45 protein-coding genes and 8 pseudogenes (2 of these 53 only partly in view) are annotated in these 57,671 nt (G+C 44.8%); 28 read left to right on the top strand and 25 right to left on the bottom strand.

Annotated features, from left to right (window positions below; genetic code table 11):
• Positions 1-1,171, bottom strand: the 5' portion of a protein-coding gene (locus AC0L66_RS20125; RefSeq protein ID WP_473570609.1) for a multidrug effflux MFS transporter. 11 nt of this gene lie to the left of the window's left edge; only the first 1,171 of its 1,182 coding nucleotides appear in the window; the start codon lies at positions 1,169-1,171; its stop codon lies beyond the left edge, outside the window.
• Positions 1,172-1,270: 99 nt separating this feature from the next.
• Here AC0L66_RS20125 and AC0L66_RS20130 point away from each other — a divergent pair, with 99 nt between their 5' ends.
• Positions 1,271-2,047, top strand: a complete 777-nt coding sequence (locus AC0L66_RS20130) for an AraC family transcriptional regulator (RefSeq protein WP_473570611.1) — start codon at positions 1,271-1,273, stop codon at positions 2,045-2,047.
• A 101-nt stretch (positions 2,048-2,148) separates the two neighbouring features.
• On the opposite strand, the gene cspE is transcribed toward AC0L66_RS20130, so the two are convergent.
• Entirely contained in the window at positions 2,149-2,361 is a 213-nt protein-coding gene (gene cspE / locus AC0L66_RS20135; protein WP_102468934.1) for a transcription antiterminator/RNA stability regulator CspE, read from the bottom strand.
• Positions 2,362-2,778: 417 nt separating this feature from the next.
• Here cspE and AC0L66_RS20140 point away from each other — a divergent pair, with 417 nt between their 5' ends.
• The 3 genes and pseudogenes from AC0L66_RS20140 (at position 2,779) to AC0L66_RS20150 (ending at position 5,247) form a co-directional block, all read left to right on the top strand.
• Positions 2,779-3,363, top strand: a complete 585-nt coding sequence (locus AC0L66_RS20140; protein WP_265675743.1) for a TetR/AcrR family transcriptional regulator — start codon at positions 2,779-2,781, stop codon at positions 3,361-3,363.
• A gap of 137 nt (positions 3,364-3,500) precedes the next feature.
• A pseudogene (locus AC0L66_RS20145) lies at positions 3,501-4,533 on the top strand (NADP-dependent oxidoreductase).
• Between the two features lie 93 nt (positions 4,534-4,626).
• Positions 4,627-5,247 (top strand): glutathione S-transferase family protein, encoded by a 621-nt coding sequence (locus AC0L66_RS20150; RefSeq protein WP_265675768.1) that lies wholly within the window; start codon positions 4,627-4,629, stop codon positions 5,245-5,247.
• A gap of 94 nt (positions 5,248-5,341) precedes the next feature.
• Here AC0L66_RS20150 and AC0L66_RS20155 read toward each other — a convergent pair whose 3' ends face one another.
• Positions 5,342-6,529, bottom strand: a complete 1,188-nt coding sequence (locus tag AC0L66_RS20155; RefSeq protein WP_473570613.1) for an alpha/beta hydrolase — start codon at positions 6,527-6,529, stop codon at positions 5,342-5,344.
• Positions 6,530-6,774: 245 nt separating this feature from the next.
• On the opposite strand from AC0L66_RS20155, the gene AC0L66_RS20160 reads away from it, so the two are divergent.
• From AC0L66_RS20160 to AC0L66_RS20170, 3 genes are all read left to right on the top strand, one after another.
• A complete protein-coding gene (locus AC0L66_RS20160) occupies positions 6,775-8,067 on the top strand; it encodes an alpha/beta fold hydrolase (RefSeq protein WP_265675746.1) in 1,293 nt (430 codons plus the stop codon).
• A gap of 340 nt (positions 8,068-8,407) precedes the next feature.
• Positions 8,408-9,460 (top strand): permease, encoded by a 1,053-nt coding sequence (locus AC0L66_RS20165; protein ID WP_265675769.1) that lies wholly within the window; start codon positions 8,408-8,410, stop codon positions 9,458-9,460.
• A 325-nt stretch (positions 9,461-9,785) separates the two neighbouring features.
• Positions 9,786-10,172, top strand: a complete 387-nt coding sequence (locus AC0L66_RS20170; RefSeq protein WP_473570615.1) for a hypothetical protein — start codon at positions 9,786-9,788, stop codon at positions 10,170-10,172.
• 99 nt (positions 10,173-10,271) lie between these two features.
• Here the strand turns inward: AC0L66_RS20170 and AC0L66_RS20175 are convergent, their stop codons facing one another.
• Entirely contained in the window at positions 10,272-11,834 is a 1,563-nt protein-coding gene (locus AC0L66_RS20175; protein WP_265675748.1) for a DHA2 family efflux MFS transporter permease subunit, read from the bottom strand.
• A gap of 3 nt (positions 11,835-11,837) precedes the next feature.
• On the bottom strand, positions 11,838-12,902 hold the full coding sequence (locus AC0L66_RS20180) for an HlyD family secretion protein (protein WP_473570616.1): 1,065 nt from the start codon (positions 12,900-12,902) through the stop codon (positions 11,838-11,840).
• 124 nt (positions 12,903-13,026) lie between these two features.
• Between AC0L66_RS20180 and AC0L66_RS20185 the strand changes: the two genes are divergently transcribed.
• The 7 genes from AC0L66_RS20185 (at position 13,027) to AC0L66_RS20215 (ending at position 20,398) form a co-directional block, all read left to right on the top strand.
• On the top strand, positions 13,027-13,926 hold the full coding sequence (locus AC0L66_RS20185; RefSeq protein WP_473570617.1) for a LysR family transcriptional regulator: 900 nt from the start codon (positions 13,027-13,029) through the stop codon (positions 13,924-13,926).
• A 324-nt stretch (positions 13,927-14,250) separates the two neighbouring features.
• Positions 14,251-14,685 (top strand): hypothetical protein, encoded by a 435-nt coding sequence (locus AC0L66_RS20190; RefSeq protein ID WP_473570619.1) that lies wholly within the window; start codon positions 14,251-14,253, stop codon positions 14,683-14,685.
• A 312-nt stretch (positions 14,686-14,997) separates the two neighbouring features.
• Positions 14,998-16,110, top strand: a complete 1,113-nt coding sequence (locus AC0L66_RS20195; RefSeq protein WP_473570620.1) for an NADH:flavin oxidoreductase — start codon at positions 14,998-15,000, stop codon at positions 16,108-16,110.
• 512 nt (positions 16,111-16,622) lie between these two features.
• On the top strand, positions 16,623-17,177 hold the full coding sequence (gene ectA / locus AC0L66_RS20200; protein ID WP_473570622.1) for a diaminobutyrate acetyltransferase: 555 nt from the start codon (positions 16,623-16,625) through the stop codon (positions 17,175-17,177).
• Positions 17,178-17,187: 10 nt separating this feature from the next.
• Positions 17,188-18,453 carry a diaminobutyrate--2-oxoglutarate transaminase gene (gene ectB / locus AC0L66_RS20205; RefSeq protein ID WP_473570624.1) on the top strand — a complete coding sequence of 422 codons (1,266 nt, stop codon included), beginning with the start codon at positions 17,188-17,190 and terminating at the stop codon, positions 18,451-18,453.
• 14 nt (positions 18,454-18,467) lie between these two features.
• Positions 18,468-18,854, top strand: coding sequence for an ectoine synthase (locus AC0L66_RS20210; protein WP_473570625.1), 387 nt, complete (start codon positions 18,468-18,470; stop codon positions 18,852-18,854).
• Positions 18,855-18,967: 113 nt separating this feature from the next.
• Positions 18,968-20,398: an aspartate kinase gene (locus AC0L66_RS20215; RefSeq protein WP_473570627.1), complete on the top strand. Its 1,431-nt coding sequence runs from the start codon at positions 18,968-18,970 to the stop codon at positions 20,396-20,398.
• 457 nt (positions 20,399-20,855) lie between these two features.
• Here AC0L66_RS20215 and AC0L66_RS20220 read toward each other — a convergent pair whose 3' ends face one another.
• The 3 genes from AC0L66_RS20220 to AC0L66_RS20230 form a co-directional block, all read right to left on the bottom strand.
• Positions 20,856-21,080: a hypothetical protein gene (locus AC0L66_RS20220; RefSeq protein WP_473570929.1), complete on the bottom strand. Its 225-nt coding sequence runs from the start codon at positions 21,078-21,080 to the stop codon at positions 20,856-20,858.
• A 153-nt stretch (positions 21,081-21,233) separates the two neighbouring features.
• A complete protein-coding gene (locus AC0L66_RS20225; RefSeq protein WP_473570629.1) occupies positions 21,234-21,527 on the bottom strand; it encodes a hypothetical protein in 294 nt (97 codons plus the stop codon).
• 101 nt (positions 21,528-21,628) lie between these two features.
• Entirely contained in the window at positions 21,629-22,879 is a 1,251-nt protein-coding gene (locus AC0L66_RS20230) for a carcinine hydrolase/isopenicillin-N N-acyltransferase family protein (protein ID WP_473570630.1), read from the bottom strand.
• A 324-nt stretch (positions 22,880-23,203) separates the two neighbouring features.
• Here AC0L66_RS20230 and AC0L66_RS20235 point away from each other — a divergent pair, with 324 nt between their 5' ends.
• Positions 23,204-24,274, top strand: coding sequence for a linear amide C-N hydrolase (locus AC0L66_RS20235; protein WP_473570632.1), 1,071 nt, complete (start codon positions 23,204-23,206; stop codon positions 24,272-24,274).
• A gap of 10 nt (positions 24,275-24,284) precedes the next feature.
• On the opposite strand, the gene AC0L66_RS20240 is transcribed toward AC0L66_RS20235, so the two are convergent.
• Complete coding sequence (locus AC0L66_RS20240; RefSeq protein ID WP_473570634.1) at positions 24,285-25,181, bottom strand: LysR family transcriptional regulator; 897 nt, start codon at positions 25,179-25,181, stop codon at positions 24,285-24,287.
• 175 nt (positions 25,182-25,356) lie between these two features.
• Positions 25,357-25,948 (bottom strand): annotated as a pseudogene (locus tag AC0L66_RS20245) (IS3 family transposase).
• 188 nt (positions 25,949-26,136) lie between these two features.
• Here AC0L66_RS20245 and AC0L66_RS20250 point away from each other — a divergent pair.
• A complete protein-coding gene (locus tag AC0L66_RS20250) occupies positions 26,137-26,631 on the top strand; it encodes a YcxB family protein (protein WP_265675758.1) in 495 nt (164 codons plus the stop codon).
• Positions 26,632-26,800: 169 nt separating this feature from the next.
• Here the strand turns inward: AC0L66_RS20250 and AC0L66_RS20255 are convergent, their stop codons facing one another.
• Positions 26,801-29,215 carry a tetratricopeptide repeat protein gene (locus AC0L66_RS20255; protein WP_473570636.1) on the bottom strand — a complete coding sequence of 805 codons (2,415 nt, stop codon included), beginning with the start codon at positions 29,213-29,215 and terminating at the stop codon, positions 26,801-26,803.
• Positions 29,199-29,744, bottom strand: a complete 546-nt coding sequence (locus AC0L66_RS20260) for a HAMP domain-containing protein (RefSeq protein WP_473570638.1) — start codon at positions 29,742-29,744, stop codon at positions 29,199-29,201. The genes AC0L66_RS20255 and AC0L66_RS20260 overlap by 17 nt, the downstream gene beginning before the upstream one ends.
• 340 nt (positions 29,745-30,084) lie before the next feature.
• On the opposite strand from AC0L66_RS20260, the gene AC0L66_RS20265 reads away from it, so the two are divergent.
• Positions 30,085-31,524 (top strand): 6-phospho-beta-glucosidase, encoded by a 1,440-nt coding sequence (locus AC0L66_RS20265; RefSeq protein WP_473570639.1) that lies wholly within the window; start codon positions 30,085-30,087, stop codon positions 31,522-31,524.
• Positions 31,525-31,673: 149 nt separating this feature from the next.
• Positions 31,674-32,673 (top strand): annotated as a pseudogene (locus tag AC0L66_RS20270) (LacI family DNA-binding transcriptional regulator).
• Between the two features lie 73 nt (positions 32,674-32,746).
• Here the strand turns inward: AC0L66_RS20270 and AC0L66_RS20275 are convergent.
• Positions 32,747-33,404 (bottom strand): annotated as a pseudogene (locus AC0L66_RS20275) (nitroreductase family protein).
• A gap of 72 nt (positions 33,405-33,476) precedes the next feature.
• Complete coding sequence (locus AC0L66_RS20280) at positions 33,477-33,767, bottom strand: putative quinol monooxygenase (protein WP_265674347.1); 291 nt, start codon at positions 33,765-33,767, stop codon at positions 33,477-33,479.
• A 203-nt stretch (positions 33,768-33,970) separates the two neighbouring features.
• Between AC0L66_RS20280 and AC0L66_RS20285 the strand changes: the two genes are divergently transcribed.
• The 3 genes from AC0L66_RS20285 (at position 33,971) to AC0L66_RS20295 (ending at position 36,526) form a co-directional block, all read left to right on the top strand.
• On the top strand, positions 33,971-34,903 hold the full coding sequence (locus AC0L66_RS20285; RefSeq protein WP_473570641.1) for a LysR family transcriptional regulator: 933 nt from the start codon (positions 33,971-33,973) through the stop codon (positions 34,901-34,903).
• A 24-nt stretch (positions 34,904-34,927) separates the two neighbouring features.
• The gene (locus tag AC0L66_RS20290; protein ID WP_473570643.1) at positions 34,928-35,725 is read left to right on the top strand and encodes a helix-turn-helix transcriptional regulator; all 798 of its coding nucleotides are present in this window, start codon (positions 34,928-34,930) and stop codon (positions 35,723-35,725) included.
• A 69-nt stretch (positions 35,726-35,794) separates the two neighbouring features.
• Positions 35,795-36,526 (top strand): transglutaminase-like domain-containing protein, encoded by a 732-nt coding sequence (locus tag AC0L66_RS20295; protein WP_473570645.1) that lies wholly within the window; start codon positions 35,795-35,797, stop codon positions 36,524-36,526.
• 160 nt (positions 36,527-36,686) lie between these two features.
• On the opposite strand, the pseudogene AC0L66_RS20300 reads toward AC0L66_RS20295, so the two are convergent.
• Together AC0L66_RS20300 and AC0L66_RS20305 are read right to left on the bottom strand one after the other, a co-directional pair.
• Positions 36,687-39,741: pseudogene (locus tag AC0L66_RS20300) on the bottom strand (efflux RND transporter permease subunit).
• A gap of 178 nt (positions 39,742-39,919) precedes the next feature.
• Positions 39,920-40,693: an efflux RND transporter periplasmic adaptor subunit gene (locus tag AC0L66_RS20305; protein WP_265674342.1), complete on the bottom strand. Its 774-nt coding sequence runs from the start codon at positions 40,691-40,693 to the stop codon at positions 39,920-39,922.
• Positions 40,694-40,856: 163 nt separating this feature from the next.
• On the opposite strand from AC0L66_RS20305, the gene AC0L66_RS20310 reads away from it, so the two are divergent.
• Together AC0L66_RS20310 and AC0L66_RS20315 are read left to right on the top strand one after the other, a co-directional pair.
• Complete coding sequence (locus AC0L66_RS20310; protein WP_265674341.1) at positions 40,857-41,540, top strand: response regulator transcription factor; 684 nt, start codon at positions 40,857-40,859, stop codon at positions 41,538-41,540.
• 68 nt (positions 41,541-41,608) lie between these two features.
• The gene (locus tag AC0L66_RS20315) at positions 41,609-42,808 is read left to right on the top strand and encodes a sensor histidine kinase (RefSeq protein WP_473570647.1); all 1,200 of its coding nucleotides are present in this window, start codon (positions 41,609-41,611) and stop codon (positions 42,806-42,808) included.
• Between the two features lie 96 nt (positions 42,809-42,904).
• On the opposite strand, the gene AC0L66_RS20320 is transcribed toward AC0L66_RS20315, so the two are convergent.
• Together AC0L66_RS20320 and uraH are read right to left on the bottom strand one after the other, a co-directional pair.
• A complete protein-coding gene (locus AC0L66_RS20320; protein ID WP_265674339.1) occupies positions 42,905-44,245 on the bottom strand; it encodes an NCS2 family permease in 1,341 nt (446 codons plus the stop codon).
• Between the two features lie 189 nt (positions 44,246-44,434).
• Positions 44,435-44,789 (bottom strand): annotated as a pseudogene (gene uraH / locus AC0L66_RS20325) (hydroxyisourate hydrolase).
• A 313-nt stretch (positions 44,790-45,102) separates the two neighbouring features.
• Between uraH and puuE the strand changes: the two are divergent.
• From puuE to AC0L66_RS20350, 5 genes and pseudogenes are all read left to right on the top strand, one after another.
• Positions 45,103-46,025: pseudogene (gene puuE, locus AC0L66_RS20330) on the top strand (allantoinase PuuE).
• A 62-nt stretch (positions 46,026-46,087) separates the two neighbouring features.
• Positions 46,088-46,603 carry a 2-oxo-4-hydroxy-4-carboxy-5-ureidoimidazoline decarboxylase gene (gene uraD, locus AC0L66_RS20335; RefSeq protein WP_265674336.1) on the top strand — a complete coding sequence of 172 codons (516 nt, stop codon included), beginning with the start codon at positions 46,088-46,090 and terminating at the stop codon, positions 46,601-46,603.
• Positions 46,604-46,713: 110 nt separating this feature from the next.
• Positions 46,714-47,700: an allantoicase gene (gene alc, locus AC0L66_RS20340; RefSeq protein WP_265674335.1), complete on the top strand. Its 987-nt coding sequence runs from the start codon at positions 46,714-46,716 to the stop codon at positions 47,698-47,700.
• Positions 47,701-47,717: 17 nt separating this feature from the next.
• Positions 47,718-48,239: an ureidoglycolate lyase gene (locus AC0L66_RS20345; RefSeq protein WP_265674334.1), complete on the top strand. Its 522-nt coding sequence runs from the start codon at positions 47,718-47,720 to the stop codon at positions 48,237-48,239.
• Between the two features lie 75 nt (positions 48,240-48,314).
• Positions 48,315-49,562 carry a urate hydroxylase PuuD gene (locus AC0L66_RS20350; RefSeq protein WP_265674333.1) on the top strand — a complete coding sequence of 416 codons (1,248 nt, stop codon included), beginning with the start codon at positions 48,315-48,317 and terminating at the stop codon, positions 49,560-49,562.
• Positions 49,563-49,760: 198 nt separating this feature from the next.
• On the opposite strand, the gene AC0L66_RS20355 is transcribed toward AC0L66_RS20350, so the two are convergent.
• The 7 genes and pseudogenes from AC0L66_RS20355 to AC0L66_RS20385 all read right to left on the bottom strand — a co-directional run.
• Positions 49,761-49,943: a hypothetical protein gene (locus tag AC0L66_RS20355; protein ID WP_265674332.1), complete on the bottom strand. Its 183-nt coding sequence runs from the start codon at positions 49,941-49,943 to the stop codon at positions 49,761-49,763.
• 373 nt (positions 49,944-50,316) lie between these two features.
• Complete coding sequence (locus AC0L66_RS20360) at positions 50,317-50,595, bottom strand: YgiW/YdeI family stress tolerance OB fold protein (protein ID WP_473570650.1); 279 nt, start codon at positions 50,593-50,595, stop codon at positions 50,317-50,319.
• A 351-nt stretch (positions 50,596-50,946) separates the two neighbouring features.
• Positions 50,947-52,299: a guanine deaminase gene (gene guaD, locus AC0L66_RS20365; RefSeq protein WP_473570652.1), complete on the bottom strand. Its 1,353-nt coding sequence runs from the start codon at positions 52,297-52,299 to the stop codon at positions 50,947-50,949.
• Between the two features lie 142 nt (positions 52,300-52,441).
• Entirely contained in the window at positions 52,442-53,353 is a 912-nt protein-coding gene (gene xdhC / locus AC0L66_RS20370) for a xanthine dehydrogenase accessory protein XdhC (protein WP_473570654.1), read from the bottom strand.
• Between the two features lie 71 nt (positions 53,354-53,424).
• Positions 53,425-55,827: pseudogene (gene xdhB, locus AC0L66_RS20375) on the bottom strand (xanthine dehydrogenase molybdopterin binding subunit).
• On the bottom strand, positions 55,820-57,208 hold the full coding sequence (gene xdhA, locus AC0L66_RS20380) for a xanthine dehydrogenase small subunit (RefSeq protein ID WP_473570930.1): 1,389 nt from the start codon (positions 57,206-57,208) through the stop codon (positions 55,820-55,822). The pseudogene xdhB and the gene xdhA overlap by 8 nt, the downstream one beginning before the upstream one ends.
• Before the next feature lie 339 nt (positions 57,209-57,547).
• On the bottom strand, positions 57,548-57,671 hold the 3' end of the coding sequence (locus AC0L66_RS20385) for a GntR family transcriptional regulator (protein ID WP_473570656.1). 611 nt of this gene lie beyond the right edge of the window; only the last 124 of its 735 coding nucleotides appear in the window; its start codon lies beyond the right edge, outside the window; it ends in the stop codon at positions 57,548-57,550.

Below are 57,671 nucleotides of genomic sequence, written 5' to 3' on the forward strand. Positions count from 1 at the left end.
GCTCTTTTTGGTACGCAATGACCATGATGACAATCGCGATAACACCACACCCCATTAACACTATCCCTAAGTGCTGAATATACCCTGCTACCGCAAGCCCAACGCCAATCATTAAGTAATAACTGAGGCCAAATAACGCGCCAGCGCTGCCCGCTTGTGCTTTATAGTCGACTAACGCAATGCTCAGTATGTTTGGGATGGCGATTCCAAAGGCCATTACAACCATCATCATGGGAATAATCATCATTGGAATAAGGAAGTAAATAGACGTTAGCGTGTAACTGACGCCAAGCCCTCCAGTCATCAGTAGTATTGCTGATAGCCCTAATAGGCGGGTTTGAACGCTAGTGTTTGATAACGATGGACTGGCAAGCAAGCGTGATGACAGTAAATAACGATTGAGAGTGCTTCCTAACAGTGTCCCAATACCTAAGGCAACGCCACTATAGCCAAACTCGTCAGCCGTTAACCCTAGGTCTGAAAAGGCAAATCCTCCCAATTGGTAGTAGGAAAATAGGGCAATGTTGTAGACCGAGACCAATATCGCTGATTGCCATACTTTGACGTCGGTTAACATTTTCTTTGCTAAAGCCGTTAGCTCAAGAGGGCGCTTTTCGTGTTGAGTCTCGGGCAGTTTCACCGCGTTAAATAGCAATAACAGCATAGCTATGACTAACAAAGTAAAGAACACCGCTTGATGTCCTCCCAGATGCGCTAACTGCCCTCCTAGTAGCATGCCAACGACCGGGCTAATAGCAATACCCATCCCCATAAGGCTGAATACCTTACTTAGCTCTTCACCACTGTAGGCATCTCTAAGCATGGTTTGCGTGACCACGGAGCCTACTGCAATACCAAAGGCGCTAAGTGATCGCGCCAACATTATGGTGGCAAAGTTGTCTGCCAATAAAGCGATCGCGCAGGCTCCTGCATAAATAATTAATCCACAAAGCATTGCAGGTCGTCTGCCGTATTTATCGGCGAACACGCCCCAAGCCACAACGCCAATAGCAAAAGCGATAAAGTAGATGGATAAAGTTTGGGCGACTTGTGCATCGGTCACAAAAAAATGTTGTGCGATGGAGCCTAGAACGGGGCTATAAATCGTCTCCACTATCTGCGGAAACATCAGCATCGTCACCATGAGTCCCAGTGAAGGTTTGGTTTTCATTGTGTTTTCTCGTATTGATTTAACTTGGCGAGAAGTATAAATAGGACTACTCTATTCCCATTAACAATATTAATACCAATAACATCAAAATAAGGACATATGGCATTTATTTCCGAGAGTACAGCCTTTGATGCCGATAGTATCCGGGTGCCTATTGTTGGTATTGCTGCAGACGTCGGCCAGCATGATTCTGGCCTACATCAGCACAATAAAGGACAGTTATTGTATGCCCCGCAGGGCTGCATGAGTTTCGAACTTGAAGGTTCGTTGTGCATTCTGCCGCCCACCAAAGCGGTTTGGATTCCGCCTTATACACGGCATCGAGCATTTATGACCAATGTGGTGGCTTATCGTTCGGTGTATTTTGAACCGAGCGAGTTCACCCTACCAAAGACGATCACCACAATAGAAGTGAATGAAGTGATGAAAGCGCTGATCAATAAAATGGCGCTGTGGCCTTGGGATCTGCCTGCTGTAAAAATGAATGCAACGGCAACGTTATTTTGGGAAGAATTCCATCAAGCCAAGCGGCACGCCTTTTATCTGCCTCTTCCCAAGCACAAGAGGTTGCAAGGCTTTAATCAGCAACTCTCATCCGGCGCGTATTTAGCACCCAGCCTTACCACGTTAGCGACACAAGTCGGCGCAAGTACTAAAACCGTGACGCGCATTTTTAAAGATGAAACGGGCATGCCATACCAAGATTGGCGTCAGCAGTGGCGATTACTTAAAGCGATTGAGTGGTTATGCGAAGGAGGGCAAGTTGGGGATGTTGCTCACAGGTTGGCTTTCTCATCTGACAGCGCATTTATTGCTTTTTTTAAACAGCATACAGGGGAGACGCCGTTAAGTTTTACCAAGCAGCGCGAGCTTTAATGCGAAATAGGCTTTTACAGCAAGCACAAAAAAGGCCGCCAATGGCGACCTTTCATTTATTCGTTTTAGCATTCACCGAAATGAATACTCATTGCGGCTAGTTAGATAGCAACAACGTTGTTCGCTTGTAGGCCTTTTTGACCTTGCTCAACTTCGAAAGACACTTTTTGGCCTTCGTTAAGTGTTTTGAAACCTTCAGATGCGATAGCACGGAAATGTACGAATACATCATCGCCACCGTTATCTTGAGTTAGAAAACCGAAACCTTTAGTTTCGTTGAACCATTTTACTGTACCAGTTGTTGTGTTAGACATGTGATGCCCCTTATTCATTTGATTTAAGAAAAGTTCAATATTAACAATCTATTGTAGCTTGCTAATTGGTTGAATTATATCATGTTACGCTTAAATAAAAGGGAAACGCCTAACTACAAAACCAAGGTTTAGTAGTGGAAGTTTTACTTGTACTCGATGCTGCATTTAATAACTCTCTGAACAACTGAGCGATATAGTATAGATTGTTTGTTTTTTGTACAGCTTTTTTTTGACTTTTATTTAAATTGCAGTGGTGACAAGATGTTATCGTTTCTATCCTAAAGCCCCATCCCCTTATTATGTTGTAAAAGACGATAGACCTTGCCAAATCATGCTCAATTCTTTTGGAAAGAAAACCCGAGAACAGGGTTGAAAATGAAACTAGACGACTGGTCTATTTTTATGTATGGTAACGACATGAATACAAAAAACAACGATACACGTCAGCATATTTTGGATGTCGGTTACCAGTTAGTGGTAACGAAGGGCTTCACCAGTGTTGGCTTGTCTGAACTATTGAAAAGCGCTGATGTGCCTAAGGGCTCATTTTATCATTACTTCAAATCCAAAGAGCAATTTGGCGAAGCGTTGATTGAAGATTACTTTTACCACTATCTTGAGCGGATCAACGCTATCTTAGTTCGTGGAGAAGGCTCTGGTCTAGAGCGAGTATTAACATACTTTAGTCGCTGGTTAAGCGTGGAAAATGGCAGTTGTAATGCACATAAATGCTTGGTCGTTAAGCTCAGTGCTGAAGTTTCAGATCTGTCTACGCCAATGCGAGAGGCCTTGTTATCAGGGGCCAACAGTGTGGTCGCTGCAATTGCTAACTGCTTGCAAAGTGGGATTGAAGATGGCTCGATTAATGTGACCGATAGCAAAAATACGGCGCAAGTTATTTATCAGCTTTGGCTTGGTGCAAGCCTAATGAGCAAACTTACTCAAGATCAACTAGGGTTAGAACAAGCCTTTACAACAACAAAGCAGCTTCTAGCTAAATAAAAAATAGACCCGCCAGATTACTTGTTGTAGATGTGTTTCTAGCAGCAAGTAGAGGGCGGGATTTTTAGAAACAAACACTAGACGACTGGTCTAATTATATTGATGGATCAGTGTTACTACGACAAAAGGAAAACCCAATGACCCAAGCTACCAATCGCCGTATCGTGCTGGCATCTCGTCCTGTTGGTGCGCCAACTCAAGCGGATTTTCGTATTGAAAACGCTGATGTACCCGCTATTGGCGACAATGAAATGTTGCTACGTAGTATTTATTTGTCTCTGGACCCTTATATGCGTGGTCGCATGAGCGACGCGAAATCGTACGCTGATCCTGTTGAGCTTGATGACGTGATGGTTGGGGCAACAGTATGCCAAGTTGAGCAGTCAAATAATTCAGACTTTCCAGTGGGTGAGTGGGTACTTGCTTATACCTGGTTGGCAAGATTACGGAGTATCTAATGGAGAAGGTCTCATTAAGCTAGGACAACATCCAACGCATCCTTCGTTTGCACTAGGCATCATGGGTATGCCGGGTTTTACTGCTTACATGGGCCTGCTTGATATTGGCGCACCGAAGGCGGGGGAAACCTTGGTTGTTGCCGCGGCGACGGGGCCTGTTGGCGCAACGGTTGGACAAATCGGTAAGTTAAAAGGGTGTCGTGTTGTTGGTGTGGCTGGTGGTGAAGAAAAATGCCGTTATGCAAAAGACGTCCTTGGCTTTGATGAGTGTATCGACCATAAAGCTGAGGATTTTGCTGAACAACTGGCGGCGGCGTGTGATAAAGGCATCGATGTTTATTTTGAAAACGTTGGCGGTAAAGTGTTTGATGCGGTATTGCCGCTATTGAATACCGCAGCACGTGTCCCGCTGTGTGGTTTAGTGTCTCAATACAACGCTACCTCACTGCCAGAGGGCCCAGATCGCATGTCAGCATTGATGGGTGCACTGCTCGTGAAACGCATTAAAATGCAGGGCTTTATTATTTTTGATGACTACGCGCATCGTTACAATGAATTCGCTCAAGATATGACGGCGTGGCTGGCAGAAGGGAAGATGCAATATCGTGAGCACCTTGTCGATGGACTAGAGCAAGCGCCAGAAGCTTTTATGGGGCTACTTGAAGGTAAAAACTTTGGTAAGTTAGTTATTCAGGTTAACCAGCCTAAATAACGCCGATATCAGACGCCTCGTATCAGGACTCACTAGTGCGAGGCGTGAATGAATACGACCGTTACACACGGCGAAACAGACAAAGGGACATTTATGATTACGCTACATCATTTAAATAAATCACGTTCTAAACGCATTATTTGGTTACTTGAAGAATTGGGAGTGGATTACCAGGTTACGCCATATCAAAGAGACAGCGTGACATTTTTGGCACCACCTGAGCTCAAAAGTATTCATCCATTGGGTAAGTCTCCGGTACTGGAAGACGATGGGTTGATTGTCACCGAATCAGGCGCGATTACGGAATATTTAATTGATAAGTATGGTCAGGGAGCATTGGCCCCAAAGCGTGGTACGCGTGAATATACCGAGTATTCACAATGGCTGCATTTTGCCGAAAGTTCCGCCATGCTGCCGTTACTCTTAAAGCTGTTTGTGACGAAAGATGGCTGTAAAACGAATTTCTTAGCTGACTATGCAGACACAGAAACGTTGAAGGTGTTGAGCTATTTTGATCAAAGCTTAGCTGGCAAAACGTACTTGGTTGGCGAGCGCTTAACTGGCGCTGATATTATGATGTCTTTTATTATTGAAAACTTGGTCAATAACGGTTCAATTGTGCACTTCACCAACCTAGAGCGTTACGCCAAGTTACTTGCTACTCATGATGCGTTCAATAAGGCCGATCAGGTAGAAGACAGCTATTCATCATAGCGCAGTTTGTTATCACTTAATGAGTAACAGCTTACGTTATTCATGGTTTGTCCCTACACCAGTTTGTGCTGGTGTAGGGTTCGTTTTTTCCGCTTTACATATACTTATCAAAGAAGCTAACGACGGCGTTTTCGGCTTCTTCCCCATCTGGGCAATGGCCTGAATTTCCAAAATACGCCACTTCCCCCTTTGTGGATAGCCCAGCGGTGTATTCCATCTCTTTCGGTGGGTTAACCATGTCATCTTTAGTATTGATTGCGAGCACAGGCACGTCGGTTTCATTGGTTTTGAAGCCTTTTGTCTTCAGTGCTAACGGGATGGTCCATTTACCGTACGAGTCGAGATCGCTGACGTCTTCAACCCCGATGCGATAACCGTAAGACATGGAAGACATGAGCGGTGCATGATGGAAAACTTGAGTATCGGTAAGTACGTCTGTTACCACAGCGCAACGTGCAACCCCCGCTTTTAGTTCTGGAGTATTTAAGATGAATGTCATTAATGACACTCCTCCGCCAGATGAACTGAGTGCGCCGACATTGTTGCCATTGAGTCGCTGATCAGATTTAACATAGGCAAGTGCGGCTTGATGAGCCTGATCTTCTTTTCCTATCTCAACGGTGATGTTGTTATTCAACCCCCCACCGGGAATATCGAATGTCACCACTGCAAAGCCTTGGTTTAATAGCCCTTCAATCGCTGCTCTGTGCTCCGTTAGAATTTTGTCCACCCCTCCGGTATACAAGACTACCGCTGGCTTCGATACACCCTTTGGGCGATGTAATAAACCCGTGATCGAGAGCCCGTTGGCTAAAGGCATCGTAATGCGTTCAACATCGATAGTCTGACTCAATGATTCTGCTTGTAAATACAGATCGACGGAACGCTCAATCGCGACATGTTCGTGCTGTGTCATATGGTTGGGGTACGAGGCAATTAGATACATCATAGAAGCCTGACGATAGGAATCATAATCGTTGGCTGAGGCCGCGTAGTCATTCGCTACTTTGGTAAATTCATAGGTCCAGTGACCGGGTTCATTATTATTAATGAAGTCACGGAGCGTATGACCCGAATTGATTTTACTGAGTGTATTTCGAATATCTTGTTCTGGTACTATTTCTGTCCAGTTTTCCATTCTCAACTCACGAAACCATTGTGATTGGTCAGCTTCTAGGGCTTGCTCACCACGGAATTTTTCGTGAGCATCGATATTGGCGGCTAATGAGCCAAAAGAGACGAGCCCAAGTAATACGTTTAACGAAATTAGTTTTATGTTCATGCGGTACTCTTTATTGGGTAGGGTAGAGAAACTGAGTGCCGCTAGAGTAATATTAGCGATGTCGAAAAAATGTGAACCTCTCGGTGAGGTACAGCACGCTTTAATTATTGTGATAATAATCCCTGTAATCCCTCATGACATTAGCTTTACGCTTTCCCTCAAAATTAATGGTAATATTTTTGGCTAAGCGTTGCCTTTGTGACTAGGCAGCCTCTCATACACGACGTGATAAAAAGGAAAGTGACGTGCAATCGAGCTTTATTGATGGAACCACGCTGTATCGCCAGCATACTTTTACCCTGCCTTTGAATTATCAAGATGAGGGCAGTGAGCGGATTCAAGTATTTGCTCGTGAACTTGTTGATTTGGGTAAAGACGGTCAAGATCTTCCTTGGTTGGTTTATTTTCAAGGCGGACCGGGCTTTCCTTCTCCGCGCGCAAGTGGAGAGTCGGGATGGTTGAAACGTGCGCTACAAGAATACCGAGTGTTACTGCTCGATCAACGTGGCACTGGAAATAGCTCGGTCATAAATCAAGAGTCATTAGCGCACCTCAGCGCAGAGCAGCAAGCTCACTACTTGTCGCATTTTCGCGCCGACAATATTGTCCGAGATGCGGAAGCGATACGTGAGCGATTAGGTATAAAACAATGGGCGACATTAGGGCAAAGTTTTGGCGGATTTTGTACGTTAACGTATTTATCGCTGTTTCCACAAAGCTTACTGCGCTGTTATGTGACTGGAGGGATACCTTCAATTTCACGTCATGCTGACGATGTGTACCAAGCCACTTATCAACGAGTAACAGACAAGAATGCGGCGTTTTTTGCTCAGTTTCCTCAGGCTCAAGCTATGTGTTGCGAGATTGCTCAGTATTTGCTTGAAAATAACGTAACACTGCCAAATGGCCAACCATTTACCGTTGAACAGTTTCAATTGATTGGTATTAATCTTGGTCGAGGTGGTGCGAATATGCCACTGTATTTAACGCTCGAGAGCGCCTTTATACAAGTAAACGGACAGAAGCAGCTGAGCTATAGCTTTTTGAATCAGATGCAACAAGAGCAAGCGTACCTTACGAACCCCATTTATGCGATTCTGCATGAGTCAATCTACTGCCAAGGGTCGGCGTCTAATTGGTCTGCTCATCGAGTCCGTGACCAGTACGCGACATTTAATTATCAACCAGGACAAGCATTTAAGTTTACTGGCGAAATGGTCTATCCATGGATGTTTGATCAGCTAGAAACCTTAAAGCCACTGCGTGAAGCTGCCCACCTACTGGCCAAAAAAGAAGATTGGTGCGAGCTCTATAACGCTGAAATACTGAGCCAGAACACCGTCCCCGTCGCTTGTGCGGTTTACGCCGATGATATGTATGTAGAGCTTGATTACAGCCGAGAAACGTTGGCTGCGCTGCCATTATCGAAAGCTTGGATCACTAATGAGTATGAGCATAATGGTATTGGGGTAGATGGTGAACGTATTTTGGACAGTTTAGTGACGATGGCGAATGCGCTGGATAACCTTCCCCAGTGATCGCCTTATCAATCTAAGTGCTATAGACAAGTTCTATGACAAGATAGATTAATGCAAAACGCCGCTTTACGCGGCGTTTTGCATTCTGTCATTTTGATAATCTAAACCGCCCGCGAAGTGCTTCGCAGTAAAGATAAAGTTAGTTGCCGTTAAAGCTAACAGCCGTTAAAGCTACTTACCGTAACCTACCGCTAAAGTCTCTCATACCGCAATGTCATTGTCATAGCGTGCATTGCCTAGGGTGAAAACAGATATTTCTAATGTTTTCGAAATATATATTGACATGGTTCGCTGTAGATCTATAATTCCGGAATATTCGAAATGAAGAGTTAAAAAAATGATGAGTCCTACATTTATAGATATGGGAAAAGAAGCACTGGGCATGTTTGCTTTTCTCGCGACAGAATTAGTCATCTTGTTTCTAGTCATCAGCTATGTTGTTGGCATTATTCAAGATTTCATGACGCCTGAGAAAGTGCAGTCGATATTAAGCTCTAAGCAAGGTAAAGGTTATGTCATCGCGGCGTTGTTGGGTTCTATCACGCCATTTTGCTCGTGTTCAACGATTCCTTTTCTTAAAGGGCTATTAAGGGCGAGAGCCGGGTTTGGTCCAATGATGGTGTTCTTGTTTGCGAGTCCGCTTCTGAACCCAATTATTATTGGTTTATTTGTTGTGACATTTGGTTGGGAAGTCGCGCTGTTTTACTTCGCTATCGCAATGAGTGTGTCCGTAACCGCAGGATATGTTTTAGAGAAGCTTGGTTTTGAGAAATACGTTAAGCCGGAAGCATACGATTCTTCCAATAAAGCGGCATCATGTTGTGTTTCTGAACCTAAGAAGGAAGAAACCGCGTCATGCTGTACATCTGAACCTGTCGCAGCATCACCATCTTGCTGTGGAAGCGAAGCCCAAACAAGCGTTATAGAAGAGTCTTCTTGTTGTAGTACAGACAAAACCAACGTCACGGCGGTTAAAGATCCAAGTCGTTGGGCGCGTATTTGGACCACGACATGGGCTGACTTTATTCAAGTTCTTCCATACCTATTAATTGGTGTGGCTATCGGTTCGTTTATTTATGGATTTATTCCAACCGATCTTATCGTAGAGTATGCTGGTGATAATGTTTGGTATGCCATCCCGATTGCCGCGATAATTGGTATTCCACTGTATATCCGAGCGGAAGCGGTCATTCCATTAAGTATGGCGCTGGTGAAGAAAGGGATGGCGCTTGGATCGGTAATGGCTTTGATTATTGGTAGTGCGGGCGCAAGTCTTACAGAGGTTATTTTGCTCAAAGCGATTTTTCGTAATCAAATGATCGCTGCCTTCTTAGTCGTGATACTAACAATGGCGATTGGCGCTGGATTCTTATATAGCTTCATCTTTGGTTAAGGTGACATAAACACCGCCCAGAAGGGAATCTTCTGGGCGGTGTTGTTGAATTTTGGTTGCCTTAGCCTTAGCCTTATCCATACGACACCGTTGTTTAAGGAATGACCTTATGTCGTATAAAATCGTTAGATAGCTTATTCAAATGAGTCCATCGCCTAAAGCGAACGGTGCAGGAACAAATCTAAGCACGACGGAATGTGGTTAGAAACCTGAGTACCGAATCAATGACGTGACGTTATTCGGCGGTCTCAATGTTTATTGAGATAGTATTTTTTCAGAAAACGCGCATAATCTCGCTATACAACACTTAAAGAAGAAACTACCTATGACTGATTTTCAATATTACTTTCATCAACTGCCTTGTTTTAACTGTAAAAAAACCATTGTAAGTACTGACCTTGGTTGGTTAACGGCTTCGATGAAAGACGATGTTATAGCGCAAATTGCATCGATTATTGCGCAAGACAGCATTGAGCCAGATCTTTCGGTGAATGTGACGTGCACCAAAGACGAAGCGCGTGAATACTTATTATTGAACTTTTTTGGTTATTCAGCGGAAGAACTCGTCAATCAAGTTGAAGCGGAAGACGAAAAAGAAGTTGCAGATGAAATCGCAGAGCTAATGGAAGAAGGTAACGATGTTGTTATTTTTGAACATGAGATTGCGTTGCAAAGTTGTACCGATTGCGACACGGATGAAGTGTCAGACTAAGTGTTCTCGTTTAGCTAGATGGGTGCTGCCATCAATAATATGATGTTTTAAGCGTTAGCGACGTAGAAGTCGCTAACGCTTTTTTCATTTTTGTCGGCGTTAATCTTTCATATTCAAAATAAGTAGCGCTGCAAAGGCAAGAAATGCTGTCATCATTAGGAACACGTCATTGTAAGCCATGATCGCCGCATCGCGCTGCATTGTTGCTAATAGAGTTGCTTGAGCTTGATGCATGGCTGTGGCTGCATCACTGCCAGACTGCATAAAAAAGGCTTGCTGCTGGTGCAGGGTTTGCCACCCTAGCTGGCTCACGCTTGTTAGAGACTCTTTAATATGCCCTAAATGTTCACGGGTTTTGTTATCTAACAGAGTGGCGATGATGGCAATACTAAATGCTCCCCCCAGGTTGCGCATCACATTGGTTAACGTGGAGGCATCGGGGGTATCCATTTTGCTGATGTTTTTCATCGCGACCAAAGACAGCGGTACCATGATAAATGGGCTACCAATAGCGCGAAGCAGCATTGAAAAAATTAATTGGTGGCCGCCAAAATCAACGGTCATGTGCGTATTGACGTAACAGCTAAAGCCAAACATGGCAAAACCAAACGTCACCAAGTATTTCGGTTTAATTATCTGCGTGAGCTTGGGTACCAACGGAAAGATCAGCAATTGTGGGAAGCCCATCCACATGAGTACCTCACCAATCTCCATCGCGTTATATTGCTGAATTTGTGTTAAGTACATCGGTAATACATAGATTGATCCAAGCAGTGCCATCCCCAAAATCAAATACGCCAAGCAAGACATAGCAAACTGACCGTCTTTCAGTAGCCTTAGGTTGACCAGTGGTTTTTTGTGTTGCAGCTCATTGATGACAAAATAAACCAAGCTGACGGTAGAAATAATACTTAAACCAATAATGAAGCTGGAGCTAAACCATTCTTCGCGATTGCCTTCTTCTAACACCACTTCTAAACAACCTAAGCCTAGCGCCATCGTAGCAATCCCGAACCAGTCGGCTTTTTTAAGCGAGCCTAGGTCGAGTTTTTCATCGTCTAGCCCGTAACGAATCATCGATATCACGAGTAGCGCGGGCGGAATATTGATGTAAAAGATGTAGTGCCACGACAAATTTTCCGTTAGCCAGCCACCAAAGGTTGGCCCAATGGAAGGGGCGAAGGTGGCGGTGACGCCAAACAGTGCCATACCCACGGCTCGTTTGTTTAACGGCAGTAGCTGAATGACGAGCGAGAAGGCCAGTGGAATTAACGCACCGCCACTAAAGCCTTGCATGGCACGAAATACAATCATTGAGGTCATGTTCCATGAAAATGAGCAGAGCAATGACGACAAGGTAAATATAGTGGTGGTCCACGTCAGGTATCGGCGTTTGCCTAGTGCTTTTGACAGCCAGCCACTGAGAGGGATCGCGATCATTTCAGCGACTAAGTAGGATGTTGATATCCAAGAGCTTTCGTCCAGTGTTGCGGAGAGCGCGCCTTGAATGTCTTTGAGTGACGAGTTGGTGATTTGGATATCTAAAATAGCCATGAAAGCGCCAATTAACCCGCCAAATAAGGCGATCCAATGGCGGGTCGAAACGTCGCTCGTTTGGTTGTCGCTTTGGGTGGTAGAGGTGATGGTCGCGGTAGTGCTCATTGGTTAGCCTCTCGTGTCAATCGTAGCGACAACAGACAACCCTGGTAACAAACGGTCTTGTAATTGTTGTTGATTGGTGATGATGATTTTCACCGGAACACGTTGCACGATCTTGGTAAAGTTCCCGGTTGCGTTTTCTGGCGGAAGTAGCGCAAATTTAGCGCCCGTTGCTGGGGAAAAGCTGTCGACTACCCCTTTAAGAGGCTGACCTGGAAACGCATCGAGTTCAACTTCAACACTTTGACCTTTATGAATGCCGTTGAGTTGCGTTTCTTTAAAGTTAGCTTCTATCCAAACGTTGTTGTTCGGCACTAAGCTCATGAGTGGAGCACCAGATTGCACAAGCAAGCCTTCTCGTACGCTGCGTTTACCAATAATGCCATCGTTTGGTGCGTATACTTTGGTGTAATCAAGGTTGAGTTGCGCCTGCTCTACTTGTGCTTGCGCTTCGGTGACAGAGGCTTTTGCCTGAGCGATTTCACTGGCGATGACGGTCATTTGGTCATTGCTGGCCACAACGTTGGATTTCGCTTCTTCTAGGACGGCAAGGGCGACTTTTTGTTGTGCTAGCATGCTGTCTACTTCATCCTGTGAGGCGTAATTTCGCTGATGAAGGCTACGAGAACGAGCCGACTGCTGCAGAGCGCGGTCGTATTCGGCTTGTGCAGAATCAACTCGACTCTCTGCTTGAGAAATTTGACTGCGCTGTAGCGTTTGCTGAGCAATAAGGTTGTGCACGCTAGATTGGACGACGGACAAATGCGCGTTGGCTTGATCGAGTGTCGCCTGATAATCGCGATCATCGATTTGCACCAGCAGATCGCCTTTTTTCACTAATTGGTTGTCGGTGACGTAGGACTTCACTATGTAGCCCGAAACCTTAGGGCTAATGTTGGTAATATCGCCTTGTAGGTAGGCGTTATCCGTTGATTCAAAGTACTGACCGTAACCAAACCAATAGACACTTCCCAGCAAACCCAATGACAGCATCACTGCAGTGGCAATTAGCGGTGCTTTATTGCGTTTTTTCTTAGCGGTAATTGGTGAAGTAGAGGTGTTATCGGTCATAGTGTACTCATCGTGTCAGGCATTAGGTGTAACGAATTGTAAATGATTCCCATTAATTGATAAGATGGGAAAAAGAGAAACACTGTTGCAATATTCTTACTAATTGATGGTGTGGAGAAGTTCTATGGATTTAAATGCGGTGAGTGTTTTTACTCAAGTTGTTGATTGTGGAAGCTTTACTCATGCAGCTGAAGTTTTGAATATGACAAAATCAACAGTAAGTAGAAAATTGGCTGAACTAGAAGAGCATCTAGGCGTGAGATTGATCACGCGATCGACGCGAAGTTTGGTGCTGACTCCGGAAGGCGAGCAATTTTATCAATCGAGTATTCAGATGTTGGAGATCATGAATCAAGCCGAGATCCAGGTATCAGCGAGCCAAGACTTAGTGCGTGGAAAGTTGAATGTAGTGTTACCTGTAGAGCTAGGTCACCAGGTACTTGCGTCGGATATTCACGGTTTTTTAAAGGCTTACCCTCATGTCACCATGCATTTGGAACTGACGAACCGTGAGGTTGATGTCATTGGAGAAGGGGTTGACCTTTATGCTCAAATCGGTGAGTTGGTTGACTCGAGTTTAGTGTCTCGCTACTTAACGACATCGTCGCGTGTGCTGGTGGCGAGTTCTCGATATTTGGCGCAATTTGGTCATGTTGACACCCATCATGATTTGACGTCATCGCATAAAATGATTGAAGTCTTTAACAAAGCGGCGCGCTTACCCAAATGGCATTTACAATTGACCGATGGTGAATCGGTACAAATCGATCTGCCTTACCAATTGAGAGTCAATACGATCAGCGCCTGTTTGACGGCTTGCATTGACGGTTTAGGGATTGCGGTATTACCTGAATTTATTTGCCGCGAGCATATTCAAGCCGGGCGCCTCATTCGTTTACTGCCCGACTATAACATGCCAGAGGTGTCGGTGAGCCTTGTCTATGCTGAGAGAAAACTGATGCCTAAGCGAAAAAAGGTATTTATCGATTACTTGCTAGCGGCTTTCCAGCAACGCGGAGAGTGAAAGAGTGGTTAACAAAGCGAACAGAATCAGTTGTAGATTCATACAGATAATTGATATTTGAGGTTCTTTTAAAAGCGGAATGTGCGCTATAATTCGTCGACAGAAGTGCTAATGTCTATAGGCATCTAGTTTTTGTAGCCATCTAGCGCTAGGTAGCTAATGATTAAAGGATTAAAAAGTGAAACTTTACAAACTCAGCTTACCGCTAACCCTGTTAATAATGAGTGCACCTTCTAGCGCTTATAGTTTTCAGTTTAATGCGGGCGTGGATACTAATAAATCTTTTGCTGCTCGAGTATTGAGGGTTTGGTTTACGACAACTACGTGCTTGGTGCGCAGATTAATTTAAGCACGACTGATAATTACGAAACGGGCCCTTACAATGAAGGGGTGATCAGCAATGGAACATACACTAAAAAGCGCTCCAGCCAACTGGGTACCCTTTATGTAGGCTATCAATTTTCTGACACCATGTTGGAAGGGTTATCACTTAAACTGGGTGTGACGCAGATGGTTTTAGACATGAGTGCTGACGCGTATGGGACGGTAGGTTCTGAGACCGTAGGCGCGGAAATTTATCAACTGACGGAACGCAAATATCTGCCGTTTTTAGGTTTTGGGTATCCCATTAACGAGCGTCTTGTTTTTAATGTTCATGCAAGTTTTGTCGGCATCGAGACGGTCAACATTGACGGCGAGCAAGAGCCTACTGGTCTTGATGCGACTACGGTTAGCTTCTTACTAGGATTCAGATTTTAGCCGCTAAACCCAGTCGGATTGATTGGGTTTCACTTCCTCCCCATTTTGTATACCTATGCTTATCTGCATGCATTACGGCGTATTTTTCTTCATCCGCATTAGGTAATAGTTTACGTGATCTTAATCTAGATTAAGTTTCGTTGAGGCTGTTGCCGCTATGATCGCCCCTAGAAAATAATCGCGAGCCTTTAACCTCGTACATGAAAGGACAAAAAGATCGGCCACCTATGTGAATGGCAGTTCTTTTTGTCCTTTTTGTTCTCTTTAGTACTAAAAGAGAGGAAGGGCGTATGATCGAACGTGAGAGAAAAAATGAGCACCTTATTTACAGAAACCCGCCTTGGCAATATGACGCTGAAAAATCGCTTTATCCGCAGTGCAACATGGGAAAATATGGCAACGGAAAGCGGTCATATGACCGACAAGCTATACGCCATCTATGAAGAGTTAGCACAAGGTGAAGTAGGGCTTATTGTTACCGGTTATGCCAATATTGTTGAAGAAGAAAAACCCAATGCAGGAATGATGGGTATCTACAATGATTCCTTTATTGATGAGTACAAAAAGCTCACGGAAGGTGTTCATTCCCACGGCTCAAAAATTGTGATGCAATTGGCTTATGGGGGCACAAAGACGACCTACAATGTTGGCGAACGCGTCATTTTCGCACCGAGTGATGTACCTGAAATGGGAACGAAAACTCCGGGCATCGCGATGACAAAATCAGATATTGACTATATCGTTCAAGCGTTTGCTAAAGCCGCTTTGAGGGCGAAACAATCTGGTTTTGATGGGATTGAAATTCATGCTGCGCACACATACCTGATTAATCAATTTCTTAGCCCATATTACAACCAGCGAGACGATGAATATGGTGGCAGTTTAGATAATCGTATGCGATTTCTGCTAGAAATTTATCAACAAACAAGACAACGGGTTGGAGACGCTTTCCCGATACTTGTAAAGCTAACGGCTTCGGAGTTTTTTGCTGGTGGTTTAACCTTTAATGACACACGTAAAATCTGTCAAGCACTAGAGCAAGTTGGTGTGGATGGCATTATTATTTCAGGCAATGTTCACGGTAAAGCCGACACCATGATTGGGCAATCTTATGATGGCTACACCATTCAAGAAGAAGGGTATTTTCATGAATATGGTGACGTAATTAGTCAAGAAGTGAGTGTGCCTGTCATAACGGTAGGTGGCTTAAAGGAGTTCAACGCAATTGATGCGATCGCGACCAAGACCAATATTCAATATTTTGCGCTATCTAGGCCGCTTCTTTCTGAACCGCACCTGATTAAACGTTGGCAAACCGACGATCGCTCACCAGTTGAATGTGAGCGTTGTTCGAAGTGTCGCACAAAACGTGGTAATTTTTGTGTAGTGAACAAGGACAGAAAAGCGCAACTGGCCGCGTTATAACCCTCCATTCCCTTATCAAGCTATGATGTGTCCATCTGTTGATGTGCCTATTCGCGTACATGCCTATCTGCGAATGCGATACCGCATGGTCATGTCATAGCGTCGTTATTTTCCTCAATGTTCACTGCCTTTCGCAAACCTTCTCAAATACTGCTTCTCGCCACCCCAAAATTGTGTTGATTGTGGCTGATTTTTTAGCGTGAGTTCCAGCGCGTTTAATGGTTTTTTATTCCACATAAATAGACGAGAAACTGGCATTCATTTCCGGGTGAGTTTTTAAGCTATTTACCGCCTTTTTGTTTATCTTTATGCGAAACGTATAGAAGTGAATGATTAAAAAAGATTAGAGCTCTAATCACATGCGAATGATTTTTTGTGCATATATATATTTCCTTTATGCGTTATCGCTCACATTTCTTGGGTTTTTTGGCGCCTAACTTTGATTTGGCTCTCTAATTATGAACTAATAAAGGCGAATTTTTACTTAGAGTACAAAGGAAATGTATCAGCGCATGATTACATCAGCACCTTGGGTGATGTATCCCGAAACGAGTGAAAAACCAAGTAAAGAATGGACGTTTTTAGAACCGACTGGCGATGATGGAAATGACATTTTTGACCTTATTGCCGTCTGCCCTCCCCTCGATATGAACTCCTCATACTGCAACTTTTTGCAATCTACGCACTTTAGCCGAACTTGTGTTATCGCGCGCTACGGTGATGACATTGCAGGTTTTATTTCTGCTTATCGCAAGCCGGACGATCCCGAGACACTATTTGTTTGGCAAGTAGCGGTTTCTCCGAATTATCGAGGTAAGGGGCTTGCTTTTAACATGCTTAGCCATTTGCTCAATCGAGACATACTTCGATCTGTCGTAGCGGTAGAAACCACGATCACCAAACAAAATAGCGCGTCATGGGCATTGTTTAAAAAACTTGATTCGCAACAGGGCCAACAAGGTGAAGTCAGTACATTTCTAGACGAACAAATTCATTTTAAGGGGGAGCACGATACCGAATTCTTGTATCGAATCCCGCTAAAAAACACTCAAAAAATAGGAAATTAAACGGTCTATCATGGATATTTTTAACAAGCAAGAATCGAAAGTACGATCTTACTCAAACAGTTTTCCAGTTATGTTCACCAAAGCAAAAGGGTGCTGGCTTGAAACTGACAAAGGAGAGCGTTATCTAGACTTTCTTGCTGGTGCAGGATCACTGAATTATGGCCACAACAATCCGGTATTTAAACAAGCCTTGCTGGAATACATTGAGAAAGACGGTATTACTCACGGCCTCGATATGCACTCTGACGCAAAAGCGGAATTTTTAACGGCGCTTCAGCGCTATATTTTAGCGCCTAGAGGGTTGGACTATAAGGTTCAATTTACCGGTCCAACGGGCACAAATGCCGTAGAAGCCGCGCTGAAACTGGCGCGTAAAGTAACCGGGCGCAGCTCGATTGTGGCATTTACCAACGGTTTTCACGGTTGTACTGCTGGTGCGTTAGCCGCAACGGGTAACCAACATCACCGTCAGGGTGCAGGGATGAGCCTAAACAATGTGACGCGTATTCCTTTTGAAGGTTATGCCGATATTGATGGCCTTAAGCTATTTGAAACCATGTTGAATGATAACTCGGCTGGAATGGACAAGCCTGCCGCTGTGCTAATGGAAACGGTACAAGGCGAGGGTGGCTTGAACGTCGCGTCTAACACGTGGCTACAGCGTTTAAGCAAAATCTGCAAACAGAATGACATTTTATTGATTATTGACGACATTCAAGCCGGTTGTGGTCGCACAGGGACGTTCTTTAGTTTTGAACCTGCGGGTATTAAACCGGACATGGTGACGCTATCCAAATCTATTGGTGGTTATGGACTACCAATGGCGGTGGTATTACTGAGCCCTGAGCTGGATATTTGGAAGCCGGGTGAACACAACGGTACTTTCCGCGGTAACAATCATGCATTTGTGACAGCAACAAAAGCGCTTGAGACCTATTGGTCAAATAATCAACTTGAAACTCATATCGCCCGCTGTTCTGAAGCGGTCTCTGACGTTATTCAGCGCAATATTCAACGTCATCCAGAAGTGTTTGTTCAACAAAAAGGGCGTGGAATGATGATAGGTGTTGAGTGCCATAATGGTGAATTATCGAATGACATCGCCAAAGCGTGCTTTGAAAACGGTATGGTCATCGAAACGGCGGGTCCAAATGATGAGGTGGTGAAGTTCTTTTGCCCACTGACGATCACTCAGGCTGAATTAAATCAAGGTCTGTCTATTTTTGAAAATGCGGTGGAATCCGTTGTCGCGAAACGCTTTAAAAAAGCATCTTAATCAAGGAAGTAAAGATGATAGTAAGAACATTAGATGAGTGTCGCGATAGCGAGCGTAGAGTAGCGTCGGAAACGTGGGAAAGTGTCCGCATGTTACTCAAAGATGACAAAATGGGTTTCTCATTTCATATTACAACGATCTATGAGAATACCGAGACGCACATTCATTATCAAAATCATCTCGAGTCGGTTTACTGCATGAGTGGCGAAGGCGAGATTGAAGTGGTAGATGGAAAAACCTACCCAATTAAACCTGGTACGTTGTACATTTTAGATAAAAATGATGAGCACTACTTAAGAGCTTATAAGGGTAAAGAAATGGTGATGGCTTGTGTGTTCAACCCGCCAATAACCGATAAAGAAGTCCACGACGAAAATGGTGTCTATCCTCTAGTCGATTAAGGCGATTAAGGCGATTAAGGCGATTGAGCCTCCTTACACTGTTATGAAGAGTGAGGTGATATGCCTCACTCCCATTCTTTTTTACCGAAGCAATACTTTATTAAGGCCCCCTTATGACTTATACCGTAGAGAAAATCGGCGGTACATCTATGACCGCATTTGATGCTGTGCTCGAAAATATCTTTTTGCACCCTGCGCCAGAACATCGTTATAACCGAGTATTTGTGGTGTCGGCGTATGGCGGAATGACAGACGCATTACTGGAGTGTAAAAAAACCAGTAAGCCCGGTGTCTATCAGCGAGTTGCGAAGCGAGATGAGAATTGGCAAGACGCCCTAAATTATGTTGAGCAGCGTATGTTGCTGACCAATGAAAACATGTTTGCGGATCCCATGAGCCGCATGCGCGCGGATAAATTTATTCGTTCGCGCTTCTCAGAGGCAAAAAACTGCATTTCAAACATTCTAGAAACTTGTCAGTATGGGCAGTTTTCATTACGTCATTATCTGCCGCAAGTTCGTGAATTTTTAGCGTCGATGGGAGAGGCGCACAGTGCGTTTAATACCGCGTTAAAATTAAAAAACTTGGGCATTAACGCCAAGTTTGTCGACTTGTCGGGTTGGAATTCAGAAACGCCACAGAAGTTAGATGATCACATTCGAGAGGTATTTCGCGATATTGATGTCAGCAAAGAACTGCCGATTGTCACAGGTTATGCATCTTGCAGTGAAGGGTTGATGTCTACCTATGATCGCGGTTATAGCGAAATGACATTCAGCCGAATTGCGTCGATAACCAATGCCGATCTTGCCGTCATTCATAAAGAGTACCATTTAAGTTCAGCTGATCCGCGAATGGTTGGATCAGAGAAGGTCTTTCCTATAGGGCATACCAACTACGATGTCGCGGATCAGCTTGCAAGCTTAGGGATGGAAGCGATCCATCCCAATGCAGCGGCTGGCTTGCGAGAGAGCAACATCGAACTGCAGATAAAAAACACCTTTGAGCCTGATCATCCGGGTACATTGATCAGTGGCGGTCACCGCCCAACGGCGAACAAAGTTGAAATTATTGCCGGTAAAGAGGAAGTGTTTGCACTGCATTTGTTCGATCAAGCCATGGTTGGGCAGATTGATAACGTCAGTTATGAACTCATGCAGATTATTGCCGATGCACATGTCAGTTTGATTGGTAAAGAAATGAATGCTAACTCAATGACCTACTACCTTGGTGGAAGCACGGAAAGCCTAAATAAAGTGTTGTATAAGGCAGAAAAACGCTATCCAAGTGCAGAAATAAAGGGGCGCATGGTGGCACTAATATCCGTCATTGGATCGCAGATTGACACCAATAAATCCTTAGCTCAAGGTGTGTTGGCGCTAATGAACAACGGTATTACGCCAGTGGCTCTGCATTCATCTATGCGTAATGTAAATGTACAGTTTGTGGTCGGGAATAAAGAGTACTGCGCCGCAATTTGCGCGTTGCATGATGAGTTTTTTGACACCGTTGATGAATGTTCTAATGCAACAAAAGTGGCGTAATTCGTCACTACTTTGTTGTAGGGGCTTTTGTTGTGGGAGAGTAATAAAGAATGACACTAAATGGCAGTATTCGTACACTGCCATTTATAACTTAAAAATACAGTTTTGATTTTTGGGAACAGTAGCATGCCAGAATCTATTCTGCATTGACGAGAGCTGAGCTGACATGTTTCTGGACAGAAAGCGCTTAGCTTATCGCTCTTCTACCCATCCCAATTAGGCCGTCATCCCCTTTTTCAAGGGGATGACGGTTAGCTTTTATTTGTGGAGGCAGTCACATGCCGGAATTTATTCTACGCTGATAAAAACCGAACTGGCACGTTTTTGGACATTTTCGTTTTAGTGAAAACCCCAATTTAGCAAAAGCATGGAAAAGTCGCTTACGTGAATGTCCATTATCACTGGTTCAGATCACACCAAGATAATCCATTTGAGTAGAAAAAAAACTCTCGTCCAGTCATATATTCAGCGCGCCATGGTTGAGATATTTCTCCCCAAACCCATTTAGCTCCATTTTTCGAACATCCGTACCTGCAAAAAATGAAGGGACGGGATCGACTAAGTGGTCTCGATGAATGCACGGTGTAGAGTGGTCGCTTGTATATCCGACATAACAATTATCAAGGTCTATATGTTCCAAAATATAGCCAATCATCTGATCAAACTTTTCAGCCATCTCCACTTTTACCAGTGGTAAATTATCGTGCCCCGCAAAATCTGGTGATTTTACATGCAAAACAACCCTTGATAGGCCAAATACGCCATATGAGGTGTATGCGCATACTCTAATGGTGTTTTTCCATCAAGTTGTGGGTTAGGCAAATCCCCCATACCGTCAGCGATAAGTAGCTTTGTTTTCGGATGGATTGTTATCTAACATTTCAAGTACATCACGACGTTTCCAAAGTAGTGCACCGGAGAGAAAGAGTACCAAAGACCATAGTGTCCATTTGGTCATCGGAGAGGGTGAATAGATGCGGATCTTAAACTCTACCTCCGCACCAGGTGAGACTTTCTTACGTGTTACTTCAACAACCTTCCAATCGCCATCGCGCTTGATTTCAAACATTTTTTTCTTTTTTGACCACTCCGGAGAGACGACACCATATAACTCTGTATTTTTGGGCACACTGAATTGACCTGAATACTTTGCAATCGTCACTGGCGAGGTATTGTTAAATTGGTAAGTAATCTCTTTGTTTTAAAAGAGCTCTTTCACTTGAATTACGTTTACTCAAAACACACTTTGGTGTATTCAACAGCTGTGGGTAACCATGACGTACCATAGCTACACCCTTCATTTAAGTCATGAATCACTGAGTTGCTGGTTACAAAAGTATTACCATTATAAGGTGCTTTCAACAAAGGCGGTGAGCGAAATATACTCTTTAATGCAGCAATATTTCGGTACGGACTCAGTTTTGCGGCAGATTGTGCGACTTCATTTCGCCATAGTGTATTTCCCACAGCCTTATCAAAAGCTCTCATGTCACCTTGAGCATGGCGTTCAGCAAGGTTTTGTTCTTGCCCCAATGGGTGATTAGAATGCGTAATGTACCCTTTGGCTGAGCCGTCAATCACTACATTTTTTCCGAGTTGATTTTCTACAGTGGCGATATTTCCATGCCTGTCAACAAAGTGAGTCGCATAGGCGGCATTGACTGACAGGTTTTCTAAGGTGTCTATCGCCTGTTCAACATTATTGAATTTAGCAACCATCGCCATTGAAATTCCACTTATAGGAGCCCCGTTTTCGAGTGGGGCTTTAAGTAAGGTGTCGACAGTATTTAGCGTCGTTGCCATCTCTTTGCTCATTGACATCGCAGTGAATAAAGGGGTTCCTGCTTGTACAATTAAATTGTCGCTTTTCCAAATAGCCGCATAACCTGTAAGTTCAATAGGCATGTCTTGATTCTGTCCAATGATACCGTTACTCCAACCTATCGCGGTGCAGCCACGTTGTATAAGTGTCTTTTCTCTCAAAGTGTCCAAAGACTTGCCGACAAGTTGATTAACGTTGGTTGCGAATAGCCCATCTTCTCCCCAAGCTGCCAAATAAACCTCGTCTTCACTGTGCCCAGTGACCTCACCTATTCCACGGTAGAATGCAAGCAATTCTGGGAATAGTTCAGCTACAGAAGATTTTGTCGCTAAAATTTCATCCATCTTCTGTCGGCCAATAGTCTGCTTTATGTCAGCAAGGTAATTGTTTATATGATTAGGCATGACAGTAGGGGAAAATTGCTCAGCATATCCTTTTGCGATATCTTTTCCCCCTTGGTGGTTGAGGCCAGAAAACTCAATGACAGGCGGCGTGTGTTGTACGACCTGGTTTTCATTCGGACTGTAAAAATCACCAGTTAAATCAATTGTAACTCCGTTAGCTGCGGTAGCCTGCTGTGGGGCTTCTTTGGCGTGAACGTTGAGAGTAGTGCCTAATACCACCATAGTTACGATGGTTGATAGTATCGTTTTTTTCATATTTAAACCTTCTGCTTGATATTTTGATTATTCTAATAATAAATTTAAATCGATAATAAAACGATCCACTTACCGAGTTGTTATTTGGCGGTGCGGTATGTTAGCGATGATTTTCAAAGTTGAGCTTAAGCTGAACGCAAATTATCAGCTAGCAGGGGCTTCGATTTTTACCTAGCAGTTAAAGAGTGCGTTTATTTCGAAGTGATTTAGTTACCTATCGAAAGTTCCGATGGGAACAAACTTGCTCGTTATTTCACTGTTGTTACTCTGCGCCATAGGAGACAAGAGCAGGGAGCTATAATCACTTTGACGGGGTTTAATATTATGAAGACTTTGACTAAAACACTCTTAAGCGTTGTTATCGCATCTACAATTATCGGTGCCAGTGCTGCTAACGCTTGTAGCAGAATGACAATAGATACTCCTTATGGTGTTTCTACTGTACGTACTCTGGATTGGGCCGAACAAATGGGGACGAGTGCAGTAGTAAACCCTGTGGGTACAGAGCGTATAACCTATAAATTATCAAGTTATGCCAACCCAGCTAAATGGACAACTCACTTCCAAACTGTTTCACTAGAGGAAAATATAAGCGATGAGTTTGGCGGTGCCTCTTTAGAAGCAATTAATGTTGAAGGTTTCAGTGCTTCACTGCTATATATGGATCCATCTAAAGCTTTTCTAAAGGACCATAAAGACAGCGGAGCAATGGCTATCAGCCTGATCGATGTCCCAGCCTATTTAGCTGAAAATTTTAAGACCGTAAAAGATGCCGTATCTAGTTTCAAAAAAGGTGATTACCAATTCGCATGGAAAGATGGCGTCAAAGGGGTTCCACATGGCGTTCACTTTTCAGTACAGGATAAATCGGGTGATATTGCCCTGTTTCAGTTGAATAAAGATGGCGTCACTGTTATCCACGAAGGTAATGTTGCATCGGATCTGCGGATTATGACTAACGCGCCTTTACAACAAGACCACCGTGCTTACGTGAATAATTTTGATCTAGATAGTGTGATCACCAATCAAGTAATTCCAAACTCGATTTCCTCTGCGGACCGAAATCTTCGTGGTTTATATCTTACGCATCACGTGAAATTTGAAGAAGGAAAAAGCTGGGCGCAGATTGAAGGAAAATTACAAAGCACTTTTGATGCTGGAAACTTGGTGCCGCAGGATATTATTGACCATACGAATAATCTAAGTTACGCGACTTGGAATCAATATATCTACAACTTTGAAAATGGCTCATTCAAATTCCGTGACCTGGATACTTACAAAGAAGTTCGTTTCAACATCAACGATATTAAAGCCTTTGATTCTCGCGTCTGTGCAGATTTAGTACAACAAGCAAACGAAGGGAAAGCGACCGTCACCTTTGGCGAATGCAAATAGTAAGTTTTGGCTAAGGAAGGCCTTTTTTTATATTCATTGAAACTAATTCATCCATAAAAAAACGCCTCACTTGTCCCTGTGAAGATGACTTTTTCCACAGTATCTCGATAGGAAAAAATAAAGGGGTAAGGCTAAATTCCGCTTGGAAAGTCGATAATGTGCCCATTGACTCTCTTTCTTCTTGTAACAACTTTGGTACGATTGCCCAGCCAATCCCTTGCTCTACCAGCCGTAACATATCTTCTTGCTGATCAGTCACCCAAATCTGCTGTGACAGGCGAGTGAGATCAGATAGGACAGAGTTATCTAGCATGCTATGGCAGCAAAGCTGACGCTCGCCCATTAGGGTCTCATTATCAACCAGCTTCATATCAGCAAGTGTTGAATCTGGACTACAAATACATACCCATTCAAGTTGCTGTATAACCATGAACTCTAGGTAGTCAGGGGAGTCCCTTGAAACAAAACCAATGCCGAAATCAACAGTATTATCTAGGACAGCTTGGTTTAACTCTTGACTAGATAGTGTCTTTACTTGCAATTGGCAATGCGGGAAGGTTTGAGAGACTTTTTCCAAGAGCGCATCTATACAAAGGATTGGCACTAATGAATCCATACCTATAACTAAACTAGATTCGATTTCATTATTTATCGATTGGGCGAAATGTTGCATTATTTCAGCGCGTCGCAATAGTAGCTTACCTTGCTGATAAAGGCGTTCTCCTTCTTCGGTCAAACTTGGGTACTTTGACGTACGGTCAAATAGCTTTACATCTAGGGTAAGTTCTAAATTTGCTATAGCTGTGCTTACAGAGCTTTGTGTTTTGTTTAGGTCACGAGCCACAGCTGAGAAAGAGCCAAGCTTGCACGCTAAAACAAATATATTGACCTGTTCTAAATTTATCATTTACATACCTTTACAGATGAGTTAAATAATTTCTGTACTACATGGCTTTTATTCTAGCCATCAACATTGGTTACCGATAGAAGCAGCATTTAGAATAGGACAGTGGGAAACTAATACACGGCTAGTATAGGGCTTATACGCCATGGTGAATAGCCACCACATCACTAGACGCTAGTTAGCCTTGCTTTTCATACTCTACAGGCGACAGTTGATTATTGGAACCATGCCTTCGATTCACGTTGTGAAACATTTCGATATACTCGAAGATATCGGTTCGAGCATCTTCTCTCGTAGAGTAAATTTTTCGCTTAACCCGTTCTCTTTTCAATAGCTGGAAAAAGCTTTCTGCGACAGCATTGTCATGGCAGCTCCCTCGGCGGCTCATACTTCCTTCTAGCCCATGTTGCTTTAAAAAGGAACTCCAATCATGGCTTGTATATTGGCTACCCTGATCTGAATGCACGAGTACATTGTTTATCGGAGAACGCCGCCAGATCACCATCAGAAGAGCGTCTAATGCTAGCTCTTTGGTCATTCAGCTCTTCAGTCATCCGTTGCAATTCTTTTTTGAGTCGACGGATCTCTGCGTTTTCATCGGACTTGGTTTGATGAAGAGAGGAGTCTGGGCCATACCGTTTGATCCAGGCATAGAGACTAGGAGTGGTGGTTCCTAAACGAGCGGCAACTTCAGCCACACTATGACCTTTTTCAGTTACTTGCTTAACGGCTTCAATTTTAAATTCTTCAGGATATCTTTTACTGTTCATAAGCACCTCTTGATTAGTTATTTTGTCTAACTAAAAGGCGTCTATCAAGTCAGTGGCTATTCAGTATCATTGATTTACAAAAGAGCGGCAAAATAGCTAAAGATAAGCACTAAGAAGCGATACAATACCGGAGTTGCGAGCTCGCAGCATTCGATACTCATTCACAGAAAACCTTAAAGTTGCCACATATGCCCAAAGATATTGGTTTCACCACAGAATACACTCTCGACAAACCCTTTTTTGCAGAGTGCTACGATCAAACTAGCCTGCCTACTACATTCCCAAAATCCTATTTAAAAGGCGTACTTTTTCTTCTTTTTGGCGCGGTTTTAGTTATGTTTGAGCTATTGCCCAGCAGTTACATTGGTTGGTTCTTTATCGTGTTGAGTGTTATTGAAGCGCTCAGTGTTTACTTTAAGAGAACTTGGTGGCTATGGCGACAAACTCTCAGTATGAGCGCTGGTAGCAAAGTGGTATTTCAGGGTGACGCTAACGGGGTGACGTATAAAAACGGTAATAACACGCGTAGTATCGCTTGGAGTGAAATTGACCAACTTGAGCAAAGCGATTTAGGGTTTATTTTTCATATGGGTAAGCAGCGGCAATATGTCAGTAAATCTTGCTTAAATGATGAAAATATCGCGTTCATTGTAGAGCAGCACGCCATATCAAAAATGAACTAACCTTAATGCGCGCATGGCTGAGGTTATCCGAGTTCACTCTGTAATATGACGTTTGTAAAAGCCTTTGACTCACAATCAGTCGGCCGAGCATGGTACATTCATACTCGGTTGTCTCTCGACTTAGGTGATTTGTCGGCGTTCGTGTGAAACTTTCTTATTTATGCCTTGCTCACAACTGTTGACCTTTAGGGAGTAGCAACTGCATGGTTTTCACTCTAAATGCCAGTGGTTGCTGACGAGTATTTTGTATAACAATGGCAAGGTTTCCAACCGCTTCTTCACGCCATATCGGCACGCCGTTTTCAAATTTCCCCCAGTTTTGCTTAAAATCAGAAAGGGGCACATGAATTGCAATCTCGGCCTCGTTTCTATAAGTGTACCCAGACGCTGACAATGTTTGATAGAAGCCATGTTGGTCGATAAACCCGATATAGAGCCCATTAAGTTGATCAGTGTTGAGCCCCGTCACCACCAACTCGAGCGATCCACTGTTGGGGCGCCCTAGCAGGCTGGGCTCAAGGGAGCGCCAAGGCAATTTTTGCCAGGTGTGCCAAGTGGCGAGGTTAGCTTGTTCGTTAATTTCCATACGTGGAAGGGAGGAGGCGATCCAAGATGTGGTCACTTGTTTGACGGATTTATTATTAAGTTTTAGTTGAATGGTCACTGTTCCTGTTTCTGCCCAGTTAGGCAGCATTTGCCCATACCAGCTAAGGGTGAAAGCATCCCCCGCACCACGAGTTGTCCAGGTATTACTGTCTTGTGAGATACTCAGCTCCCATCGGCTCCAGTGACTCATTGTCGCGTTGACTTGCCAGTGAGGTAATGGGTTGCCTTGTTGTTTTTCCACACTGAAATCTTCGATCTTTGGCGTCGACGCGTTCGTGGTGTGCTGAGCGGTGAGTGAGCGATAAGTGGTTAAGGCTGTTTTCGCCTGGTAGTTGGCATCAAGTAAGCCAAAGCTTTGTTCGGCATCAGAAAACCATCCTGTCTGATTGGGCTCGTCTGTGAGGGAAAACCAATTGAGTGCAAATAAGCCGAGCTGACGTAACATGGGTAAATAAAAGGTCAGTTTGTCCAGCTCATTGGCTTGTTGCGCTTGCCAGTTAGGTTGAGAGGCTATCGATAAATAGGCGAGCATCCAGGGTTTATTAAAGCGCTGTTGCAATTGCTCGCCTAAGCGAAGCGCTCGAATCCACGGCGACCAATCCGGAGCCGAGTGCGCGCGTTCAGTGTAACTTGATAGCATTAACATACTGGCGACAAAATCGCTTGCTTCAATGCTTTTTTTCGCGCTGTTATAGCTGGGCGTGCTGCCTGGTTGATCCCAGTCCCCAAGACCAAGGCCCACTTTAATTTGTGGCGCATGCGTTCGAATTAACGCAATGACTTCCAACATCAGCGGATCCCAACCATCCCAAGTTTCAATTCCTTGTTTATTAAACTCGGGCTCAAGGATCAAATAGGCTTGAGGTAAATCACGTAATAGTGGAATAAGTTTGTTTTTGACCTCATCGAGATAGCGCTGTCGGTTAGCTTGTACATAGCTAGGGCTGATTTGATCGCCAAAAAACCAATAATTGATCATGGGAACATAACCATGCTGATGTGCGCCACGAAGTAGATCACTACGTAACCAGTGCCAGTCACTGTGTTGTGTGATCCACAAAGTGACACTTTGTACGTCGAGTTGGTTATCCGATAAGGTCTCCCATACAGGCGCGTAGTTTTGTCCGCTGCCCACAGGATGATCCAGCAATAACCGAGCACCGACCCCCCACAGAAAAGGGTCGCTTGGCGTGGCACGAGTCTGTTGCTGTAAATTAAACATAAACGTCATAGCGTCCAAGCGTTGCTGCCAACTTCGGGCAAGCAGGCTATTTCGGCTGCCCCAACTTGAATCGAGTTTCGTTTGCAGTTGATTGGCAAATTGTTTTGCTTGTTCTGGTTTCTGGTTTCTGAGCGCAGAAAACACCGCACCGAATAGAGCTTGAATATACCAATCTGCTTCCATATTTTTGGTTGCAGCAACAACCTTGAGGTAATGATCCAATGCTTGTTGAGGTTGCTGGGCAAATTCTAATAGGCTATGAGCAACAAGCAGTTGGCCTTTTATAGCTAGCGCTTCAAGGGGAGAACGAGTGGATAAGCGAAGGCTGGCTTGCTGCATTTCTGAAAGCGCATTTTTATCACGCAGCTGGATGAGAGTAAGGTAGTCACCGAGTAATGGGTCATTTCGATACGCTCGCAGCAAAGCAAAGGCCGCTCGAGCTTCTAATCGATGAACGCTAAAGGGATCTTGAGCGAGGTAGCGTCGATACAGTGACATTGCGTCGTTCCAGCGATGCTCAAATTCAGCAATACGTGCCGCCAAAAATAACGCTTCGCCTTGATAGGGTGGTGTTTGCGTGGCGAGCTGAGTTTTAGCGTGAGAGAGCTGACCCTGTTGAATAAACTGTATACCGATGCCAATCGGATCGGTGTTTACAGTGGCGCTAAGCGGTGATGCGTAGCTTACGATGAGCATCGAGATGAGAATCGCAAAGGGTAAACTTGGGCGCTTTTGATGACTATTGTGTTGGCTCATTTGGATTCGCTGCAGTGTCGGCCAGGTTGATGGTCTCAAAATAGGCTAAGTTCTCTCTAATCGTCTCCAGGTGTAACGCGGTTTCTGTGGGCAGATCGCAGCCGTCTATCATGTCGAGGTTGTCTTTCATACTCATGACCATAATTTGCAATCTCGCTGAACTGTCGTTGATGTCTTCAGCAATGTCGGTGAGCTCATCGCCATCACGGACGTGAATGACGGTAGCGAGTTTACCCATAGAAATATCGACTAAGGCATGGCGAATTCGAGCAACGGGTCCATATAGGCGATAGCTCAGCCAGCACCCCGCCCATGTTGCCAACACGAGCTGTAAGAGTAGCAGTAGCACAAGCCAGTTACTCATCGCATCGTACATAGATGGTAAAGATTGCGCGACGGCGTTCAACTCTTCAGGCAATAACTGGAAAGAAAGCCGTTGGGCAAGGACATCCAGGGTTTGTGCATAAAAAAATAAAACTGTGTTGCGTTGATGACGGCACTGAACAAAGCAATAAATAATATTCGCCATATCAATCGCTTAGATGACCATGTTCGTATTCCCTTTAGCATGGTGGGCAGCCGTAATGCTCGCAACATAACGTTTCTCCTTAAACGAGTTGTATATTGAGTATATAACCGTATGCCAAGAGTGAAGCACAAATTCGCCATCTGTTGGATCGTATAAAAATGGCGGGCATAGGAGAGAGCGAACGGTTGGTATTGTAATGTGACTCTTGTCACATTTTGCTGTTTTTTACATTGTTGAAACCGGTTTCAGAAATAATGTTGGCGTTAATGCGCAGGCGTTTATTTCGCTCCGACACAGAAGTGACGCTCGGATTAATTCAATCAATTTGGTGAGTCAAAGTATGAAAACAAGTTTTCCTAGTGATTTTTTATGGGGTGGTGCGGTTGCTGCGCATCAGCTAGAGGGCGGCTGGAACGCTAATGGTAAAGGTGTGAGCGTAGTGGATGTCTTGACTGCTGGAGAGCATGGTGTGCAGCGCCGTATTACCGACGGTGTGCTAGAAGGTGAACACTACCCGAATCAAGAAGCCGTGGATTTTTATCATCGCTATAAAGACGACATCAAGTTGTTTGCTGAGATGGGGTTTAAATGCTTTCGAACCAGTATTGCTTGGACTCGTATCTTTCCTAAAGGGGATGAATTAGAGCCGTGCGAAGCAGGATTGGCGTTTTATGATGATATGTTTGATGAGCTAATTAAGCACGGCATTGAACCTATTATCACACTGAGCCACTTTGAAATGCCTTACCACCTAGCGAAAGAATATGGTGGTTGGATGAATCGCAAAATGATCGACTTTTTTGTTCGTTATTCTACGGTGGTCATGGAGCGTTATAAGCATAAAGTGAAGTATTGGATGACGTTTAATGAAATCAATAATCAGGTCAACGTCTCTGCAGATATTTTTGGTTGGATGTGTTCAGGTGTGAAATTTTCGGAATTTGAACGTCCGAAAGAGGCAATGTATCAAGCGGTTCATCATCAGTTTGTGGCAAGTGCGTTAGTGGTGAGCAAGGGACATGATATTAACCCTAATATGAAGATTGGTGCCATGTGTGCCATGGTGCCATTTTATCCACGTTCTTCGAAACCAGCTGATGTGATGCTAGCCCAGCAAGCGATGCGAGACCGATATTTATTCTCCGATGTGATGGTGCGAGGTCACTATCCGGCTTATGCAAAACGTGATTGGGCAATCAAAGGGTTTAATATTGATATGCACCCTGAAGATGAATTGATTCTGAAGCAGGGTAAAGCCGACTATCTTGGCTTTAGTTACTACATGTCGAATACGTTAGATTCTACGTCGCAGCAATCGACAAAAGAGAGTATGGATGGCGGACATGAAAACTCGGTTGAGAATCCATTTATCAAATCCAGTGATTGGGGGTGGTCAATTGACCCTACTGGCTTGCGCTATTGCCTGGCGTCACTTTATGAGCGCTATGAAGTGCCACTGTTTATCGTAGAAAATGGCTTTGGCATGATTGATCACGTACAGGATGATGGCAATATTGAAGATGACAGCCGCATCGATTATTTGCGTGAACATATTGCTGAAATGAAAAAAGCCGTCAGTATTGATGGTGTTGAACTGATGGGTTATACCCCGTGGGGATGCATTGATTTGGTCTCCTTTACCACTGGTGAAATGAAAAAGCGCTATGGTTTTATCTATGTTGATAAGCACAATGATGGGTCGGGCAGCTTTTCTCGAGCAAAGAAAAAGTCATTTAGCTGGTATCAGAGTGTGATAGCTTCTAATGGCGAAGTGCTTTAGGTTAATCTGAACTAATGCCGTAATCATAAACGCCCGCACCAGTGGGCGTTTATGATGTAATAGTGGTACTTGTGATGTAATAGTGGCACTTATGATGCAATCGTGGGCGATTAGAATGTATTAAAGAGGTATGGGTGGTGAAAGTAACGATGCTGGATGTTGCCAATGAGGCGGGCGTCTCTAAAGCGACAGTATCAAGAGTATTGAACAAGAAAAATATCGTACGACCGGATGTCGTGAAGCGAGTGTTTGATGCGATTCAGAAAACTGGTTATCGGCCCAATATCCTAGCGCAAAATCTGGCTATGAGAAAAACCAATTTCATCGGTTTTGTTATGAGTAATGTCTTGTTTGATGGCCCTTATTTTTCCACCTTGATGAATCATGCCGCTTCATTTTGCGAAGAGTCGAACCACCAGTTAGTGATGACGGATGGGAAACACAGTAAAGCAGAGGAAAGGGACGCCATTAATTTTCTTTTGGATATGAAATGTGCTTGCGATCATTGTTTATTCAAAATATCTGAACGAAAAAGAGCTCGCGGAAATCATTAGCCGTACCACTACCCCGATCATGGTGTTGAATCGCCCCGTCTCCGATCACCCTCAACACGCGATTACAACCAATCATTATCAAAGTGCCTGTTTAATGATGGAGCACTTAGTGCAACACGGTCATCGCAGCATTGCTATTATTCGTGGCAACCCAAACTCAGGCACAGATCAACAGCGTTATCGCGCCTATAGGGATGTATTGGAAAAACATGGTTTACACATTGATAAAGAACTGGAGCAATGCGGAAACTGGGCGTTGAAAGGGGGCTATTTAGCCGCAGTACGGCTACTTGAGTGTGATCGACGACCGTCAGCAATACTGGCTTGCAATGATGATATGGCGATGGGTGCCATGCGTGCATTCAGTAATGCAGGCTTGTCATTACCTGAAGAGATCTCAATTGCAGGTTTTGACAACAGCAATATGGGCGAGTATTTATCACCAAGCTTGAGCTCGGTCAGTGTACCGTTGGGCAATATGGTTAAGGTGGCGATACTACGGATATTGGGAGAGAATGAACGAGCCCAATTAATTTCAATATCGGGCTCGCTAGTGATTAGAGAGTCAATTAAGTCACTGACAGCGCCAGAGTAGCCATCGTTTAAGGGATGGTTCGAACCATTGTTCAAATTAACTATTTTGGCGGAAGTAACGGCACTCTAAACGGTTATAAAACCGTTAATACGGCTTCGCGGCTTAAGCGCGATTTAGGCAGGGATGCATTGTAATCTTCATCCGCATGGTGATACCCCATCGCTAAGGCAACATCACACTGGTAGCCACCCAACTCCTCTCTAAACAGCTCTGTGATCATCTCTGAATCGACGCCTTCCATTGGCGTTGAATCAATACCTAAGCGGGCTAAAACATGCATGGTATTACCGAGCGCAAGGTAGGTTTGCGCTTTCGTCCATGTTGACGTATTGCTTGGCCTCATCGGTGTTCAATTCAGCAAACGCAAAACCACCAAAGGCTTGCTCGCGTTGTTCGGGTGCCGTACGGCCATCTTCAATCCCTTTGTCGACCACTTTTGCGTAATCATCACGGGTGTAGTTGGGGTGGTATGCGAACAAAATAATATGTGAGGCTTCTTTGATATGAGGCTGATTAAATTGATGCTTGTTAACAAACGTATCGTGCATGCGCTGCTTGGCTTCATCGCTTTCAATGACGATAAACTTCCACGGCTGTGAGTTGATCGACGAAGCGGACAGTCGTGTTGCCTCGTAAATCACCTCTAGTTCGTCTTGAGGGATACGCTTTGTCGCATCGTAGCGTTTAGCGGTATAACGTTGCTCTAAGTCAGCAATGATGGGATGTGTCATGGTCATCTCCGAAATGAAAATAGTTAGGAATAGAAAGCGTTAGAAATAAAAGCCGTCGAACTTCTGACAGCATTACCCAATACGAGTCATCTCATTGAGTGTAAAGCTGGCGACGGCACCTTCGGTTGCCGTCTTGTATTTCGCAATGTGGGCGCTACGCAAATGCGCTTGTAACAGCTCAGGTGACGTCCAGTTTTCATAAAACGTAAAGTGCGCAGGGTTGTTATTATCTTGGTGCAAGTCGTAATTGATGCAGCCTTCTTCGGCGCGCGTTGCGTCAATAAGTGCTAACAGTTCGGATTTAACCAATTCAATTTTATCTTCATTAGCGATGATATTGGCAACAATAGTTAATGACGTCATAGTCTGTTCTCGTCTTCTTAAGGCGCAGTAATAAGCGACTTATGAGTATGGATAAAGTGTTTGTGTCGAAACATAGTAATAGTAAGATTGATAGTTATAAAGAGGCTATAATTTGAATTATTATCAAAAATTATTTGATAATAAGCATAAAGCAAGTGGTGCGGAGCATCATCTAATCAAACCGAGAGAGCAGGGGTAGGTCAATGCTACTTGAAGATTTACACGTTATCTTAAAGGTGGCGGAGTTTCGCAGTATCACCGCTGCCGCTACTAATCTTGATATGAGAACTGCCACCGCCAGTGCAGCGGTAAAGCGTGTTGAAGCGTCACTTGGTGCGGAGCTATTTGTTCGCACCACACGCCATTTACGACTTTCTGCTGCGGGTGAACGGTATCTACCACAGTGTGAGCAAGCCGTGAAAATGCTTCAACAGGCGAAGCTCAATATGCGAGAAGAGCTTGGTATCATTGACGGCGAAGTGCGAATAGCCATGTCTTCTGATTTAGGGCGTAATATCGTCGCCTCTTGGCTCGACGACTTTTTACTTGAATACCCGAAGGTGTCTCTACGTACCCATATTAGTGACAGTAATATTGATTTCTATCGCGATGCCGTGGATATGGCGTTGCGCTATGGGCCAAAATTAGACTCGAATTTATACGGATTTAAGATTAGTGATGCACCCAGAGTGTTGTGTGCGAGCCCTGAATACTTGGCTGAGCATGGTACGCCTCAGACCCCACAAGATTTGCTGAATCACAATGCACTGTTCTACCAATTGCACGACATTATCCAAGATGAGTGGGCTTTTAATGATGGGAAGCAAGACTATAAGATTAAACTAAAAGGCAATCGGGCCTCTAATGACAGCGATTTTGTACGACGTTGGTGTGTAGAAGGTAAAGGTATCGCGTTCAAGTCATGTATCGATATGTCGAGTGATTTGCTAGCAGGGCGAGTGGTGAATTTGATGCCACAATATAAGCCAACGCCGTCAGAATTATGGTTGGTTTGCCCCAGTCGCCAATCGATAACACCCACTGTACGCCTATTGCGAGATAGGTTTAGAGATAAGAGTCAGGCGATATTAACCAAGCTGATAGAGAAAGGGGTGTTTGGTTCAAACGGAATTTGATGGGTATTGCTAAGGAGTAGAATAATGGCTGAACCAAAGGTGTGGATTAGAGCGGGGATCATGATGATGTACGGGTCATCGATAGATGCTGATTACCATCGCCATCATGCTATTCAGCTGGTTTGGCCCAAGCCCGAAAGCCGTTGTACTCTGTGTTTACGAGCCGAGACATTGTCTTCGAATGGGTTATCTCATGTTGTTAGTAAAGAGATCGCTGCGCCTATGATACTCGCCTCGAATGTAGAGCATCAATTACAGATGGAAGAAGGCTGGATTGTGTTGCTGGAGCCAAGCGGTGAGCTTGGAGCCGCAATGAATCAGCTTTTGGCGCAGCGCCCCATTGAGATGCTGCCGAAACTGCACTTCTCAAGGCCAAGGGCTTCAGATATCAAACTTGATGATGTCGCCATTCACCTCCTATCGCTGTTAGAACATTTAAAGCAACCCAGTCCTTTTTATCTCAATAACAACAGTAATATTATCGATCCTCGTATTAAAAGGTTAGTCGATGAGCTTTATCAGTGCGTCGGTGTCACTTGTTTGAAGCCGAATGCATGGCGTGCTTCGGACGTCGCGGCAACACTCGCCTTATCAGAGAGTCGATTTTTGCATTTGTTTCGTCAAGAAGTAGGAATACCGTGGCGTCCATACTTACTTTGGTGTCGAATGATCTGTGCTGTTGAAGCGGTACTTGCTGGTCAATCGGCCACAGAGGCGGCCTATATGGCGGGGTTTTCGGATAGCGCACATTTAAGTCGGACGTTTCGTCATACCTTTGGTATGACGATTCGACAAGCTAACGCAGTGTTTCGACGTTCGTAGCCAGTTTATTCAATTATTCTAAAAAGTGGTTAGTTACTCTAAGGGTAGATTCAGTGACCGGAGTAACCTATGAACGAGTTATCTCAAGCCTATTTACAACCCACACCGATGTTGGATTTTTTACATGATGACATCCAAAAAGTGATTGAAGAAAAACAATGGAAAACCTTGTCTCGCTATGATGCGATTGGTGCAATTTATCACTTTGTTCGTGACGATATTCGTTTTGGTTACAATAGTGACGACCGTCTTGCTGCGAGCCAAGTACTAAAAGATGGTTATGGGCAGTGCAACACCAAAGGTACGTTATTAATGGCGCTCCTTCGCTCAGTGGGTATTGAAACCAGACTGCATGGCTTTACGATTTATAATGAACTGCAGCGAGGTGCTATTCCTACGGCGATTTTTCGTGTGGCTCCAGAGCGCATCATTCATAGTTGGGTAGAAGTCTACCAAGAAGGGCGTTGGGTGAATTTAGAAGGTTACATTTTAGATAGTGGCTATCTAAGGCAGGTACAGCAGCGTTTTTCCGCGCAACAAGACGCCTTTTCAGGCTATGCAATATCGACAAAAAACTTGGCTCAGCCAGATGTCGATTGGAAGGGTGATGATACCTATATACAGAGTGAAGGTATTGCCGATGATTTTGGAGTGTACCCCCAACCGGATGACTTTTATTCAAAATATGGTAGTAATTTGTCCGGGGTCAAAAAGGTATTATATCGTTACGTATTGCGCCACATTATGAACCTAAATGTCAGCCGTATTCGTTTACGAGGGATTGGACAAAGGGCGTCGTAATATGTGCGTTGTTGGCTTCAAATGGTGTTTGAAACTCGCGCTTTGGCAGCGGTATGTGCAGCGCTGCTGCGGTTAAACGTTCCGAGCAGCGCGATAGGTTAGCGATATTGGTTAGGGTCGCTTTAGCGGATTTTACTTATTGGTAATTGGTAATTGGTTATTACTTGTTGGTTGTTGGTTGTTGGCTATTGGTGACAGGAGAGGTATCGCTTATGACCTTAGGTCGCGCACAAAGTGCATATAGACAAGGTATGACAATTAATACAATCGGTAATGAGAGCAGCAATCCATACCCAAGCGTTAATGACATTGGCCCCATATAGACATCGGTACCGCCAATACCGTAAGCCAATGGCAGTAAGCCTACCACGGTTGTGATTGATGTCAGCATGATAGGCCTGAAGCGGCTTGCTGCGGCTTCAACAATCGCGTGAGTGACAGAGAAACCCTCTCGTTGCAGTTCGTTAATACGGTTGACGAGGACCAGCGCGTTATTGACCACGACCCCAGCCATCCCCAATATACCAACCAAAGCAAATAACGAAATAGGCTGCATGTGGAGAAATAGCGCCATTAACGCAGAGACAATAGCAAACGGAATGACGGCCATGATCAATAGCGGCTGTAACAATGACCCAAACATAATGGCGAGCACAAAATAGATGCCAATCATTGCAGAAGGAAAAGCGACAAAGAAGCCAGACATAGTTTCGTCGGTGTTCTCTGCTTCACCACCAACATCGAGTCTTACGCTGGTTCCTACCTGTTGTGTTAACGCTTGAGTCAGTTGCTGACTGAGTGCTCCAGAGCTTAGGTTGTCATCGATAATTTGCGCGCTAACCAATATTTGGCGATCGCCGTTGTAGTGGAGAATTTCTCGTGGCGCTTGAATTTCTTGAACTTTTGCTAAACGGTTGAGTGGCACTTTTACCCCTGAAGGTGTGGTGATTTTAGTGGTGGCGAGCTTGTCGAGATTGCGATATTTTTCATCCAGTATCACGCGCAGCTTCACTTCTTCGTCGCCAATCCATGTTGATGTCACCGTATCACCATCAAACGCAATGCGCAGCGTATTGGCGAGATCTTGCACGGTTAAATTGTAGCGCGCTAGCCACTCGTATTGTGGTAATACTTGTAATTGTGGGTCGGTCAATACTTCGTTATGAGTGACGTTATCAAGCCCACTGTGCAGGCTCATCCAATCCATGACAAGGTCCAATGCTTGTTCGCGCTCTTGCTGGTTATTGCTGATGATGCGAATTTCTACCGAGTTCACCGGGAGGGGGACTACCTGCATCTACTGTGAACTTTACAAAATTGATACTGGTCGAGTTGGCCAATTCGTGGCTGAGCGAGTCGGCGATATCATTGGCGGTTCTTGTGCGTTGATCAACATTTGTCAGCGTGATCAACCCACGGCTCACAGGGCTGGAGTACGTGATTTGATGCGAGACGACTTCATTGCTTGGTAATGCTGCGATAGCGTTCTCTAAGTCCGTATGGGTTTGGCGGACTTTATTGAGCGGGGTGCCCGGAGCGATCTCTGTGTAAATCTCAATGTATTTGGCCGCATCACTTGGAAAAATGTCGAGCTTTAGTGTGGTTAATAGCGTTGAGCTGCCCACAAGGCACGTAAGTGCGAGCACTAAAATGCGTTTTTTACGAGCTAAACAGTAGCAAAGTATCGCTTTGTAGCGCTGAATGAGTGCTGTGAAGCGCGTATTGTTCGAACCATTCCTCGGGGGGCTATCGAGTGATGTAGCCAAATGTGCAGGCAGAGTAAAGGTACATTCTGCCAGTGAAAATAAAAGCGCGGTAATGACCGTGATAGGAATAACAATGATGGCTTTGCCCATGGTGCCTGGAATAAAAAACATAGGGATGAAAACCAGCGCCGTTGTTGTCAAGCTGGCAATGATGGGGCGAATGACGTTCTGAACCCCCAAGGTCGCCGCTTCAACGCCAGACTTCCCTTGTTCTTTTTGTTGATAAATACTCTCGGCGACGATGACTGAATCATCGACAATAATACCGATTACCAGAAGTAAAGCCGCAAGGGTAATACTGTCTAGATTCATGCCAAGTGCGGGTAAGACGGCCATGACCCCAAGTACACAAAATGGAATGGAGACGGATACCCAAAAGGCGACTTGGCGTTTCAATATCATACTTAGAACAATAAGAACCAGAATGAGCCCAACTCCACCATTGGTGGTGACGATGGAGAATTTTTCTGCCATATCATCCGCTAGGTTTAAAGTAATCGGAAAGCTAAACTGACCTTCTAGGCGTGTATTCTCTTGATCTAAAATTGTTTTTACGCGGTCGATAGTGGCAATAATGTCCGCACTGGCATTTTTGCTGATGGAGAATACCACGGCGTTCTGCCCATCCACCATACCCAGCTCAGTGGCTTTCTCAAACCCATCGGAGACTTGAGCAACATCCCCCAATCGGATCATTTCACCGGTGGGCAAGACATCGATGATGGTGTTGGCGAGCTCTTCAACTGTGTGAATTTGCGTGAGGGTAACAATGCGTTGGTCGTTGTCCCACGACTCCACAATTCCCCCAGAAAGTGACAGGCTACGCGTATTAATCGCGGCAATGACATCATTAAAGGTTAATTGATATCGAAGTACTTTGGTTGGGTCAACCTCAATCCAAAACTCTCTCTCGGTGTAGCCGTCCAGACGCACGTTTCCGACACCGGGGACTGATCTTAACCGCTTTTCAAGTTCACGAGTGTATTGCTGTAATGCGTGATTATCGAGCGTTGTTACTACGCCGAATGTCATAACATCGAAAGAGGAGGTGTCCTTTTGGACGACTAACGGAGGGTTCGAGATATCTTTTGGTAGACCTTGAACACGATCCACGGCTTGTTGAATATCACGAACCGTCTTATTGACCTCATAACTTTCATCGAGCTCGATGTTGATATAAGACTGGCCATCAAAAGACTGAGAGTAGTAGGTTGTGAGCCCTTGAATCGACTTCAGCTCTTTCTCAATTTTGTTGGTGATGTTTAACTCAATATCTTGCGAAGATGCCCCCGGATATTGTGTCGTGATCTCGACTTCCGCAAATGCCACGTCAGGGAGCTCTTGAAGTTTGAGAATGCTGATTGCGCCAGCCCCCACTAAAAGCACCATTATGGTAATAATACGAGCGAGAAAACTGCGCCTAGCAAAGTAGGCAAGAAAAGTGTTCATTCGAGACCCCTTAAGTTGAATTAGCAATCACTAGATTGACGATGGTTGAATGAGTAGTGGTGAATCGCGAGGGCTTAATTAAGCGAACCGAGATAATTAAGTGAACCTAGTTAATTAGCTGGATTCCGTTAATTACACGGATTTAGTTAATTACACAGACTTAGCTAATTACACAGATTCAGTTACCTGACGAAAATGTTGTCGTGGCATGTAAGGACATCCCTGGTCTAAAGAGGTGTTGGCTATTCTCGATTTCAATTTCGACCGGATAAGCAAATGTCTTAGCGTCTAATTCCACACCAATACGATTGATAATTGCGGTAATTTTGTGGTTTGGGTTGGCTTCCGCCCAAAGTTGAATTGGTTGCCCAACATGAATGGACGCGAGGTCAAATTCACTGGCAAGTAGCCGTGCATTGAGTGTATCGATATTCGTTAATGTGAAGAGTTGATCACCTCGGTTCACCCAGGCACCTTCGTTGACATTTCGCTCGACGACATAGCCATCAATAGGTGAGTAGACCGTGGTGTTCTTTAGATCTAACTGCGCTTTATTGAGTTCTATTTTTGCTAATTCCACATTAGCCTCCGCTGCCGCATAGTCTGCCTTTGCAACATCAAGTTCATTTTGAGACAGGCTGTTTTTAGCGCGAAGGGCTTGGTAGCGAGAGTATGTGGATTTATTAATATGTAAATCGGCTTCAACCAGCTTCAGGCTGGCCCTCTGCTTCTGTACTGCTAACTCAAAATCTTGTCGCTTGATCTCGGCTAGGGCTGAGGAAGCGGTGATCGCATCACCAACCTGCCATGAGGTTGTTTTGATCACGCCGCTCACTTCGGAAACAATACGAACGGCATTTTTGCTGGTGGTTTTACCAATTAATTCAACCGCATATGAGTGGCTGATAAATACGGATAGGCTGAGAAAAGTAATGAGTAATGAGGTTTTCATGGCTAACTCCACAAATGGATTTTTCCATAGTGTGTCGTGCTGCGTGTCGATTTTATGTCGAATGCGCGGCGGATGTTACGATGTGGAATTTGGTCATTATTCGACATTAATTCGACATGTTTTATCTATAATAGAAGGATGTTTTAGGGGCAGAGGAAAGCGCATGCTAGCGGGGAAAAGAATACTGGTTGTTGAAGACAATGAAGAGTTGCAAGGCATCTTGGCTGATTTTTTAGAAGTGAAAGGGGCAGAAGTCGATTTTGCTGATAATGGTGAGCTGGGTTTAGAGCTTGCCCTAGAGCATGAATTTGATGCCATTATTTTGGACGTGATGATGCCGAAAAAAGATGGGATGCAAGTGGCACGTGAACTGAGAGAGCAGGGCAGCACAACTCCCGTTTTGATGCTGACAGCACTTAACGGACAAGAAGACTTACTTATGGGGTTTGAAAACGGCATCGATGACTTTATTAGTAAGCCATTCCAATTTCCAGAACTGGAAGTTCGACTATTGGCATTAATCAAGCGTTTTCGAGGTGAGGTCGCGTTATCTCGTCTTCAGTTTGGTGATCTGACGATTGATCAAAAAAACCATCAGGTGATGCGTGATTCTCAACCGTTAACGGTGACTCATGCGACGTATCAAATTTTGTTGGTGTTAACTAAGGCTCAGGGAGAAGTGGTCTCTAGAGAGACGTTGATTCATCAATTGTGGGGAGAAGATATACCGGATAAAGACGTGCTAAGAAGCCACATCTATTTATTAAGAAATGCGCTAGACAAGCCATTTGAGCACCAGATGTTGGTCACCGTACCAAAAGTGGGTTTTAAATTGGTGGCGGTATGATGGGGTTAAAGCGCAGGTTTAAAAAGTGCCAACGAAACACTATTGAAGATGTGAAAGCGCGGCTCATTATGACCTTTTCTATAATGGCACTGTCGTCCTCGTTTCTGGTGTTTTTTTCGTTCTCACTCTATCTGGTCTTCAATGAGGACAATCAAATAGAGCGTCACTTAGTGTCCTTCGAGCAGGTTGCCATCCAGCATCATGCACTAGATAACGCTAAAGTAGTGTCGATTAGTCCCAATGTCACGGCGTACTTTAGCGAGCAAGCGTTAACAGAAAGGTTAAAAGCACAAGCGCCTTACCCTCTAAATGAAGTGACTCGCTACAACCGCTTTAGTGAAGATGGGTTTCTTGTCTTTCATACTGAATTTATCGACAAAACAGGGACTTTACGCCCCCTGTATCTAAGTGTTGGTATGCGAGCTCTGGATTTTGGCGACGACAGTTGGGATAGCTTGATGCTGGTTGCTTTAGCATTAATGCTCATGCTGATTGCATTTTTACGTGTCTCTTTGCAGCGCATGCTTGGAGGATTAATGTCACCGATCGCAGATCTAAGTGAACAGCTAAAATCTGAAAAGGCACAGCGTTTTTCCGTGTCTTCGAGCTCGATTGATGAAGTAAAACAACTGGCGGATCACCTCAATAGCTACACTCAGATGAAAGATCGGCTAGTTAAACAAGAACTTATGTTTGCCAAATACGCCAGCCATGAATTAAAGACACCAATATCAATCATCCTTGGAGCGGCCAATTTGCAAGCGATGAAACAACAGAAAGACTTTCAAGCTAGGCAGCGTCAGCGCATTATTCATGCTGCGGAAGGCATGCAGGCAACCGTGGAAGTATTGCTTAACATTGTTAAACAAGAAAATACCGAGCATAAAAATACGTTAACTGAGTTTTCGTATGACGATATTGATGTGCAAAAATCGATAAGTAAGCGACACCCTGATGTGCAATTTACACTGAAAATCGCAGATAACACGCCGTTGAATTTCCCTCCTGCGGTATTAAATATGCTCTTAAAAAACCTCATTGATAATTCGGCTCGCTTTACTAAACAAGGGCATATTAATGTTGAGGTGACATCACAGGCGATTACTGTCACTGATTCTGGGTGTGGCATTGGTGGGCAGAATGAAACTGAGCATGGACTGGGGTTACTTATCGTGCAGCGATTATGCGCAAGTTATGGTTGGTCATTTACCCTGAGCAATAATGCACACCAAGCGGGCTGTACCGCACACTTAGAAAGGGAGAGTTAAGCCTACATTGTTCGGGAGGAGAATAGTTGGCGTTGTCGTAAAATACAAACGAGAGGGTATTTGCCCTCTCGTTTTCTACACAGAAATGTCTATCGATTAAATGTAGATTAGCTTAGCGACGAACACTGCCGTTAATACGTACATAGAGATGGAAACATCTTTCGTTTTTCCAGTACACACTTTAAGTACGGTATAGGTAATGAACCCCAGTGCAATACCATTGGCGATAGAGAAGGTTAACGGCATCATTAATGCTGTAATGGCAGCGGGTGCACCGTTAGTGAAGTCTTTCCAATCGACATGCTGCATGCTGCTCATCATGACAAACGCTACGTAAATCAGAGCGCCAGCGGTGGCGTAAGAAGGAATCATTCCTGCTAATGGCGACAGAAAGATGGCGGCAAGAAATAGCGCTGCCACAACGATAGCGGATAAACCTGTACGAGCCCCAGCGGCGACGCCAGAGGCACTTTCTACGTAACTGGTGACGGGTGGGCAACCCACACATGCACCAGCCACACTGGCGATACTATCTGCTTTCAGGGCTTTACTGAGCCCTTCAATTTTCCCCGTTTCTTTATTGATTAGGTTAGCACGTTCGGCAACACCCATTAGTGTACCTGCCGTATCAAACATGTTTACAAACAAAAAGGCGAGGATCACACTGATCATTGATATGTTGAGTGCACCACTGATATCCATAGCAAGAAAAGTAGGGGCAATGCTCGGTGGCGCCGCAAAGAAGCCATTATATTGCACAAGACCAAGCATCATTCCGACGATAGTAACACTTAAAATACCAATTAGGACGGCGCCAAAAACTTTGCGTTCACTTAATACGGCAATGATCAAGAACGCCATCGCTGCGAGAATCGCGTCGGGCTTGGTAAAGTCGCCCAGAGATACTAATGTGGCAGGGTTTTCTACGACAATACCTGCTGTTTTAAGCCCAATTAGGCCTAAGAAAAGCCCCACACCAGCAGTCATGGCAAACCGCAAACTGTGTGGAATACTTTCAATAATCCATTGCCTAATTTTGTAGAAACTCATACCAACAAACAGCACACCGGAAATAAACACTGCGCCTAATGCTACTTCCCAGCTATAGCCCATCTCACTGACGACAGTGAATGAGAAGAAGGCGTTAAGGCCCATGCCTGGAGCCAGACCCACAGGCCAGTTAGCGAATAGCCCCATCAGCAAACAGCCAATGGCGGCGCCAATACAGGTGGCAACGAAGACAGCGCCCTGATCCATACCAGAGGCTGCCATGATGCTTGGGTTGACAAAAATGATGTAGGCCATGGTGGCAAAGGTTGTGACCCCGCCAAGCATTTCGTTTTTGACACTTGAACCGTGTTGTTTGATCTTAAACCATCGTTCGAGAAAGCTATTCTCATTGGTTTGATTAAGTGTTTCTGCTTTACTTTCGTTCATTTCAGCAAGTCCTTCTAGTATTGACTGTCCCTAAACTGCACACGACCAAGCTCATCACATCAACAGGGTGTTTGATGCTTATTGATGAGTCTTTACGACGTCGAGGTTTGCTTTCGAGAGTGTGGTGCGATCACAACTAAGTAATCGTAATAATTATTCTCTTATGTAGAACGTTTCATTGTTGGTGGATCAGCTGCCTCTGTAAGTGGAAAAGCTGTATGGAGAAACCAGCAGTGGCACATGATAGTGCGACGCTTCGTCATTAAGTCCAAAGCGGATCACTACGTCATCCAGAAATGGAACATCATCGAGTTCGACGCCCTGCTGTTGGAAGTAGGGCGCAACGTGAAAGACGAGCTGATATCGGCCGTGCGACAAACGCCGCTCCTTCCAGTAGCGGTGCATTGGTTCTGCCATCGGAATTGGTGTCAGTTTGTAGAATTTGAATTGGTGTATCACCGTCCAAGCGGTATAGCACCACCTGGATGTTGGCACCTGGAACACCACTCGCGGTGTCGAGAACGTGCGTAGTTAATTTTCCCATAAGATGTGCTCGCATTTATATTCTTGATAATAATATGTACACAATATCTACAATTAGTAAAGGTTGTTGTTATGAAAATGTTGCGTTACCTAACGATTTTTTTGAGGTTATTTTCTGTTTGGATGAAATTATGGCGAGTTAAATTATCATTAAGTATTTGATTTAAAATGAGTGAAATAAAAAAATTAACTTTAGAAACAAAATCTTTACATTAAAATAAAAAATTGTATACAATAAATGTATTGAGTGGATCGGCCGTTACGCATTTATACGGCGAAATTCACAGGACTTATGGACTAGCAGGAGCGATTGGATGAGTCAGGATTATTCTCGCAATCTTATCGGATATGGACCAACGCCCCCTCACCCCATGTGGCCAAATGAAGCTCGCATTGCGGTTTCTTTTGTTCTGAATTATGAGGAAGGGGAGAGCGATGTTTACTGCATGGTGATGATGAATCAGAAGCATTCCTGTCTGAAATCCCAGGCGCTCAGGCAATTCCGGGTGAACGCCACATGAGCATGGAATCAATCTATGAATATGGCAGTCGTGCAGGTGTATGGCGGATTTTACGCTTATTCAAACAATACGATATCCCGCTGACGGTGTTTGCAGTGGCTATGGCCGTTGAGCGTTACCCAGATGTCGCCATTGCGATGAAAGAAGCAGGGCACGAGATATGCAGCCACGGCTATCGCTGGATTGATTATCAATACATGGACGAATCTGAAGAGCGCGATCATATGATGAAAGCCATTGAGATTATTCAACGAGTCACCTATGAGCGTCCACAAGGTTGGTATACGGGGAGAACGGGGCCGAATACGCGCAGACTTGTGGCCGAAGAGGGCGGTTTCGCTTATGACTCTGATGCCTATGACGATGACTTACCTTATTGGCATACAGAAGCCGGACGGCCGCAGCTGGTGATTCCCTACACTCTGGATGTCAATGATATGCGCTTTGCGACTGCGCAGGGGTTTAATTCCGGTGAGCAATTTTTTCAATACTTGAAGGATACGTTCGATACGCTTTATGCCGAAGGTGAGAGTGCGCCGAAAATGATGTCTGTCGGATTGCATTGCCGTTTAATTGGTAAGCCTGGAAGAATTGCGTCTCTTAAGCGATTCATTGAATACGTTCAGCAGCACGACAAGGTTTGGTTATGCCGACGCATAGATATCGCTAATCATTGGCATCAAACCCATCCTTATCAGGCTGAATCTAAGTCGTGAACACGGCTACCAATGCCATTCAATACCACCATACTTTTAACTCGATGTAAGGAAGCATAGATATGACACCGTTTAAATTTGGCAAACCGACGCAATTAAATAAAACCGACTTTGTCGCGCGGTTTGCCGATATCTATGAGCACAGTCCTTGGGTGGCGGAGTCGGTTTTTGAACAAGGGCTTGCTGAGCAAGATAACCACATTGAATCACTGCATGAAAAAATGGCGTCAGTATTACTGGCAGCCCCTTATGAACAACAACTCGCGCTTATTAATGCTCACCCAGACTTAGCGGGCAAAGCAGCGATAGACGGAGCACTCACGGCGGCTTCAACTTCAGAGCAAGCAGGGGCAGGTATTGACCAGTGCTCGAAGGAAGAGTTCGCACAATTTACCACTTATAACGATAGCTACAAAAGTCGCTTCACATTTCCCTTTATCATGGCGGTAAAAGGGGCCAATCGTTACCAAATTCTTGAATCGTTCGAGATGCGATTAGGCAATGATAGTGAAACTGAGTTTGCTACGGCGATTAATGAAATCAACAAGATAGCACTTTTTCGCCTCAGAGATATGTAAGTCATAGGAAGACAGCTATTTCTGCTAATGGTGAGGTGAAAACGGCCTAACACGCCATCACCTGACACTCATTTTATTATTTATTGATTAATTGAACTGGATGACCGGATATGTCCTTAGATTTTGAACAGTACATCAACTTAGCCGATGAAAAACTCGGTGCTCAAGCGCTTTTTGCCACCGATGATTTTTTTGCTGATAAGTCGCGTTTGTTACGCAGAGCAGCGCCAGAATGGAAAGATGATGTTTATGATGACAACGGCAAATGGATGGATGGCTGGGAAAGCCGTCGCAAACGCAGTGAAGGCTACGATTACTGTGTCGTGAAGCTGGGGTTAGCTGGCACCATTGCTGGATTAGATATCGATACTTCGTTTTTTACTGGTAACTTCCCGCCATCGGCCTCTGTTGATGCGATTTATAGTCCAAATGAAGATCCAACGGATTTGGATCATTGGGAAGAAATTTTACCATCACAAGCGCTATCTGGAGACCAACACCATCTCAATGACATTGCCAGTGACAAAGTGTTTACTCATGTTCGTTTAAACATTTACCCAGATGGCGGTGTTGCGCGACTACGTGTTTACGGACAACCGAGCGTTGATTGGGAAGCGATCGATTCACTGCAGCAAGTTGATCTCGCAGCGGTAGAGAATGGTGGCCGAGCTTTAGCTTGCAGTGATGAGCACTATGGTAATAAGTCTAATATTCTTGGCCCTGGACGTGGTGAAAACATGGGTGACGGTTGGGAAACGGCGCGTCGTCGGACGCCAGGTAATGACTGGGTTATTGTCGCGTTAGGTCATGCTGGCAATATCGGACGGGTTGTTGTCGATACCGCGCACTTTAAAGGTAACTTCCCAGATAGCTGCTCTATTCAAGCGGCCTATGTGAAAGGTGGTACGGACGATCAAGTCGCAACACAAAGCCTTTTCTGGCAAGAGCTACTTCCAGCACAAAAACTCAACGCTCATGACATTCAGGAGTTCGTGTCGCAAGTGAATGAGATAGGCGCGGTGACACACGTTAGGTTAAATATTTTCCCTGACGGAGGGATTAGTCGTCTTCGTTTGTTTGGTACCAAAGCAGACTGAAGAATGAGGAACGTATAATGAGTAATGGAATCCGCCGTTTAGCGATTGAGCCTCTCACCCAAGAGCGTTTTTCTGATTTTGGTGACGTTATTGAGACCGAAAATCGAGACTACTTTATGATCAATAACGGTTCGACGCGCCGCTATCATCGCCTTGCTGACACCGATGTTGATGAACAGCAAGGGCAAGCGATCATCAGTATATTTCAGGCTATGCCGTTGAAATACCCACTGACGATAGCAATGCTAGAAAGGCATCCTCTTGGTTCGCAAGCGTTTATCCCATTACTTGGTCAACCGTATCTTATTGTCGTTGCAAAGAAAGGGGACACACCGTCACTGACGGAATGTCGCGCATTCATCAGTAATGGGCGACAAGGTGTTAATTATCATAAAGGGGTGTGGCACCACCCAGTTCTGACACTGACTGAGAACGATCAGTTCTTAGTCGTTGACAGGGCAGGTGATGGGCATAACTGCGATGAAGTGTTTTTTGATGAGCACCTTGTCTCGCTTCATCTTGATGATATCCCACAATGAGTGAGCACGACGATAAGCTGAGTGTAAAGGAATGAATGCAGCGCTTAGATTGAGGCTGCTAAGAAGGAGTATGTTATGGATCCGCACATGACAGAATGGTTGAACCTATTAATTCGATGGGTTCATATGGTCGTCGGTGTCGCTTGGATTGGCGCATCGTTTTATTTTGTTTGGTTGGAAAACAACCTTAACCGCAGTAACCCAAAAGAAGGGCTTTCGGGCGATCTTTGGGCGATTCACGGTGGTGGCATCTATCACCTTGAGAAATACAAGTTGGCTCCGCCTAAAATGCCAGATAACTTACACTGGTTTAAATGGGAAGCGTACTTTACTTGGATAACAGGGGTCTGCTTACTCGGCGTGGTGTATTACCTCAACGCAGACCTTTATCTTGTTGCCCCCGGCTCTGGTATCGATTCTGCTACCGCCATCGCGATTGGCATTGGGTCTTTAGCCGTTGGTTGGTTGGTTTACAGCTTTCTTTGTGATTCATTCTTGGGGAAAACCCCGGTCATTCTGGGTGTTGTGCTGTTTCTTGGTTTGGTCGCGGCGGCGTATGGATTAACTCAGGTCTTTAGTGGACGAGGCGCTTACATTCATGTTGGTGCGATAATTGGCACTATCATGGTGGGTAACGTGTTTTTTGTTATCATGCCCGCACAGCGCAATCTGGTGAAGGCGATAGAAGAGAATACCGAGCCAGATCCACGTCTGCCAGCCAAGGGCTTATTGCGTTCTAGACACAATAACTACCTCACCTTGCCTGTGCTGTTTATTATGATCAGCAACCATTTCCCAAGTACCTATGGTTCACACTATAACTGGTTAATATTGGCGGGATTATCGGTATTTAGTATTTTGGTTCGCCATTATTTTAATACTCGACATGGTAGCCAAAAATTTGCTTGGACTATACCTGTTGCTGCATTAGGTATGATCACATTGGCCTTTGTCACCTCACCGTATGCGAATAAACCGACCTCGCCTCAGGTGGCACATACCGAGAGTCATGTTACTGTGAATGCTGATACTGAAAAGAATGCTGAACAGGATGAGGCGAGCTCTTCATTTGCTAAAATCAATCAAGTGATTCAAGTGCGTTGTACGGTGTGTCATTCGGCCACCCCTTCACATGCCGCGTTTCAAACCGCACCGGGTGGCGTTATGCTTGATACGCCTCAGGAAATTAAAATCAACGCGTCTCGTATTGTCGCTCAGTCCGTAACGACGAAAGTCATGCCGTTGGGTAATTTGACCCAAATGACTGATGAAGAGAGGGTTTTAATTGGTGAATGGGCAGAGCAGGGCGCGCAAATACAGTAATAGGCGAGTACAGCCATTGATTGGCGAGTTTGCTACAGCATCGTAACTGGGCAAATGAAATGGAAGGCATCAGAGTCGACAGGTTCTGGTGCTTTTTTTATGTTTGGGATTTAACCATTGGGTTGAGTAAAGCACGTTAGAGGGGGGAAGCAACCCGCCGCGGTTAAGCGGCGATGATTTGAAGGGAAAAACAGTGGTTTAGAAAAGGTCATTAAGTAAGTCGACTAACTCATTTTCTGTCGTTGGCATTTTCGCAAGCTCAATGCAAGCCGAGCTGCCACCTTTGAGCATATAAGCTCGAGTCGTGCAGTGGTCGTGATGAAACCATTTTCCGTTGATACAAACGTCCGTATAACACCGTGGGTCTTGTTTAAGTTCCATGCTAAATCCTTTTCGTTAACCTTAACAACATGCTATTAACATGACTGTTTTTGTGGATGATTGATTTGATCTAGATCAATAGGCATAGTGGATTAACACTATAGGGGTAATAGAATTGTGTAGATATAACACGCGATAACGGGGGTGTTTATAGTGACAAATAGTGTTTCATGGTTTTATTTTAGACGAGTGAACTGATTTGTGGGTTTGACTAGGCGAATACTGTGGCAAGAAGAAAATGAGATTTTTTGAGCGGTATCGAATTAAGTCAGGATAGTGATTATCGGTCATGGATGGGGCTTGTTAATAAACGTAACAAAGACCCCGCAATATGGAGTCTTTGTTAGTGGGTTTTTAGCGCAATCCGTGTTCGTTAGCCAGCAATGACAATGCGTTTGACGTCGATGGTTGCGTCTTCCCATGCGTCTTTATCTAAGCTACCAATAATGGTGATCGTGTCATTGGGTGTGACATCGACGCCTTGCCATACGCGGTCATCAATTTCGACCACAATGGTGTTGGTGCCATCGCTAAATTGATAGTCTTCATCGCCGAGTGCTTGAGTAATGCTGCCTGTGATTTTTACAGGGGTATCGTCATTGGCTTTTAGTGCTTGAGCAACCGTAGTTTGCATACCGCATGGTTGGGCCATTAAAGCCACCAGTCGCTGGGACGGTGTTTGCTGCTGCGAAACCAGATGTTAGGATAAGCGTTGTTGCGATAATGATTTTTTTCATGTGAACCTCAGAACGTATGTTATTCGTTATTGTGCTATTAGCCAGCAGTGTCGTTAATCGTTTTTACGACCAATTCTTAGAACGGTACGACCTTAAATCGTTAACTAATCCTATGAATCGCAGCCTTAGCGTTTCGTTGATGGTGCTACTATGCACTAGGCTTAATTAATGAGAACTGAAGTGGATATTCAGAATTCGTTCATAATGAAAAAAGTCGCCATTTAAAGGCGACTTTTTATTGAGTGAGTTCGGTCTTCATTATTTTGCTAAGCAATATTGACGACTTTTTTCTCAGGGTGCTTAGATAGAGACGGGTTGGCGTCGTACGCTTTGTCGCCGTAGATGTAGGTTTCACAGACGGTGCGGTCATCCCCTAAGCTCATTAATACGAACAGCTTCTCTTCCAGAGTGATGGTTTGTTGCATCCTAAAGCGCATGAGTTGCGTAGCATGAAGGTCGAGCACCACAAAGTCTGCTTCTTTGCCTATGGCAAGGTTACCAATCTTATCTTCTAAGTGCAGCGCTTTCGCACCACCGAGAGTGGCGAGATAAAGTGACTTAAACGGATGTAGCTTTTCTTGTTGCAGTTGCATGATTTTGTACGCTTCACTCATGGTTTGAAGTATAGAAAAGCTGGTCCCCGCTCCGACATCTGTTCCCATTCCCACACGCACGCCTTTTTCTTCAAGCTTGGTGAGTTTAAAGAGCCCTGAACCAAGAAATAGATTGGAGGTTGGGCAGAAAGCGATGGCCGATTCGCTTTCTGCAAGGCGTTCACACTCACAGTCTGATAGGTGAATGCCATGGGCAAAAACGGAGCGCTTATGCAGTAAGCCGTAGTGGTCATAGACATCTAAGTAGCTGTCACGTTCTGGGAATAGGTCAAGTACCCATTCAATTTCTTTTTTGTTTTCGGACAAGTGAGTATGTAGGTACACATCGGGGTATTCTTCTAATAACTTGCCAACGGTCGCTAGCTGCTCTGGTGTGCTTGTTGGGGCAAACCTTGGCGTGACGGCATAAAGTAACCTACCTCGCTGATGCCATTTCTCAATCAGATCTTTTGAAGCTTGGTAGCCGGATTCTGGTGTGTCGGTTAAGTAGTCTGGTGCATTTCGGTCCATCAGGACTTTGCCAGCAATCATGCGTAAGTTTCGCTTTTCAGCCTCTGAGAAAAAGACGTCAATCGATTCTTTGTGAACGGTGCCAAATACCAGAGCAGTGGTGGTACCGTTGCTGGCAAGCTCATCTAAAAATAGTTTTGCCACCTTATGGGCATAGATAGGGTTTTTAAAGCGGCGCTCTTCCGGAAAGGTGTAGTTTTCAAGCCAATCGAGCAGTTGTTCACCGTAGGAGGCGATCATACCGGCTTGCGGGTAGTGAATATGGGTATCAATAAAGCCGGAGGTGATCAGTTTGTTTTGATAGCTTGTCACAGGCATGGATGGGCTGTGGCGTGCTAGGACTTCTGTTGCAGGGCCGATATCGATGACATGACCGTTTTCTACGACTAACACCCCATCTTCGAAATATTGGTACGACTGTTCTAACTCGACCTCTTTAGGGTCTGCGATACTATGGAGTATACTCGCGCGATAGGCGCTGCGTTGCGTTGTCATTGTGATTTCCTTTTCTACCAGCAAGCATGCTTACCAGTGTATGTGTTCTGTGTGTAACTTAAACGCCCGTTTTGAGCCTGATGCTTGTGCTAGGCATCGCACTCTCGCCACTCTCATCAATCATGATTGGGACGAGCTGGTGTTACGCGATATGTTGATGTGGCGCTTCATCGTTAGGGGCAATATTGTTGTCTTGATCTATGATGCTGCTCTCTTTTGGGAGGCGTGCCGCCGTGCGGTTATCATCCCGACGGACCTGAGCTGGGCGCTTTTGCTCAATACTTTGCCCTTGATAATGGGCAATTAATTCGCCAGCAACAGAAACGGCGATTTCTGCTGGGTGCTTACCTGTCACTGCGCCAATTCCGATAGGGCAAACCATGCTATTAATTTGGTCATGGTTATAGCCACGTTGCGACAATCTGAAATCGAATTTCTTGCGTTTAGTGAGGGAGCCAATCATACCAAAGTACACACTGTCATTTTTATCAATGATGGCCTTTGCCAGCTCAAAATCAAGCTGATGGTTGTGTGTCATCACTAAATAATAGCTGTTTGATGGCAGGTGTCTCACTTCACCGACGGGATCATCGGAGACAAGCTTAGTCACGCCATGAGGTAAACTATCAGGAAATTCTGCTTCTCGTTCATCGATCCAAGTAACGCGAAATGGCAGGGTAGCCACGACATGAATTAAGGCTTTCGCCACATGGCCCGCTCCGAAGATCACGAGATGTCTTTCTGCTGTGCCGATAGGTTCAAAGCTGAGAGTCGCCATTCCCCCACAACATTGCCCTAAACGGGCGCCAAGATTGAAGCGCTCAACTTTCAGCCCTTGTTCTCTTGTTTCTAGCATCTCTCTGGCCATTTTGGCGGCGACATGTTCGAGGTGACCACCACCAATGGTGGCAATAATACGATCATGCGTGACGAGCATTTTCGTTCCGGCATCGCGAGGTACCGAGCCTTTATCTTCTAGTACGGTTACCATGACGCAAGACTCATGGTCTTTCTCAAGTTGCGCCAGGGCTTGAATCCAATTGTCTTTAAACATAACGCTCTCCTTAATTGTCCCACAGTCCCTGATCTCCGGCCCTTTTTTAACAGAGCCGGACAAGGGAGGCGTTAGGCGCTGCGTTGATAACCTTTGGTTGAAGTGGACGGGTTCGTGCGCGGATGAGTAACGGCATGCACTGCCATGAGTACCCGCTCTGGTGTGGCTGGTGTATCCAATTTAGGGATTGCACCATTGACGGCAACAGACGCGATGGCATCCTTTAGCGCGCTCCACACAGACATTCCCAGCATAAATGGTGGCTCACCCACCGCTTTGGAGTTAAAGACGGTGTCTTCTGGGTTACTGCGATTTTCTAGAAGCTCGGTTCTAAAGTCGATGGGCATATCGGCAATCGCCGGAATTTTGTAACTCGCAGGCCCATTGGTCATCAGGCGACCTTGCTCATTCCACACTAATTCTTCCGTGGTTAACCAGCCAGCGCCTTGTACAAAGCCACCTTCGATTTGTCCAATATCGATGGCGGGATTTAGCGATGCGCCGACATCGTGCAAAATATCCACCCTGAGGATTTTGTACTCGCCAGTAAGCGTATCAATGATGACTTCAGAGCAGGATGCGCCGTAGGCGAAATAATAGAAGGGACGACCGCGAGCCTTTTCGTGGTCATAGTAAATCTTCGGCGTGCGATAAAATCCGGTACTCGATAGAGAGATCTGGTTCATCCATGCCAGTTCAGCAAAGTTGGCGAAGGTCATGATTTTTTCACGAATTTGCACAAAGCCATTTTTGAAAATGACCTCTTCTGGCGTGACAGAAAAGTGGGCGGAAGCAAAATCGATCAACCGCTGCTTGATGGTTATGGCTGCGTTTTGTGCGGCCTTACCGTTGAGGTCGGCGCCCGATGAGGCGGCGGTCGGCGAGGTGTTCGGCACCTTGTCGGTATTGGTTGCGGTGATTTGGATACGGTCAACATCAACTTGAAACTCCTGAGCAACGATTTGTGCAACTTTGATATTAAGACCCTGTCCCATTTCGGTACCACCGTGATTCAAGTGAATACTGCCATCGGTGTAAATATGGATTAGGGCGCCAGCTTGGTTTAGAAACGTCGCGGTAAAGGAAATACCGAATTTAACTGGGGTGATCGACAAGCCTTTCTTTAGGATAGGACTCTGTTGATTGAACTTGGCGATGGCTTTACGTCTTGCATGATAATCGCTGCTTTGTTCAAGCTGTTCGGTGATCTCAGGCATGAAGTTATCTTCTACCGTTTGGTAGTAATGTGTGACATTGCGTCCTTCGTCGCCATAGTAATTCGCTTTACGAACCTCTAATGGATCTTTGTTTAGGTACCTAGCAATTTCGTCCATGATGTGTTCAATCGTCATCATGCCTTGTGGACCACCAAAGCCTCGATAGGCGGTGTTTGACGCGGTATTGGTTTTACAGCGGTGCCCGGTAATGGTTGTGTCGCCAAGGTAGTAGGCGTTGTCAGAGTGAAACATAGCACGGTCAACAATAGAGCTAGAAAGATCAGGTGAGTAACCGCAGTTACCAGCAACAATAATTTCACTGCCTTGGATCACGCCATTGTCATCGAAGCCGACTTTATACTGGTTGTAAAAAGGGTGTCGCTTACCCGTCATCGTCATATCTTCGTTACGTAATAGACGCATTTTGGTGGGACGACCAGTCAAATGAGCAATGACAGCAGCCATACAGTGCTAAGTGCTGCAGCTTGGGTTTCTTTACCACCAAAGCCGCCACCCATGCGGCGCATATCAATGACGACTTTATGCATCGCGACGCCAAGCACCTCAGAAACCAGCTTTTGTACTTCGGTGGGGTTTTGTGTGGAGGTGTAAACAATCATACCGCCATCTTCGGTTGGCATGACACTGCTGACTTGAGTCTCTAGATAGAAGTGTTCTTGACCGCCAATATCAATATCACCTTCAATGACATGCGTCGCTTGGGCGATGGCCTTAGCGGAGTCGCCACGCTTTTGCTGATGACTTTCCGTGACAAAGTGTTTTTTCTCGAGCGCTTCTTTTACGTCTAGGATTGCAGGTAGGGCTTCGTATTCAACAATAGCGGCGTGGGCCGCTTTTCGAGCGACTTCTAGGCTGCTGGCAGCCACGGCAATAACCGGATTGACCATAATATTCGACTTTACCGTCAGCAAGTAGCGGATCGCCGGGAAGAATGGCGCCGATATCTAATTGACCGGGGATATCTTTCGATGTGATGGCAATTTCAACGCCCTCAAATTCATAGCAAGGTGAGACATCAATGCGAGTGATAGTGGCATGCGCTTGCGTACTCAGTAGCGCATAGACGTGCAACTGATTGGGAAATTCTAAACGGTCATCGATATAGACGGCTTCGCCAGTGACTTGCTTGGGCGCACTGTCATGTTTGACGCTTTTACCCACTCCCGTTTTGAGATCTTGTTTGACTAGCGCCACCATCTCTTCGTGAGTCAATGGGTTGTGATTCACATTAGACATAAGACGTTACCCTCGTTTCAATCTGATTGTTCTTGTTCGATTCTTCTATGTAGTAGCGCTTTAGCATGTTGCAAGCGGTCATTGAGCGATATTCTTGGCTCGCTCTAAAGTCAGAGAGTGGCTCAAATTCATCCGCGATAGCGGCCATGGCGTGTTCAATGGTTTGTTCGTTCCAAGGCTGACCAATAAGGCGTTGCTCACACAGGCTTGCTCGCTTGGGTATCGCAGCCATACCGCCAAAGGCAATGCGAGCATGAGTGACCGTACCGTTGTCAATTTTAAGATCAAAGGCGCCACAAACGGCTGAGATGTCGTCATCCAATCGCTTAGACAATTTGTAAGCACGGAACCCCGCTTGAGTTGGCTTGGGTATGATGATTTTTTCGATAAATTCACTTGGCTTTTGAGCCGTGACTTTGTAACTGATGAAGTATTCTTCAATCGGTAATGTGCGGGTTTCGCTGCCACAGCGGAGCTGTACTTTGGCGTCTAGGGCAATCAATAGTGGCGGTGTATCGCCAATCGGTGATGCGTTGGCGACGTTGCCACCAATCGTACCCTGATTTCGTACTTGCAAAGAGGCAAAGCGATGCAGTAGTTCACCAAAATCTGGGTAGTAGCGCTGCAACAGTTGATAAGCGTCGCTGATAGGGAGGTTTGCGCCGATGATTAAATCGTTTTCCGCGTCTTCGCACACTTTCATGTCTTCGACTAAATTGACGCTGATTAGTGTCTCTATTTCTCGGTGAAATTGTGTTACTTCCAACGCTAAATCCGTTCCTCCAGCAACCAATTTTGCCGTTGGGTGCGCTTGATATAGTTTCGCTAGCTCTTCGGTGGATTTAGGAGAAAAAGCGGTAAGGTGACCTGCTCGTAAACTGGCTTCGTTTTGTTGGATTTTTTCTAGTTTTTGAATGGTGAGTCGAGAGAGTTCAGAAAACTGGTCAGTGAGCGGAGTATCATCACAAAGAGACAAGGCTGCATCAACAATTGGACGATAACCCGTACATCGGCACAGGTTACCTGCGAGTGATTCCATAACATCTTGTTTGTTGGCGTTGGGCTTGTTTTTCCCTAGCGCAAACATCGACATAATAAATCCGGGTGTGCAGTAACCACATTGTGAGCCATGAAAATCAACAATCGCTTGCTGGACAGGATGAAGCGAGCGATCTTTCGCTTGTAAGTCTTCAACGGTAATGAGTTGTTTACCATGCAGAGCTGAAATAAAGGTCAGACAGGAATTAACAGAACGGTAACGAAGCTCGCCGTCGACAAGCTCGCCCAGTACCACAGTACAAGCTCCGCAATCACCAGAACCACACCCTTCTTTGGTGCCATTTTTGTTTACCTGTGTTCTTAGGTAATTCAGTACTGTCATATTGGGAGACAGATTTTCTTCTTGTCTAATATCTTGATTGAGTAGGAAAGTAATCAAGAGACCTCCTTGTGTAAGACGTTTAGAGACTAATTATTTTTTCTGACCTTTGGGTCAATAATTAGTCAAACTGACCGCCTGGTCAACTATTTTCTTACAAAATGGCAACATTAATATAGTGGGAATTGTAATTCCTAATGGAGTGGTCTGGTTAAGTTGCTGATACTATTCAAGTTAACACTTTTTGGGTGGTGTTAATTATTTGTTAGTGTGTGGAGCGGTAGAAAGGGGGGGACTTAGGGGAGTCGCGCAGCGCCTCTTTTTGCTGAGGCACTGCAAGCATTAGGATTTTGCTTTAAGGAGATCGGAGAAAACGACATGCAAATCATTTGAGGTGGTGGCGTTGTCGAGGTTCAACTTAGAACGTATATGATCTAAATGCTCCTTCATTAAGTTTAGCGCTTGT

It is taken from the genome of Vibrio sp. GJ43-1 (genome assembly GCF_055808835.1).

Bases quoted from the DNA above. Each gene is read 5' to 3' on its own strand.
- AC0L66_RS20215 (WP_473570627.1), top strand. From the start codon at position 18,968: ATGACTTATACCGTAGAGAAAATCGGCGGTACATCTATGACCGCATTT.
- AC0L66_RS20250 (WP_265675758.1), top strand. From the start codon at position 26,137: ATGCCCAAAGATATTGGTTTCACCACAGAATACACTCTCGACAAACCC.
- AC0L66_RS20150 (WP_265675768.1), top strand. From the start codon at position 4,627: ATGATTACGCTACATCATTTAAATAAATCACGTTCTAAACGCATTATT.
- AC0L66_RS20185 (WP_473570617.1), top strand. From the start codon at position 13,027: ATGGATTTAAATGCGGTGAGTGTTTTTACTCAAGTTGTTGATTGTGGA.
- AC0L66_RS20310 (WP_265674341.1), top strand. From the start codon at position 40,857: ATGCTAGCGGGGAAAAGAATACTGGTTGTTGAAGACAATGAAGAGTTG.
- AC0L66_RS20320 (WP_265674339.1), bottom strand. From the start codon at position 44,245: ATGAACGAAAGTAAAGCAGAAACACTTAATCAAACCAATGAGAATAGC.
- AC0L66_RS20175 (WP_265675748.1), bottom strand. From the start codon at position 11,834: ATGAGCACTACCGCGACCATCACCTCTACCACCCAAAGCGACAACCAA.
- xdhC (WP_473570654.1), bottom strand. From the start codon at position 53,353: ATGTTTAAAGACAATTGGATTCAAGCCCTGGCGCAACTTGAGAAAGAC.
- AC0L66_RS20350 (WP_265674333.1), top strand. From the start codon at position 48,315: ATGGATCCGCACATGACAGAATGGTTGAACCTATTAATTCGATGGGTT.
- ectA (WP_473570622.1), top strand. From the start codon at position 16,623: ATGATTACATCAGCACCTTGGGTGATGTATCCCGAAACGAGTGAAAAA.
- cspE (WP_102468934.1), bottom strand. From the start codon at position 2,361: ATGTCTAACACAACAACTGGTACAGTAAAATGGTTCAACGAAACTAAA.
- AC0L66_RS20155 (WP_473570613.1), bottom strand. From the start codon at position 6,529: ATGAACATAAAACTAATTTCGTTAAACGTATTACTTGGGCTCGTCTCT.
- AC0L66_RS20255 (WP_473570636.1), bottom strand. From the start codon at position 29,215: ATGAGCCAACACAATAGTCATCAAAAGCGCCCAAGTTTACCCTTTGCG.
- guaD (WP_473570652.1), bottom strand. From the start codon at position 52,299: ATGACAACGCAACGCAGCGCCTATCGCGCGAGTATACTCCATAGTATC.
- AC0L66_RS20130 (WP_473570611.1), top strand. From the start codon at position 1,271: ATGGCATTTATTTCCGAGAGTACAGCCTTTGATGCCGATAGTATCCGG.
- AC0L66_RS20355 (WP_265674332.1), bottom strand. From the start codon at position 49,943: ATGGAACTTAAACAAGACCCACGGTGTTATACGGACGTTTGTATCAAC.
- AC0L66_RS20305 (WP_265674342.1), bottom strand. From the start codon at position 40,693: ATGAAAACCTCATTACTCATTACTTTTCTCAGCCTATCCGTATTTATC.
- AC0L66_RS20360 (WP_473570650.1), bottom strand. From the start codon at position 50,595: ATGGCCCAACCATGCGGTATGCAAACTACGGTTGCTCAAGCACTAAAA.
- AC0L66_RS20195 (WP_473570620.1), top strand. From the start codon at position 14,998: ATGAGCACCTTATTTACAGAAACCCGCCTTGGCAATATGACGCTGAAA.
- AC0L66_RS20235 (WP_473570632.1), top strand. From the start codon at position 23,204: ATGAAGACTTTGACTAAAACACTCTTAAGCGTTGTTATCGCATCTACA.
- uraD (WP_265674336.1), top strand. From the start codon at position 46,088: ATGACACCGTTTAAATTTGGCAAACCGACGCAATTAAATAAAACCGAC.
- AC0L66_RS20170 (WP_473570615.1), top strand. From the start codon at position 9,786: ATGACTGATTTTCAATATTACTTTCATCAACTGCCTTGTTTTAACTGT.
- AC0L66_RS20230 (WP_473570630.1), bottom strand. From the start codon at position 22,879: ATGAAAAAAACGATACTATCAACCATCGTAACTATGGTGGTATTAGGC.
- AC0L66_RS20280 (WP_265674347.1), bottom strand. From the start codon at position 33,767: ATGACGTCATTAACTATTGTTGCCAATATCATCGCTAATGAAGATAAA.
- AC0L66_RS20315 (WP_473570647.1), top strand. From the start codon at position 41,609: ATGACCTTTTCTATAATGGCACTGTCGTCCTCGTTTCTGGTGTTTTTT.
- AC0L66_RS20285 (WP_473570641.1), top strand. From the start codon at position 33,971: ATGCTACTTGAAGATTTACACGTTATCTTAAAGGTGGCGGAGTTTCGC.
- AC0L66_RS20140 (WP_265675743.1), top strand. From the start codon at position 2,779: ATGAATACAAAAAACAACGATACACGTCAGCATATTTTGGATGTCGGT.
- AC0L66_RS20210 (WP_473570625.1), top strand. From the start codon at position 18,468: ATGATAGTAAGAACATTAGATGAGTGTCGCGATAGCGAGCGTAGAGTA.
- AC0L66_RS20180 (WP_473570616.1), bottom strand. From the start codon at position 12,902: ATGACCGATAACACCTCTACTTCACCAATTACCGCTAAGAAAAAACGC.
- AC0L66_RS20345 (WP_265674334.1), top strand. From the start codon at position 47,718: ATGAGTAATGGAATCCGCCGTTTAGCGATTGAGCCTCTCACCCAAGAG.
- xdhA (WP_473570930.1), bottom strand. From the start codon at position 57,208: ATGACAGTACTGAATTACCTAAGAACACAGGTAAACAAAAATGGCACC.
- AC0L66_RS20165 (WP_265675769.1), top strand. From the start codon at position 8,408: ATGAGTCCTACATTTATAGATATGGGAAAAGAAGCACTGGGCATGTTT.
- AC0L66_RS20260 (WP_473570638.1), bottom strand. From the start codon at position 29,744: ATGGCGAATATTATTTATTGCTTTGTTCAGTGCCGTCATCAACGCAAC.
- AC0L66_RS20290 (WP_473570643.1), top strand. From the start codon at position 34,928: ATGGCTGAACCAAAGGTGTGGATTAGAGCGGGGATCATGATGATGTAC.
- AC0L66_RS20240 (WP_473570634.1), bottom strand. From the start codon at position 25,181: ATGATAAATTTAGAACAGGTCAATATATTTGTTTTAGCGTGCAAGCTT.
- ectB (WP_473570624.1), top strand. From the start codon at position 17,188: ATGGATATTTTTAACAAGCAAGAATCGAAAGTACGATCTTACTCAAAC.
- alc (WP_265674335.1), top strand. From the start codon at position 46,714: ATGTCCTTAGATTTTGAACAGTACATCAACTTAGCCGATGAAAAACTC.
- AC0L66_RS20295 (WP_473570645.1), top strand. From the start codon at position 35,795: ATGAACGAGTTATCTCAAGCCTATTTACAACCCACACCGATGTTGGAT.
- AC0L66_RS20265 (WP_473570639.1), top strand. From the start codon at position 30,085: ATGAAAACAAGTTTTCCTAGTGATTTTTTATGGGGTGGTGCGGTTGCT.